Annotated in this window: 35 protein-coding genes, 1 tRNA gene and 2 rRNA genes (1 of these 38 running past the window's edge); 18 read left to right on the top strand and 20 right to left on the bottom strand. The window is 64.0% G+C overall.

Annotated elements, in window-relative coordinates; all coding sequences use genetic code 11:
• From QZZ02_RS13820 to QZZ02_RS13805, 4 genes are all read left to right on the top strand, one after another.
• A 23S ribosomal RNA gene (locus QZZ02_RS13820) occupies positions 1 to 950 on the top strand (it extends 1843 nt beyond the left edge of the window).
• A gap of 97 nt (positions 951 to 1047) precedes the next feature.
• Positions 1048 to 1162, top strand: a 5S ribosomal RNA gene (gene rrf, locus QZZ02_RS13815).
• Between the two features lie 452 nt (positions 1163 to 1614).
• Positions 1615 to 1929 (top strand): hypothetical protein, encoded by a 315-nt coding sequence (locus QZZ02_RS13810; RefSeq protein WP_291845257.1) that lies wholly within the window; start codon positions 1615 to 1617, stop codon positions 1927 to 1929.
• Positions 1930 to 2555: 626 nt separating this feature from the next.
• A tRNA-Met gene (locus tag QZZ02_RS13805) sits at positions 2556 to 2632 on the top strand.
• A gap of 61 nt (positions 2633 to 2693) precedes the next feature.
• Here QZZ02_RS13805 and QZZ02_RS13800 read toward each other — a convergent pair.
• The 5 genes from QZZ02_RS13800 to QZZ02_RS13780 all read right to left on the bottom strand — a co-directional run bounded on the left by QZZ02_RS13800 (position 2694) and on the right by QZZ02_RS13780 (position 7903).
• Positions 2694 to 3110 (bottom strand): hypothetical protein, encoded by a 417-nt coding sequence (locus QZZ02_RS13800; RefSeq protein WP_291845255.1) that lies wholly within the window; start codon positions 3108 to 3110, stop codon positions 2694 to 2696.
• A gap of 91 nt (positions 3111 to 3201) precedes the next feature.
• Entirely contained in the window at positions 3202 to 4056 is an 855-nt protein-coding gene (locus tag QZZ02_RS13795; RefSeq protein ID WP_291845253.1) for a hypothetical protein, read from the bottom strand.
• Positions 4046 to 6499 carry a fimbria/pilus outer membrane usher protein gene (locus QZZ02_RS13790; protein ID WP_291845251.1) on the bottom strand — a complete coding sequence of 818 codons (2454 nt, stop codon included), beginning with the start codon at positions 6497 to 6499 and terminating at the stop codon, positions 4046 to 4048. The genes QZZ02_RS13795 and QZZ02_RS13790 overlap by 11 nt, the downstream gene beginning before the upstream one ends.
• Before the next feature lie 37 nt (positions 6500 to 6536).
• Complete coding sequence (locus QZZ02_RS13785) at positions 6537 to 7247, bottom strand: fimbria/pilus periplasmic chaperone (RefSeq protein ID WP_291845249.1); 711 nt, start codon at positions 7245 to 7247, stop codon at positions 6537 to 6539.
• Positions 7248 to 7336: 89 nt separating this feature from the next.
• Entirely contained in the window at positions 7337 to 7903 is a 567-nt protein-coding gene (locus tag QZZ02_RS13780) for a hypothetical protein (protein WP_291845247.1), read from the bottom strand.
• Between the two features lie 616 nt (positions 7904 to 8519).
• Here QZZ02_RS13780 and QZZ02_RS13775 point away from each other — a divergent pair.
• Entirely contained in the window at positions 8520 to 9134 is a 615-nt protein-coding gene (locus QZZ02_RS13775; RefSeq protein ID WP_291845245.1) for a DUF6445 family protein, read from the top strand.
• On the opposite strand, the gene thrC is transcribed toward QZZ02_RS13775, so the two are convergent.
• From thrC to QZZ02_RS13755, 4 genes are all read right to left on the bottom strand, one after another.
• Positions 9131 to 10423: a threonine synthase gene (thrC, locus tag QZZ02_RS13770; RefSeq protein ID WP_291845243.1), complete on the bottom strand. Its 1293-nt coding sequence runs from the start codon at positions 10421 to 10423 to the stop codon at positions 9131 to 9133. The genes QZZ02_RS13775 and thrC overlap by 4 nt on opposite strands.
• On the bottom strand, positions 10420 to 11364 hold the full coding sequence (locus QZZ02_RS13765) for a homoserine kinase (RefSeq protein WP_291845241.1): 945 nt from the start codon (positions 11362 to 11364) through the stop codon (positions 10420 to 10422). Before QZZ02_RS13765 ends, thrC begins: the two co-directional genes overlap by 4 nt.
• On the bottom strand, positions 11361 to 13178 hold the full coding sequence (locus tag QZZ02_RS13760) for a homoserine dehydrogenase (RefSeq protein ID WP_291845239.1): 1818 nt from the start codon (positions 13176 to 13178) through the stop codon (positions 11361 to 11363). The genes QZZ02_RS13765 and QZZ02_RS13760 overlap by 4 nt, the downstream gene beginning before the upstream one ends.
• Before the next feature lie 135 nt (positions 13179 to 13313).
• Complete coding sequence (locus QZZ02_RS13755; RefSeq protein ID WP_291845236.1) at positions 13314 to 13463, bottom strand: hypothetical protein; 150 nt, start codon at positions 13461 to 13463, stop codon at positions 13314 to 13316.
• Positions 13464 to 13740: 277 nt separating this feature from the next.
• Here QZZ02_RS13755 and QZZ02_RS13750 point away from each other — a divergent pair, with 277 nt between their 5' ends.
• Together QZZ02_RS13750 and QZZ02_RS13745 are read left to right on the top strand one after the other, a co-directional pair.
• Positions 13741 to 14151, top strand: coding sequence for a hypothetical protein (locus tag QZZ02_RS13750; protein ID WP_291845234.1), 411 nt, complete (start codon positions 13741 to 13743; stop codon positions 14149 to 14151).
• A 404-nt stretch (positions 14152 to 14555) separates the two neighbouring features.
• Entirely contained in the window at positions 14556 to 14750 is a 195-nt protein-coding gene (locus QZZ02_RS13745; RefSeq protein WP_291845233.1) for a hypothetical protein, read from the top strand.
• Between the two features lie 99 nt (positions 14751 to 14849).
• Here QZZ02_RS13745 and QZZ02_RS13740 read toward each other — a convergent pair whose 3' ends face one another.
• Complete coding sequence (locus QZZ02_RS13740; protein WP_291845232.1) at positions 14850 to 16463, bottom strand: phosphoenolpyruvate carboxykinase; 1614 nt, start codon at positions 16461 to 16463, stop codon at positions 14850 to 14852.
• Between the two features lie 234 nt (positions 16464 to 16697).
• On the opposite strand from QZZ02_RS13740, the gene QZZ02_RS13735 reads away from it, so the two are divergent.
• Complete coding sequence (locus QZZ02_RS13735) at positions 16698 to 17804, top strand: DUF2891 domain-containing protein (protein WP_291845231.1); 1107 nt, start codon at positions 16698 to 16700, stop codon at positions 17802 to 17804.
• 74 nt (positions 17805 to 17878) lie between these two features.
• On the top strand, positions 17879 to 18769 hold the full coding sequence (locus QZZ02_RS13730; RefSeq protein WP_291845230.1) for a hypothetical protein: 891 nt from the start codon (positions 17879 to 17881) through the stop codon (positions 18767 to 18769).
• 14 nt (positions 18770 to 18783) lie between these two features.
• On the opposite strand, the gene QZZ02_RS13725 is transcribed toward QZZ02_RS13730, so the two are convergent.
• Entirely contained in the window at positions 18784 to 19677 is an 894-nt protein-coding gene (locus QZZ02_RS13725) for a pirin family protein (RefSeq protein WP_291845229.1), read from the bottom strand.
• A 102-nt stretch (positions 19678 to 19779) separates the two neighbouring features.
• Between QZZ02_RS13725 and QZZ02_RS13720 the strand changes: the two genes are divergently transcribed.
• Both QZZ02_RS13720 and QZZ02_RS13715 read left to right on the top strand, forming a co-directional pair.
• Positions 19780 to 21192: a M20/M25/M40 family metallo-hydrolase gene (locus QZZ02_RS13720; protein WP_291845228.1), complete on the top strand. Its 1413-nt coding sequence runs from the start codon at positions 19780 to 19782 to the stop codon at positions 21190 to 21192.
• A 235-nt stretch (positions 21193 to 21427) separates the two neighbouring features.
• A complete protein-coding gene (locus QZZ02_RS13715) occupies positions 21428 to 23350 on the top strand; it encodes a hypothetical protein (RefSeq protein ID WP_291845227.1) in 1923 nt (640 codons plus the stop codon).
• A gap of 30 nt (positions 23351 to 23380) precedes the next feature.
• Here the strand turns inward: QZZ02_RS13715 and QZZ02_RS13710 are convergent, their stop codons facing one another.
• On the bottom strand, positions 23381 to 25279 hold the full coding sequence (locus QZZ02_RS13710; RefSeq protein ID WP_291845225.1) for a glycosyltransferase family 2 protein: 1899 nt from the start codon (positions 25277 to 25279) through the stop codon (positions 23381 to 23383).
• A gap of 181 nt (positions 25280 to 25460) precedes the next feature.
• On the opposite strand from QZZ02_RS13710, the gene QZZ02_RS13705 reads away from it, so the two are divergent.
• Positions 25461 to 26384, top strand: a complete 924-nt coding sequence (locus tag QZZ02_RS13705) for a hypothetical protein (protein ID WP_291845223.1) — start codon at positions 25461 to 25463, stop codon at positions 26382 to 26384.
• Between the two features lie 12 nt (positions 26385 to 26396).
• On the opposite strand, the gene QZZ02_RS13700 is transcribed toward QZZ02_RS13705, so the two are convergent.
• The 4 genes from QZZ02_RS13700 to QZZ02_RS13685 form a co-directional block, all read right to left on the bottom strand.
• Positions 26397 to 27068, bottom strand: a complete 672-nt coding sequence (locus tag QZZ02_RS13700; protein ID WP_291845221.1) for a glutathione S-transferase — start codon at positions 27066 to 27068, stop codon at positions 26397 to 26399.
• A 77-nt stretch (positions 27069 to 27145) separates the two neighbouring features.
• Entirely contained in the window at positions 27146 to 27490 is a 345-nt protein-coding gene (locus QZZ02_RS13695; protein ID WP_291845219.1) for a hypothetical protein, read from the bottom strand.
• 138 nt (positions 27491 to 27628) lie between these two features.
• Positions 27629 to 28417 carry a hypothetical protein gene (locus QZZ02_RS13690; protein ID WP_291845217.1) on the bottom strand — a complete coding sequence of 263 codons (789 nt, stop codon included), beginning with the start codon at positions 28415 to 28417 and terminating at the stop codon, positions 27629 to 27631.
• Positions 28418 to 28477: 60 nt separating this feature from the next.
• Positions 28478 to 29383 (bottom strand): hypothetical protein, encoded by a 906-nt coding sequence (locus tag QZZ02_RS13685; protein WP_291845215.1) that lies wholly within the window; start codon positions 29381 to 29383, stop codon positions 28478 to 28480.
• Between the two features lie 181 nt (positions 29384 to 29564).
• Here QZZ02_RS13685 and QZZ02_RS13680 point away from each other — a divergent pair, with 181 nt between their 5' ends.
• Together QZZ02_RS13680 and QZZ02_RS13675 are read left to right on the top strand one after the other, a co-directional pair.
• Complete coding sequence (locus tag QZZ02_RS13680; RefSeq protein WP_291845214.1) at positions 29565 to 31319, top strand: amidase; 1755 nt, start codon at positions 29565 to 29567, stop codon at positions 31317 to 31319.
• A 9-nt stretch (positions 31320 to 31328) separates the two neighbouring features.
• Positions 31329 to 31958 carry a glutathione S-transferase family protein gene (locus QZZ02_RS13675; RefSeq protein ID WP_291845213.1) on the top strand — a complete coding sequence of 210 codons (630 nt, stop codon included), beginning with the start codon at positions 31329 to 31331 and terminating at the stop codon, positions 31956 to 31958.
• Between the two features lie 15 nt (positions 31959 to 31973).
• Here QZZ02_RS13675 and QZZ02_RS13670 read toward each other — a convergent pair whose 3' ends face one another.
• Positions 31974 to 32906 carry a carbon-nitrogen hydrolase family protein gene (locus tag QZZ02_RS13670; RefSeq protein WP_291845212.1) on the bottom strand — a complete coding sequence of 311 codons (933 nt, stop codon included), beginning with the start codon at positions 32904 to 32906 and terminating at the stop codon, positions 31974 to 31976.
• Positions 32903 to 34693: a S9 family peptidase gene (locus QZZ02_RS13665; protein ID WP_291845210.1), complete on the bottom strand. Its 1791-nt coding sequence runs from the start codon at positions 34691 to 34693 to the stop codon at positions 32903 to 32905. Before QZZ02_RS13665 ends, QZZ02_RS13670 begins: the two co-directional genes overlap by 4 nt.
• A gap of 541 nt (positions 34694 to 35234) precedes the next feature.
• On the opposite strand from QZZ02_RS13665, the gene QZZ02_RS13660 reads away from it, so the two are divergent.
• The 4 genes from QZZ02_RS13660 (at position 35235) to QZZ02_RS13645 (ending at position 40083) form a co-directional block, all read left to right on the top strand.
• Positions 35235 to 37781: a TonB-dependent receptor gene (locus QZZ02_RS13660; protein ID WP_291845208.1), complete on the top strand. Its 2547-nt coding sequence runs from the start codon at positions 35235 to 35237 to the stop codon at positions 37779 to 37781.
• 173 nt (positions 37782 to 37954) lie between these two features.
• On the top strand, positions 37955 to 39004 hold the full coding sequence (locus tag QZZ02_RS13655) for a hypothetical protein (RefSeq protein WP_291845207.1): 1050 nt from the start codon (positions 37955 to 37957) through the stop codon (positions 39002 to 39004).
• A 3-nt stretch (positions 39005 to 39007) separates the two neighbouring features.
• Positions 39008 to 39718: a hypothetical protein gene (locus tag QZZ02_RS13650; RefSeq protein WP_291845205.1), complete on the top strand. Its 711-nt coding sequence runs from the start codon at positions 39008 to 39010 to the stop codon at positions 39716 to 39718.
• Complete coding sequence (locus tag QZZ02_RS13645; RefSeq protein WP_291845204.1) at positions 39718 to 40083, top strand: MmcQ/YjbR family DNA-binding protein; 366 nt, start codon at positions 39718 to 39720, stop codon at positions 40081 to 40083. Before QZZ02_RS13650 ends, QZZ02_RS13645 begins: the two co-directional genes overlap by 1 nt.
• Before the next feature lie 13 nt (positions 40084 to 40096).
• Here QZZ02_RS13645 and QZZ02_RS13640 read toward each other — a convergent pair whose 3' ends face one another.
• The gene (locus tag QZZ02_RS13640) at positions 40097 to 40576 is read right to left on the bottom strand and encodes a hypothetical protein (RefSeq protein ID WP_291845203.1); all 480 of its coding nucleotides are present in this window, start codon (positions 40574 to 40576) and stop codon (positions 40097 to 40099) included.
• Between the two features lie 63 nt (positions 40577 to 40639).
• Positions 40640 to 42500, bottom strand: a 1861-nt coding sequence (scpA, locus tag QZZ02_RS13635; RefSeq protein WP_291845202.1) for a methylmalonyl-CoA mutase, incomplete at its 5' end; no start/stop codon positions are given.

Genomic DNA, 42500 nt, shown 5'->3' with positions numbered 1-42500 from the left:
TTCCTTGTCGGGTAAGTTCCGACCTGCACGAATGGCGTAACGACTTCCCCGCTGTCTCCAGCATAGACTCAGCGAAATTGAATTCTCCGTGAAGATGCGGAGTTCCCGCGGTCAGACGGAAAGACCCCGTGCACCTTTACTACAGCTTGACAGTGGTATTAGCGATTATTTGTGTAGGATAGGCGGGAGTCTATGAAGCCAGGGCGCCAGCTCTGGTGGAGACATCCTTGAAATACCGCCCTGATGATTGTTGATATCTAACCGCGGCCCATGAACCTGGGTCCGGGACCCTGTCTGGTGGGTAGTTTGACTGGGGCGGTCGCCTCCCAAAGAGTAACGGAGGCGCGCGATGGTGGGCTCAGAGCGGTCGGAAATCGCTCGTTGAGTGCAATGGCATAAGCCCGCCTGACTGTGAGACTGACAGGTCGAGCAGAGTCGAAAGACGGCCATAGTGATCCGGTGGTCCCGCATGGAAGGGCCATCGCTCAACGGATAAAAGGTACGCCGGGGATAACAGGCTGATGATGCCCAAGAGTCCATATCGACGGCATTGTTTGGCACCTCGATGTCGGCTCATCGCATCCTGGGGCTGGAGCAGGTCCCAAGGGTTTGGCTGTTCGCCAATTAAAGCGGTACGTGAGCTGGGTTTAGAACGTCGTGAGACAGTTCGGTCCCTATCTGCCGTGGGTGTCGGAAAATTGAGAGGAGCTGCCCCTAGTACGAGAGGACCGGGGTGGACGTATCTCTGGTGGACCTGTTGTTGCGCCAGCAGCATAGCAGGGTAGCTATATACGGAAGGGATAACCGCTGAATGCATCTAAGCGGGAAGCCCCCCTCAAAACCAGTTTTCCCTTGAGAGTCGTGGAAGACCACCACGTTGATAGGCCAGATGTGGAAGCGTGGCGACACGTGAAGCTGACTGGTACTAATTACTCGATTGTCTTGATCTTGAAGATGCTCATGTCCGGCGAACGCTTCGTCGAACAAGACCAAGAACCTCACATAAAGATCAGAATGTCTCTTCAATCCTTGGATCTATCGCGCTGACCGGGTGGTTATTGCAGGGGGACCACACCCGTTCCCATCCCGAACACGGCCGTTAAGACCCCTAGCGCCGATGGTACTGCGTCTTAAGGCGTGGGAGAGTAGGTCGCTGCCCGGTCTGCACGATAGATCCAATACCTCCACACATATCAAACACCAAACGCCCCCGTGCCCAAAAGCCGGGGGCGTTTCTGCGTCCAGCCCCACACCACCTCAAAACCCCGATCAATGATGAACTTCGCCGTGTTGGCGACCAAGGCCACATGCCCATGGAGTCTGCCCTCGAAATTGAATGTGTCTGACCCGGTTTTCAGATAAGGATCATGGCCGTGACCGGCCCAGCGCTGGTCGCGACGGCGGCGCCTGTCAGGGATGGCGCCTGTCAGGGAGAAGTGGTTCGTGCGCGACTTATTGTTGACTGTTTTACTGGCATGGTGCGTGGCGTCGTGCTCGACACCCTCGTCTCATGCATCTGAAGACCCGGGCATGTCCTCGGCTCGATTGTACGGCCAAGCCGTTGATGATCTGATTGCGGCCACTCGAACTCGGGACGCTTTTCTAAGCACTTCCATGGCCGAGCTTGAGCCTTGCAAATTTGCCTATGAGATCATTCCTGGACGCCAATCGCGCCTTCAATACGCCTTTGATGTGCGTCATCTGGATCTGGACGCAACCTCACAGGCGGAAGGCCAGGCCGGAGAAACTGAGTATTCTGCGCGGCGTATAGCGTGCGGTGAGGCGCATGGTTTTTGCGTGTCTTATGTCGGCATGTCGATACATCATGTCGAGATTGTCTCGCCGACGCCGGAAGACCTGGACCGCGCCCTCGTCGCGTTGCGTCAGGCACAAGCCGCTTGCCTGGATACGCCCGGCCTGTCGGACTGATTGAAGCACCGGGGCAGGCAAGTTTCCCGCCACAATTGGCGCCGGTACGCGATATCAACAAAGCCTGTGCTGTTTTTCGGGGCTGCAATGTCGTCCGCGGCGTCGCTGCCGCGACCGGAAATGAGATCGATACAGGCGCGGTATTCCTCGTCCGGCGAGCCACGGTTTCGACCGCCAGGACAACCAACACAAGCAAGGGGCCGCGCTCGGCCAGAGCCACCCTGTCAGGCTTACGCCGTGCCGGACCCGGCGGCACCAGACAAGGCCGCCGCTAAACAGGGCGGGAGCTGGTTGCTCAGCAGGCAGTGCGAGCGTCGGCGGGCTGCCGCGGGCCCGTATTGCCGGACCGGCCGGCGCATGGGGTATGGCCGCTGGATCGAACGAGCAGCGCCTCACAGTTCTCTCGTGTGACGCTCCTGGTGGTGTAAATGGCCGTATCGTGACGATCGGCGTGCCCGTGCTGCAGGGCGGCCGGGGCGAGTTTCCGGGTGCCGCCGCGCTGCAGGTGGGGGCCAGAACGCCAAGCCTGCTTTTGACAGCTGGCCGAGCGCAGCTATGCTGTTGACGCTACACGCTTGTCAGCTTACACACGCGCTCCCGATACGGAATGTGTCGGAACATCCTGATGCGGGGTGGAGCAGTCCGGTAGCTCGTCAGGCTCATAACCTGAAGGTCGTAGGTTCAAATCCTACCCCCGCACCCAAAGAAAACCCCGTGCCCTGAGGCGCGGGGTTTTTTGTTTTCGGGCGGTCAGGCTGCAACGGCTAGAGTGTGTCGAGGCGAATCGAGACGGGGCCGGTCAGGGCAAGGGGGGCGTCGATGCGGATTTCGATCCGGCGCGATCCGGGCCGGTCCTGATTGATCCAGGCATCTCCGGAGCGCAGGCGGATATCGGCGCCGGGGGCCGTGAGGCTTGCCGCGGAGAGACCGATTGCGGTCTCACCGCTCATCAGCCGGACCCGATAGGACTGGGCGTTGCAATGGGCGCTGAGTCGAAGGATGCCATCGTTCCAGGACTCGCTGTCAATATCGGCGATCGCGCACTGGGTCGACACGTTGGCATTCAGGGCGAGACGCATCTCGGCACCGGTCTGCGGGGTTGCCAACAGGGACGCCGACAGGGCCGCCGACAGGGCGGCCAGCCCGGTCCATCTCGCCACCTGTCTCCGTGCCTGAAGCATGTCCTGCCTGCATTCATACCATCAAGGGGCACTTGCTAGCAGGTTTTGCGCGGGCGCGCGCGTGAAACCGCGCACCATGCTTAACGCACGCTCAATACGGGATGAAGCTCATGGTGATGACATCCCGATAGAGGCCGGCGTAGTGGTGGATTGCCGGCGGCACATCGATTTCGAGCGAGCCCGACTGAACAGCGCTGGATCGATAGGGAAAATCAACGGTGTCGCCGGCTGCCAGCGTGAGGTCGACGACCTGTCCCGAGACCGATGCGGTGTAGCTGACGGCTCCGAATTCGGCGCCGCGCTCATGCACGAGTGCGCCAAGATTATCGGAATGAACCATCACCGAGACCGCGGTATTGGTGCGGAAGAAGAAGTCCGAGCGACCCTGGGCGCCGGTATCGATATCACCCAGGTTGATCACGTGCGTCCCGGCGCTGGTGCTGCCCTCGAAGCGCAGGGCGGGCAGGACCTGGCTGCCGACCGGTATTGTCGCGAGACGGTCACCACTGGTGACTTCAAGGCGATGCTCATACAGTCCCGGTGGAACGAATTGTCCGGCCGCGAGGCGGTAGAAGGGCAGGGTCAGCGTTTCACCGCTCACCAGGCGGCGCACGGCATCGCGCTGCAGCCGCCAGGTCGATCCGGTCCGCCGGATCTCGTCGGCGCGTTCCCAATCGGCCTCCAGTTGAGCGGACGGGCCCGCCAGGACCGGCTCGGCAGCGGTGCCGTCAGGAATGGCGAGCCTGACCGCGAGACGCTCGCAGCCTGTCGGCAACTCGGCATCGCTTGCGCGCAGGCGCAGGTGAATGATGGTGTCGGAGATGTCGGCCGCGTCATAGACAAGCCCGTCCGTCTGCGTGATCTCGATATCGAAGCCGTCGCAAGGCGGAGCAGGCTGCAGGCTGACCAGGCTGAGGCTGGCCGCCATCATGGCACTAATCATCACTGGTTTCCCCTTCCAGTCTCCCGAGATCGACATAGGCGCTGGCACCGGTCCCGATGGTGAACCGGTAGACCGTTCGTGGTTGCGACTGCAGGTGTGCGGCGTAACGCCCCGGCAGCAGCGCATTGAATGCGGCCCGGCCGGTCCGGTTGGTGAAGAAGGCCTGGCTGGTGCCGCTGTCGAGATGGGTCAGCAGGCCGTATTGCAGGGCCGGTGGTTCGCCATCGCGCGTCAGCGTTGCGATCGCTGTGCGGAATGCCGGGGTGCCGACCGTGATCCGGGTGCCTGTCGAGCTGCCTGAAATCAGGCTGTACTGGCCCGGGCCTATGTCATAGCCCGGCTCGAGACCGCTCGCGTCGACCCGCAAGCGGACCGGGCGGTAGGGGGCATCGACAGAAATGATGGCCGGTCCGAACCGGTCGGCGCGACCGACAGGGGCGGGGCTGGCCTGCATGGCGATGGCCAGTTCCGCGTTTTCCAGCGAGGGGTGTCGATCGACCATGATGAAGCCGCGACCCGGATCCCGGCCAATCCCAAGCTGGCCGTCACTCCAGGCAAGGCCGGATTGCAGGCGAAGCGTATAGGCGGACCGGTCGGCAGCGCCGGTACGGCTGGCCTGGTGATCGGCGCTCAGTTGCAGGCCGGCACGGGCGCCAACCAGATCGACAGCGCCGCGAATGTCCACGCTATCCGGTCGGCGGATTGCTGCGGCGCGTGCCTGCACAAAGGGCAGCGTCTCACCGCGTCCGCGTCGCCAGTCGACCCGGCTGCTGCGCCCCAGACTGTCATGACTGGCGCTGGCGAACTGGCGGTCGGAAAAGCGTCGGCTGACGGTCAGGAAGAGCCCGGATTCGTTGTCGCGCGAGCTGAATTGGCTATGCCGCGCCGAGGCGGAAACGAGGATTTCTCCGAAGCGCCGGTTGACACTGGCCGAAAGCGTGCGGCTGCGATCGGGGCCAATATGGCTGTCGCGATATTGTGCGCCCAGGCTCATCGAGACCGTGTCGGTCAGGCTCAGGCGCATGTCGCCGCCCAGCGACCAGCGCGTGCTGGCGGGCCCGACGCGTGTATTGAGCGTCACGAAGCCTGCGCTGTAATGATCGAGGCGCAGATTCAGTGTGGCCCGGCGTGTCTCGGCCCAGTAGGGGCCACCGGTGAAGGCGAAGCCGATGGCCGAGCCCGCACGCCGTCCGTCGGAGTCACTCCATGTCAGCTCGGTCTGGGCAACGCCGCCGGCAAACGGAAAGGCCAGGGTACCGCTGGTACCGCGATAGTCGGCGTCGAGCGCGACGGACGCGGATGCGGTCAGGCTGTCGCTGAGGCCCCGGCGCCAGGATCCGCCGAAAACCGGGCGTTCGTTGTCATAGGCAAAGTCCGGTTTCGATTCATCGCGCGCAAACCCGACCGCCCAGACGCTTTCCGTCAGGCCGGACGCCAGCAGGTCGATATTGGCGGACAGGCTGAAGCGGTCGGCCTCGCGCCGGCCAAGGTCATCCTCGACGATGATGACGATATCGTTGGAGGTATTGGCGAGGGGAATATCGCGCAAATCGACGGGGCCGGGGCCGGCGGCAAAACGGTCGATCAGCGCGCCATTGACATAGACCTCAACGGTCGACGGCCGGTCCAGCACCAAGGACCGGTCTCCGGTGGGCCGGATATTCCTTGTCGGCTGGAGGTCGCGATAATTGGTTTCAACCGCCACACCGGCGAGATTGAGCAGGCCGATACTGCGTCCGAGCTGGGGCGCCAGGTCGCCGGCGGAGAAGCGCCGGGCCTGTGCCGAATTTTCGGTGAAGGCGATGATCCGGTCGCGGGTGAAACGGACATCGCCTGTCGCCCGAAGCGAGGAGCGTCCGCCCCAGTCGACACTCACGCCCTCCAGGCCGCCAAAATTGATGAAGCCGTCCAGCCTCAGATCGGCCGAACTGGCAGTGGAGTCGGACAGGGTGTCCGCGAGGGTCAGGGCACCGGTTACACCGAAGGCAAGGGGCGCCGGGCGGATGGCCGTCTCGTCCCAGTTGACCCAGTCCCGGGCCAGCGATGCCGCTGTCGCGGCCCGGTTTTCCAGGGCGATTTCCACCCGTGCGGTGAGGGTTCGTGGCTCGAGCGAGATGGTCAGGCCCAGGACAGCCAGATCGGCGACGGGAACCAGTCCGACGCCCTTGGCCTCCAGCGCCGCCCGGCTCCGGTCGTTGAGCGCCGGGCCGATGGCGCGCAGCAGGGCATCAGGGTCGATGCGGCTGACCGTCGTGACGGAGGTCTCGACGGTAATGGCCGGATAGCGTCGCCCGTCCATGATCAGGGGAAGGTCGACGAGGAAGAGTTGTTCATTGGCCTGCAGTCGCGCCGCCTCGCCGGGGCCGGTCGCGACCAGGCAGGACAGGGCGCAGGCCAGCAGTCCAATGACGAAGCGCCCGGGCGCGTGGCGCCCGGGGCGATGCAATCCGGTCTGTTTGCCCCCCGACATCGCGCGCGACCGGTCAGTCGATCGCAATGGTCAGCGGACCGTCCGGCAAGCCGGTTATGGGGAGGCGGAACTCACGGCTGCCATGGGGCGGGATGATGGGGTTTTCGACCAGCTCCGCGAGCTGGGCCGGCGTCAGGCGGACCGTTTCGCTTCCCACTGCCAGGCGCAAGGCCATGTCGCTGAGCATCGCAAAATCGGTGCCGCTATTGCTGGCTGTGAATACCAGGCCATCAGCCTCCCGCGAAATACCGGACAGGGCGATCTCGGCGCGAGCCTCGTCGGCACGGACATAGATCGCCACCCCGAAATTATAGGCGAAGACGACGCCGGTGAAGCCGGGTTCGGAGACCGGGACTTCCTGCACTTCGGCGATGTAGGCCTCGCTGTCTTCCAGGTCCGGGTCGCCGATATAGGAGATGCGCACGGCCTGGCTCTGGCCCGCCGGCACAAGCGCCTGCGGCGGAAAGACGGAGAAGACGTCTTCCGCCGGCAGGAATTCCTGGGTTCCGTCGGGATGGACGATCCGGCGTTTCATCACGATCTCGACCGGCAAATCCCGGTCGCGGGTATTGTTCACGGTGATGACGGTCGAGGTGCGCCCGGCCCCGAGGTCCAGGATGATCCGCATCGGCTCGACCTCATAGGCGATTGCCAGGCCGGCTGTGGCGATCAGTGCCAGCATGGCGAGAATGGCGCTCTTGGCATGGGAGATCAGGCGGGTCATGGGCGGGCCTCTCGGGTCGGAATCGCGGGCTGGGCCCGGTCAGGCAAAGCCCGCGGGGCTCGCCTGTCCGGACACTAGCATGACAATATCTACTTCGCAGTCACCGTGACGGTGACGACGTCGGAATAATCACCGGCGAAGACCGTCGTATAGCTGGCCCCGTCGGCGCCGGCATTGGTCGAGCGCACGCCATAGACACGGAAGTCGACATCACCGGTCTGACCGGTCAGGAAACTCGGACCATTGAGGTCAGCGGTCGCGGCGGAGGTCAGCTGGGTCCAGTTCATGGTCAGGCCATTGCTTCCGGTATGACGCATTTCATAGGCGATCTGGTTTTGCGCGCCGCCGGACGTGCCCGACCGGACGAGATAACCGCCATTGGTGGACGTGATGGTGCGGGTGAAACCATTCGGCGAATTACAGGCGTAGGACGCTGAACCCGCTGCCTGCTCCACCGTGCCGGTGGTTTCGGTATTCGCCAGGTCGCCAAAATCGATATCGATTTCGGCTCCGCCGGCATTGTAGATGCCGCAGACCGAGCTGACCTGGGCCGAGAGATCGTAGGAGAGTTGGTTCGAGCCGCCCTGTTGGGCATAACCGGCACCGGTGGCCAGAACAGCAGCGATTGCGCTGGTGGTGAGGATCTTTTTGAACATGTGCAGCCCCCAAGGCTTTGAATTTATCCAATCCGAAAGGGGGTGGCATTTGCGATCACCAACCTTCGATTGGGCCAAGTTAGAGAGGGTTTGGGGCTGAACCGGGGGCGAATAAGGACCAAAGAGGGATTTGTTCGCCGGTTTCGTGCCTCATTCGGTCGCTTTTGTGGGCAAACCTGTTCATCCACCGTTCATGACGATAAAATCTTCCATGAAAGTGGATTTTGAGGGGATATTGTTTAAATACAAGCCGGTGCGCGATGGGCGCCCGTCTCACAACTGCCTGGCATCCGGCTTTCGCCGCCAGCGCGCAATACTTCGGAGAACATGTGAAAGCGGGCTGCCATGATGTCGGGATAGGTTTTGCGGCTGAGCAGGAGCCCGGCTGCGGCCTGATTGTGAGGCCGGCAGGCCGCGCCCATTGCCGCTGATCACCAGTGCGGCGAATGCGCTGATGGCCTGATCCGTCGATCCCGGCCTATCGCGACCTGCTCCCCCGGACGGGGGAAGGATGAGGGTTTTGCAGCCCGTATCGTCATGAAATCTAGCAGGGATGGTGGACCGGACGCACTGGATTTGGCATTACGGGCGTGAATTCGGACGGGGCTCGCCGCGCATGCATATGACGCACATCATCATTGACGATTTTCTGCCCGAGCCGGAGCGAATTCGGCAAGCTGCGCTGTCGCTCAGATACCCGCCGCGCCCGGAGCGCGCGTCCTATCCGGGACGCAATGCGGCGACCGCGCTCAATCTCAGCGGTATCGAGCAATTGATCGAGCAGATTGTGCATGAGCCGGTCGCGCCGGCGCCGCAATCATCGCACGCCGTGCCCCGCCTGGCGCTCGACGGTGATACCAGCCGGGCCAGTGTGCATATCGACTTCAATCACTGGTCCGGCATGATCTATCTGACGCGGCCGGAACATTGTGTCGGCGGGACACATTTCTTCCGCCATCGCGCGACCGGATGGGATCGGGCGCCGGTCTTTCCGGGCGAGGCAGAAGCCAAGGGGTTCGCAAACGCCGATGCCGCCCTGAAGACCATCCTCGACAATGACCAGAACGATCCGTCGAAATGGGAAGAAACCATGACGATTCCGATGCGTTACAACCGGATCGTCCTGTTTCGTGGCTATATGTGGCACGATGCCGGCGTCTCGTTCGGGACCACGCCTGAAAACGGCCGCCTCATCCTGCCGCTCTTTTTCGAGAACACGGCCGCGCGCTAGGCGGCGCCTTCCAGGAGTCGAGCGAGGTCGGCGAGCTCGTTGCGGAGGTTCTGACACCGGACCGGTCGATCCAGAACGGCTTTCAGGGCTGGCGGCAGCGCGACGGGCTGGCCGATGACCGGTTCCACGGTTTCCGCAAACTTGGCCGGATGAGCCGTTGCTCCGACAATCCAGCGCCGGGCCTGTTGCTCCGGGCCGGGCAGGCGGTGCCAGGCTTCCAGTGCGGTGGCGGTGTGCGGGCAGGCGATATAGCCGGTCTCATGAAAACAGGTCTCTATCCGGTCCCGAATGGCCGTGTCGTCGACCAGGCACACTCCCGCAATCTGATCGCCGGACAGATTGGCCAGCCGCTCGAAATTGCTTGGCGCACCGACATCCATCGCATTCGCGTGCGTGGCGATGGAAGGCCGGGACTGGTAGCGCCCGGTGCTGAACCAGTCCGACAAGGTGGCATTGGCATTGGTGGCGAGCACGATCGGCCCGATCGGCAGGCCGCAGGCGCGCGCGAGAACGGCGGCGAAGGCATTGCCGAGATTGCCGGTTGGTATCACCAGGCCGGGCGCGATGCCGGTCTCGGCAAACACGTCCAGGGCCGCGCGGGCCCAGTAGGTCATTTGCGGCAGGAAGCGGCCGATGCTGATCGAATTGGCCGAGGTCAGATTATGGGCCTGGCGCAGCCCCGGATCTGCGAAAGCCGATTTCACCAGGGCCTGGCAGGCGTCGAAATCGCCGTCGATGCGGGCGGCCTGGACAGGCGAGGTCCAGCAACACAATTGGTGTTCCTGGAAGGCGGATATCCGGCCCGCGGGAAACAGGATGACGGCGCGTGTACCGGTGACGCCCTCTGCGGCGCAGCCGACGGCCCCGCCCGTATCGCCCGAGGTGGCGACAAGAACGGTTGATGTGGACCCGGCAGACTGGCCGATCGCCCCGAAGGCGCGAAACAGGAAGCGCGCGCCGAAATCCTTGAATGCGCCGGTCGGGCCGTGAAACAGTTCCAGCACGATCGGGTCAGCGCCCGGCTCGCCGGCACTGACGCGCGGACAGGGAAAATCAAAGGCGTCCCGGCAGATCGTCGGCAGGGCCGACTCGACCGGACTGTCCGCGAAGAAGGGGGCGAGCAAGCGGGCTGCGAGGTCGCCCAAGCCTGGTGTATCGCTGAAATCGCCCGGACTGAACGCCGGCAGCGCGCTGGGCATGTAAAGCCCGCCATCCGGCGCGACACCGGCGCGCAGCGCGTCAGCGGCGTCGACCGCGGGTGCCTCGCCGCGGGTCGAGACATATCTCATTCCACCGACTCCACGCGGAGCCCGGCCGAGTCGATAGGGGCGTCATAGGCATTGGCGGCGCAGTTCGCCGCCCGGAAGGCGGAAGCCATCGCAGTCTCGACGGCGGGCAGATCGGTCTCCAGGGCCCAGGCGAAGACCGACGGGCCGGAACCGGAGAAGGAGCAGCCCAGCGCCCCGGCTTCGATTGCGGCGGCCTGGACGGCGGCCAGTTCGGGAAGGAGGGGCAGGCGCTGCGGCTCGATGAAAATGTCGGTCAGGCCGGCGCGGACCAGTTCCAGATCATTGATCGCACAGCCGGCGACGAAGCTGGCCATGTTGCGGGCATGTTCGACGGCGATGTCCTTGGCGATCTGCGGGGCGAGGAGTTCGCGTGCGCGTTGCGTTTCCACCTTGCGATCGGGATGAAAGAGGATGCAGGCGACACCGGCGGGCAAGGGCAGGCGGCGGATGAGTGGTGGATCAAGGCGCCCGGCGACAACCAGCCCGCCCATCAGTGCAGCCATGACATTGTCCCAGGGTGGCGGGTCGGCGGAGACCTTCTCGCCCTCCATCGCCAGCGGCAGGAGTTCGGACAGGCTGAAGGGCGAGCCCAGAAGTGCATTCACCGCGCCGGCGGCGGCGACAGCCGAGGCGGCCGATCCGCCCATGCCGGCGCTCAGCGGCACACCCTTGTGGATATCAACGGTGATCCCGAATGGTGCACCGGCTTTTCGCAGAACGGCATCCGCAGCAGCGAGGGCGCAATTATCGGCGACCGCTTCCGGCAAATGTTCAACCAGGCCGGAGACATGACCGAGGCGGACACCCGCTTCCTCGTCGCGCCGGACGGTGACGGTATCGCGGACGGCATCGAAGGCGAGGCCAAGCACATCAAAGCCGACCCCGACATTGCCGATACTGGCTGGCGCGCTCGCGCGTGCCAGCGAAGGTTTTTGGCTCATGCCACCGTCCTCGTGGACATTCGTCGGATATGGCTAAGCGGATTCTCCGGGATGCGCGATGCGGTTTCCGACGGCAGGACGGTCTCGCGCTGGATATCCATGATGTCGGCAAAGACGGATTCGGCGGTCGGCCAGCGACCGGCGCCCTTGCCGAACACGCCGACCTGGCCACCGGGCAGGTTGAGCAGGGCACCATTGCCTTCATTGACCAGGCCGGCGAGCGGGTGATCCGGGGCGAGGGCGCGGATCTCGACCCGCGCCTCGACGCTGCCATCGTGTGTGGTGACGCAGCGGGCGACCTGTTTGAAGATGAGCCCTTGCTCATTGACGGCGGCGATACGCTCGGCCGAAAGGTCATTCAGGCTTTCGCGGCTGATCTGGTCGGGATGAAGGGCGACGCCGAAGGCATGGCGGACCAGGATGGCCAGCTTGTCGGCCGCGTCATATCCGTCGATATCGGCGCTCGGGTCGGCCTCGGCAAAACCAAGCCGCTGGGCTTCGGCGACCGCCTCGGCAAGCGGTACGCCCTCTCCGAGCTTGCCGAGCACGAAATTGCAGGTGCCGTTAAGCACGCCCTCGACGGAAAGGAGCGTGTCCTCGGCCGCAAGCAGGTCGACAATTTCAAGGATCGGCACGCCGCCGCCAATCGTCGCGGAATAGCGCAGCGATCGTCCGTTTTCCTGGGCCAGCTCGTGCAGGCGGTCGAAGTCGAGGGCGACGACGGCCTTGTTGGCGGTCACCAGATGTGAGCCGTCGCGCAGCACGCTCTGTGAGAGCGAGCGTGCGAGGCCGGTGCCGCCCATCGTCTCGACCACGATATCGGGTTCACCGGCCAGCGCCTCGGCGGGGTCTGATGTGAATTGCAGGGCGACGGGCGCGCCGGCGCGATGCTGGTCCGGGTTTCGGACCAGGACCGGGTTGAGGGTGAAACGGCCCGGATGGGCAAGCAGGTGGGCGCAGACACCGGCGCCGACAGCGCCGTGTCCGAGCACGGCGACCTTCAGCGACCTGGCCTCCAGCCCGTCGCCGGCGCGTTTCTCCACCGCTGCAATGCGCGTGGCATAGGGGCGTCCCAGCGCCGCGACCTCGATCACCACATCCTGTTCCTTGGCACGGCTGATCGCCTTGTCCTGCACCAGACCCCGGCTGACCTTGGCCGCCTCGTCATAATCGAGCTGGTCGAGGCGCTTGGCATTGGCGACCTTGGCCGGATCATCGGTATAGACCCCGTCGACATCCTTGATCAGGCGCACCCGGTCGGCGCCCAGCCAGTGGGCGAACTCGACCGCGGTCAGATCTGTGCCACCCCGACCCAGGGTCACCGGACCATCCACGCCATCACCGAAGAAACCCGGTGCCACCACCACATCGACCGAGACGAAGCGTGCGAGGACCCGCGCGGCATCCAGTCCGGTCAGATTGGCGTCAAGCGCTTCGCCTTCGGCCCGCAAGCCCATTTCGTGCGGGTCAAGCACCGCCGAGGGGATGCCGGACCGTTCCAGCGCCAGACCCATGAGGGCCGCCGACTTCAGCTCGCCGCAACGGACCAGCCGGGCCAGAAGGGCGTCGGAACAGCCCTGGCCGACATCATTGCCGACCCCGAACAGGGCGTCGGTCTCGCCATCCAGCGCGGACACGACCGCCACGACTTTCTCGCCGGCGCGGACATGGCGATAGATCTCGTGGGCGGCGCGAGCATAGTCGTCCGGCGTGAACAGGACAGAGCTACCGAATTTCAGCACGCAAAGCTTGAGCGGGCGTTCGGGTTGGTCGGGCTGGGGTTCGTCTGGCTTGGGTTGGTCTGGCAAGGCCATGGGTCGGGTCCTTCGGGTCGGGTCGGTTGGATGTCGGTGTGTGGTCGGGTTTGGGTTCGGGCTGGATTTTGAACATGAAAAAACCCGCGTCCGGTGAGGGAGCGGGTTCGGTGTGTTGCGGTTTGTCTGGTTCCGCTACGCCACGCCGGCCGCCCCCCTGGTCCAGGAGGTGGTCGTGATAATCATGGTGGTGGTACCGAGGCCGCCGAGGATGCCGCAGCCGGTCACGGCCGAACCCGAAAGGGTCGGCTGGAGGCGGCTGATCATGTCCATGGCATGCGCCATATCGACAAGTCCTTCGAAAAGCGTTCAGCCGAAAAGCGTTCGGTGACGCGCCGTGGCAGCGCAATTGCTGCACCTGCAAAACTCGTTGCCCAGAAGTGCGCAAAAATTTCGCGCCGTCAAACCCTTTTTGGCAGAAATTCTGTAACCGGGTGATAAAATTCACACCGGCGGGCATGAATCTGTCTGCAGCCGGGGCGCTGGCGCAAGGCCGACCCGTCAGGCAATCTGCCCGTGCCTGCATGCGATCCGCATCGGGAGCCGAACCGAAGGACTCGTCATGATCCGGATCATCCTCGCCGTACTGGCCGGCGTCATCGTCGGCGGGGTCGTGACCGGCCTGCTCGAGGTCCTGGGCCATCTTGCCCTGCCTTTGCCGGACGGTCTTCTGCCGGACGATCTGTCCGACCGGGAGGCCCTCAATGCGGCCCTCGCCGGGATCCCGGCGGCCAACCGGCTCGCCGTCATTGCCGCCTGGGGCGGGGGTGCCCTGATGGCCGGATGGGTGACGACATTCCTCGCCCGCTCGCATCATCTGGCGCTGGCGATGCTGGCGGGCGGTGGCCTTCTGTTCGCCGGACTGAGCAATCTCATCTTCATCCCCAGCCCGCTCTGGATGTGGGTGCTGGGCCTGGCGGTTTTCCTGCCCATGGTCTGGCTGGGGCATCGTCTGGCCCCGATCCGGGGCTAGGGGAAGATCAAGCAGAGCGGTCAAGCTTCTCGGTGTTTCGCGTCGAGGAGCCGGGTGAAGGAGGGGCGAAAGACGTGCGGTCCTTTGGCCACCCGAACTCCGGACTTGCTGTGTCGGACTTGCGGCTTAGATTTCGTTCGAAACAGTCCTGAGGTCAGCTCCTTATGCCGCAACCGCTCCGCGCTCCATCAGTCTACCCGGCGCTGTTCAGGGCTGGTCTCCTCATTTTTTGCGCCTATGCGGCCTGGATTACGTTCTGGAACATCGCGTTAATACTGACGGCGCTTTACTTGGTGGACGGTCAGGTCGGCTCCTGGAACCTTCGGCCCTATGTCGAGCAAACCTCCTGGGTTTGGCGATCCGCCCACATCGTATTGAACCTTGTTGTAGTATCGGGCGCGTGGATGGCCATCCGAAGATACCGGCACGCCCTGTATTGGACCGGGCTCTCCCTGTTGCTGGACGCCCTGAGCTGGGTTGGATTTGCTCTTCTGGACACGCATACCAACAACCAGGAACTACTCCCCCTTATCATCGCCCTGTTCGGTGTGATCCTGATGCACAATTCGCGTGTGTTGCACCGCGACTCCAAGGTCTAGCGGGGCGCTCGGGATACCGCATTTGTTGAAGCGGCCAGACGAGAAAAAAGCCCCGACCAACCGGCCGGGGCTTTGTCATTTCCGCGTGTGACGCCGGCCTTACTCGGCCGCTGTCAGCTCGCGCACCTTCGGTGCCGCCGCACGCACATAGGGGGCGACATGGGCTTCGAAGGTCTTGAAGTTCTCGTTGAACATGGTGACCAGCGAGGCAGCGCGGGCGTCATAGGCGGCCTTGTCCGACCAGGTCGAACGCGGGTCGAGAATGCCGGACACCACACCCTCCACGGCGATCGGTACCATGAAACCGAAATTCGGATCCTCGCGGAAGGCTGCGCCGTTAAGCGAGCCATCCAGAGCCGCGTTGAGCAGGGCGCGGGTGGCCTTGATCGGCATGCGCGTGCCGGTGCCATAGGCGCCGCCGGTCCAGCCGGTATTGACCAGCCAGCAATCGACATCATGTTCGGCGATCAGCTCGCGCAGCAGGGCGCCATATTCGGACGGGTGACGCGGCATGAAGGGCGCACCGAAACAGGTCGAGAAGGTGGCGGACGGCTCGGTCACGCCCTTTTCCGTACCGGCGACCTTGGCGGTATAGCCGGACAGGAAGTGATACATGGCCTGGGCCGGGCTCAGCTTGGCGATCGGCGGCATGATGCCGAAGGCGTCACAGGTGAGCATGACGACATTCCTGGGGTGTCCGCAGCGACCGGTTTCCGAGGCGTTCGGGATGGCGGAGAGCGGATAGGCGCCGCGGCTGTTTTCCGCGAGGCTGTCATCATCGAGGTCGAGGACGCGGGTCTCCGGGTCCATGACGACGTTTTCCAGCACCGTCCCCCACATCTTCGTGGTGGCGTGGATTTCCGGTTCGGCCTCGGCCGACAGGCGGATCATCTTGGCGTAGCAACCGCCCTCGAAATTGAACAGGCCATTTTCAGACCAGCCATGCTCGTCATCGCCGACCAGCGTGCGGCTGGCATCAGCGGACAGCGTCGTCTTGCCGGTGCCGGACAGGCCGAAGAAGATCGCGGCATCGCTGCCGTCTTCACGGGCGTTGACCGAGCAATGCATCGGCATGATGCCCTTGGCCGGCAGCAAGTAGTTGAGAATGGTGAAGACCGACTTCTTGGTCTCGCCGGCATAGGAGGTGCCGCCGATCAGCACCATGCGGCGCTCGAAATCGACCCCGATCACGGTCTCGGAACGGCAGCCATGGCGCGACGGATCGGCCTTGAAGCTGGGCAGGTTGATGATGGTGAACTCGGCTGCGAAGCCGGCATACTCGTCTGCCGCCGGGACGCGCAGGAGATGGCGGATGAAGAGGGAGTGCCAGGCGAGCTCGTTGACCACGCGAACCGGCAGGCGGTGATCCAGATCGGCACCGCCGAAGAGCTGCTGGACGAAGAGTTCCTTGCCGGCCATGTGCGCCTGGAAGTCTTCCCACAGGGCGTCGAAATGTCCCGGCGAGATGGCGGCGTTATTGTCCCACCAGACCTGGTTCTCGGTGGCGTCGTCGCGGACGGTGAACTTGTCCTTGGCGGAGCGGCCGGTATGGGCGCCGGTCTTGACCACGAGGGCGCCGCCTTCGGCGACTTCGGCTTCGCCGCGCTGGACCGCTTCCTGGTAGAGGCGGGCCTCATTCCAGTTGAGATTGATCGTGCCGGCCTGGACTCCCAGTACGGCGAGACCGCCATCAAGACGTTCGGACTTGGACATGCTTTCCTAACCCCCAGTGCGCCAGCGACGTCGTTTGGTGCGTCGTCGGGCGGGTCACCCGTTATCCCTGATGCCGCGTCGAAACGGTGCAGGGCCGGGCCTTGTTTCTTGGCGGACGCAAGTCGCTTGCCAGTCCCGCCAAATACTCATGGTATGGGGCCGGTAGCAGATCGACAATGTCCAGAAAAGCCAAAAAGGCACGGTCGAAAATCGCAAAAGAGGTGAGGGAAGTCCATGTTATCGCGAACATTTTTTGTGGCTATCGCAAATTTTGCGTTTCTTTGCAGCAACATCGCCGAGGCCCAGCCCATGCCGGTCATGCAAGAACAGAAATCGCATTTTCTTCAACTCGCTCTCGACTGCGTAGACCGCGAATACCCGAACAAGATTTCGCACGTGCTGCAATCCGACTCAGACGCCCGCACGCCGCGCGACATGCACCCTGCCTTTTACGGGTGTTATGACTGGCATTCGGCCGTGCATGGGCACTGGCTGATCGTCCGTCTCCTGCGCGGCGGCGTTGATGCCGATGCTGCGGCGCTCGCGACCGCCGCGCTGGACGCCCATCTCAATGCCGAAACCATTGCCGGCGAAATCGCCTATTTCGAAGGTGAGGGCACAGCCTCGTTCGAGCGCCCCTATGGTCTCGCCTGGCTGTTGCAACTCGGTCTGGAGCTGCGCGAATGGGATGATCCGCGGGCCGCGCGCTGGTCGGCAGCGCTGGCGCCACTCGAGACCGCTGTGGCGGACCGCTATCGCAGCTGGCTGCCCAATCTCGCCTATCCGATCCGCATCGGCACGCACAACCAGTCGGCTTTCGGCTTTGCCCTGGCACTGGACTGGGCCCGTCACGTGGGTGATGAAGAGCTGGAGACCCTGCTGGTCGAAACCAGTCTGCGCTTTCACCGCAATGACCGGGCCTGCCCGATCAGCTACGAGCCTTCGGGCGAGGATTTCCTCTCGCCCTGTCTGATGGAAGCCGATCTGATGCGGCGCATCCTCGACGGGGACGCATTCGCCGACTGGCTGACCGCCTTCCTGCCGGACATTCCGGTCGACGGGTCGGGCGACTGGCTGGAGCCGGGCATTGTGCTGGATCCGAGTGACGGAAAGCTGGTCCATCTCGACGGGGTCAACCTGTCGCGGGCCTGGAATCTTGAGGCCATCGCCTTCGCACTCCCGTCGGACGACCCGCGCCGCGAGACCCTGCTTGCCACCTCGGCGCGTCATGCCGAAACCGGTCTTGCAGCTGTCACGGGCGACGACTATGCCGGCGGTCACTGGCTGGCGAGTTTCGCGACCTATCTTGTGACCGGTCGTGCGCTCGAGGCGCCGCGGTGACAGGAAATTCAGACGCCATTCGCGTCGCACTGATGTAGACAGGTCTCGCTCGGGCTTTGAAGGAGGTTACTTCGTTGAAGCACAAACTATTCAAATCGATTGCCGCGTGGATCGCCGGCCTTGTCGCGATGATGGCTCTACAGGCTCCGGCGGAAGGACAGTCCCATCCTCGGCTTTCGCCGGACGGTACCCGGATCGCCCATTTCCGCTTCGATCTCGACGCGGGGACGGCTGACATCCTGCTCACTGACCGGGTGTCGGGCGAGACGACACCGCTGGTCACGGGCCATGCCTGGTCGGTCAATCCAGGCTGGGCCCCGGATGGGCAATCGCTTGTCTTCATTGGTGCAGAGGCAGGGGTGGCCGACACCTGGGACGTGTACGAACTCGATCTGACCGATATGGCCGTCACCGCGCTAACTCAGACAGGTGCGCGCGAAATGCACAGCCAGATGGCGCCTGATGGGCCATGGCTTTCCTTTGTCCGCATGACGGACGGTCCGGATGTCTGGGTCCTGAATCGCCAGACCGGCGAGGCGCGTCGCCTCGCGGCAACTTCCGATCGCGATTTCCACCCGAAATGGTCGCCGGACGGTCAGCGGCTCGTTTTCGACCGCACGACAGGGGCTGGAGAGACCCTCATCATGGACGTGACCATCGATGGCGACCGGCAGGCTGTCGTGGCGCGGGCCTCGGGCGAGACGCGACTGCGCCTGCCGGACATCGCGGACAATGGTGACATATTTGCCGTGGCATCCACAGGCGAGGACTACAGCCTGGTCCGGTTTTCGACCGGTCAGCCTGCCGAGCCGATCCTCCGGGCCCTCGCTGGGGAACAGTTTGGTGCCTTTGACCTGGCAGGCGATGGCGACAGCGTGGCGCTATCGATCACCGGAGCGGACGGGCGGATTCGCCTTTATCTGGTCGATATGGCGTCAGGCAGCCGAGACCTGGTCTATGAGTGAGGCCGGGCATCGATCTAGTCCGGTAGCGGAATGTGCTCCTGCTCACCCGGCGGCAGGGTGAAGCGCCCGCCCTCCGGGAAGCCGGCCTCGGCCGCGCTCGCCCAGTCCTGCCGGGCCTGATCAATCCCCTGCCGGGTCGCGGCGACGAAATTCCAGTTGATGTGGCGCGGCCCCGGGGACTGGCCGCCGCACAGCATGACACGGCTGTCGGCCCTGGCTTCGAGACGGCCGGCCGCGCCGTCTGCCAGCACAGCCATTTCGCCGGGCGCGATGGCCTCGCCATTGAGTGTGGCATCGCCCTCCACGAGATAGACCGCGCGCTCATCGTGCTCGATATCCAGCTCGACAGCGCTGCCGGCCGGCATTTCCCCGTGCAGGTAGAAGATCGGCGAGAAGACCTCGACCGGTGCTTCAATCCCCCAGGCCTTGCCCAGGATGAGACGGAAACGGGCGCCGCCGCGTTCGAACTCCGGCAGCGACGCACCGGTGTGGTGGAAGAAGGCGGGCGCCATGTCCTGCTTGTCCTCAGGCAGGGCGACCCAGGTCTGGATGCCGTACAGGCGGTGCCCGGCGGCTCGCTCGGGGTCGGGCGTGCGTTCTGAATGGACGACCCCGTGTCCGGCCGTCATCCAGTTCACATCGCCGGGGCGAATGACGAGGTCCTCGCCAAGGCTGTCGCGATGTTCCATGGCGCCGTCGAACAGATAGGTCACCGTGGCGAGGCCGATATGCGGATGCGGGCGCACATCGATTCCGGTGCCCGGGGCAAATTCGGCCGGTCCCATCTGGTCGAAAAAGATGAAGGGGCCGACCATGCGCCGTTTGGCAAAGGGCAGGACCCGCCGTACCTCGAAACCACCCAGATCGCGGGCCTTGCCAGCGAATTTGTGTTCGATACCTGCTTCCATGTCCCACCCTCCGACTGAAATTGAATTGCCGGCTCACATTGGCGTGGCTTGCGCCCTCCGCTGCGGCCTCCATAGTGTCTTCGAATGTGTCGGGAGGTGTTCATGAAATCAATTATCGCGCTTGGAATGACAGTGTTTCTGTCTGTGGAAACACTGGCCCAGGACGGGTTCGAGCTGCCGGACGACGCGGCTGCCACCGCGCAGGCCCTGGTCGAAACGGCGCTCGAGAGTGATCTGGCCTTTCGTATCGTTGAGTCGTTGACGACCCAGGTCGGGCCGCGTCTGGCCGGTTCGGAAGCCGAGGCCCGCGGCCGGGCCTGGGGCGAAGCCCTGGGTCAGGAACTCGGATTTGACCGCGTCAGCATCGAAGAATTCACCATGCCCTATTGGGAACGCGGCGAGATGGAAATCGTCATGACCGCGCCCTATGAGCAGGCGCTCTACGGCTCTGCCCTTGGCGGGTCCGGACGCTCGCCGCGGCTCGGCGCCGTCAATGCCGAGATCGTCTATTTCCGCAATATTGACGCCCTGACCGTCATCGAGGACGGATCGCTGGACGGCAAGATCGCCTTTGTTGATGGCGACGCCATGGTGCCGAGCCAGACCGGTGCGGGCTATGGCCCTGCCAACCAGCGCCGGCGGATCGGCTGGCAGCATGCCGAGCGGGGCGGGGCAGACGCCCTGGTTGTGCGCTCGGTCGGCTCTGACAGTCACCGCAACCCCCATACGGGCATGATGAGCTCGATGGATGGCGACTGGGCCGACATCCCGGTCATCGCCATTTCCAATCCCGATGCAGACCATCTGCGCCGCCTGCACAATTCCGGTCAGTCGATCGAGATGCGGATCCGGTCCACCGCCGGCTGGCGCGGTGAAGTGACCAGCGGCAATGTCGTGCTCGACCTGGTCGGCCGCGAGCTTCCGGACGAGATCGTCCTGATCGGCGGTCACCTGGACAGTTGGGACCAGGGCACCGGGGCCATTGATGATGGCGCTGGTGTCGCGATCACAACCGCCGCTGCGGCGCTGATCGCGCAACTGCCCGAGCGGCCGCGCCGGACCATCCGTGTGGTCATGTGGGGCGCCGAGGAGGTCGGTCTGCTGGGGGCACGCGCCTATGCCGAGCAACATGCCGACGAGATCGCCAATCATGTGCTGGCGACCGAGTCCGATTTCGGAGCCCGGTCGATCTGGCAGCTGGTCTCGAACGTGTCGGAAGCGGGTACACCGGCAATCGATGCTGTCGGCGATATTATCGGGCCGCTGGGCATCATCCGGGGTGGATCGAACGTCCCCGGTGGCGGCCCGGACGTTATTCCGCTGGCCATGCAGGGCGTTCCCACCGTTCGCCTCAACCAGGACGGGACGGATTATTTCGACCTCCACCACACGCCGGACGACACGCTCGACAAGATCGATCCCGACGAATTGGCGCAGAATGTCGCCGCCTATGTCGCGCTGGCTTATCTGGCCGCCGAGCTGGATGTTGATTTCCGCGAGGCTGCCGACGAATAGCAAGGCCTCACAATCGGAAACTTCCGGAATTTGCGAGCGGGCTGCCCTGGGTGGCCCGCTCGTTTCGTTTGCCCTGATCTTGCCCTTATTAATCCAGATTTCAGCGTATTCGGTCCCGGTTTTGTCGCATTGGAGAATTACGCCTTAACCATTCCAGCGCTGGGGGGCGTCGGATTCGAGGGACAGACACCAACCCGGCCGGGTTCCAGCGAGGGATCGGTCGACGGGGGATCCGATGAGCACGACAAGCGGCAAAGCCAAACGCAAACCCTGGTTTTCCTACATCCTGATCGTCATCGCGCTTGGCTGCGTGATCACGCTCTTCAATTCTGGCGCGCTGAATGCAGGTCGCGGCAGTTTCGGACTGTTTGTCACCGGCGTCTTCGACACCGTAATCACGGGTCGGGCCGACGCCGAGCCGCAGCAGCCCGCCGCCGTCACGCTTGGGGATATCGGCCAGAGCGATGGCCTGTTCATTGCCGGCTATCCCTCCTACGCCAATGTTTCGCTGCCGGTGGTTCGTGATACGCCGCTCAGCCAGGTCCGGCTGGTGCTCCAGGGCACGCAGGACCTGTCAGAGTCTGCGATTGCGGCGATGCGCGTTGTGGTCAATGGCGAGCGTGTTCTTGAACGCGTCCTGGTTCCCGGCACGCGCGAGTTTCGCTGGGTGATCGCCCTGCCGGAAAGCGCGCTTCACGGTCAGGAACTCAATGTGGGCATCCAGCTGCATGGCGATCTGCCGGACGCGCTGTGCCACAATGACCGCTCCATCGGCGCGGTTGTCACGCTCGACGCCCGGTCCGGTATCGAGATGGATCTCGACAGGGCGGTGTCGTCCCTGCGCGATGTGGTCAACCTGTTGCCGGCCGAAGTGACCATTGCTGTTCCTGCCGCGGGCGCCACCGATTTCGTGCCGTTGGCCCTGCGTCTGGGCGCGCGCATGACCCAGCGCGGTTACGCGGTGAAATTCATCGACCTGGAAGCACTGGATCGCTATCGCCTGGCGACGCGTGGACTGATCCTGCTGGGCACGAGTGACCAGCTGGCGGCGAGCGGGTTCGAGCGCTTTGTCAGCGATGCCGGTCATGACGGAGCAGCGACCTTGTGGCGCCAGGGCGATTTCGTGCATCTCGGCCTGACCGATGCCGGCCGCATGGATGTCGCCGATTTCATTACGTCCGACATGCTGCCCATTGCCCGAACGGCCTTTGTCTCACCCTCCCAGTTCGTTGAATCGCAGGGTGACGAGCTGATGACGCGCTTCGGTGATATCGGCGTCGATACCTCGGTCCAGCGGATCGCGGAATCGCGGAGCTGGGACATCGGTTACGGGCTCGCCAGCCTGCCGGACGGCCGCGTGCCGGATCGGCTGCGCCTGGCTATCCGTCTGCCGGAGGGCCCCGGTGATTTCACCAATCTGGTCCATACCGAGCTTAATGGCGTGCTGATCGATAGCCGCCATATGGAAACGGGCCGCCTCAACACCTTCACGCTGACCCTGCCGCATGAGGTGCAGAACCTGCGCAATGACCTGCGGGTTTCTGTCCAGCGCCATCGCGAGGCTGGCGGCTGCACCATCGCCGAACGCCGCTATCCGGTCCAGTTGCTGCCTGAGTCGGGCTTCCTCTATGATGCGGACACGCCGCCGCTGGCCGGCCTGGCGGGTCTGCCAAGCCTGTTCCGCGACCGGGTCGCCTTGCGCTTCCCGTCGGGCCTGTCCGGTTCGGAACGCCTCGCAGCCATGGAGCTGGGCGCCGAAGTCGTCGCCAGCTTCGTCCCGCTGACGGCTCACATCGATTTCGATTATGTCGATGCGGCGAACGGGATGACGAATGCGGCCATGGAGCCTTTCATCTCGATCAATCAAGCGCCGTCCAATGTCGAGCTGCCCATTCTTGTGGATGGGGATCGCATTTCCATGAGTGGCAGGCGTCGTGTCAATCGGGCCGATATTCGATCGGTCTCGAATGTAGCGATCCTGCAGGCGGTGACGGCGACGCTTCCTCGCCCGGGTCCGCAGCAGCCGAACCGGGTAATTTCGGTGCCGGGCCTGGTCGCGCATGCGCTGGACACGCCGCCCTCGCTGATGACCTCACCGATCGGGCAGGAGCGCGTCGCCGTGGTGCATGATGAGGGCGCCGTTCTGACCCTCGACTAGCGGACGATCCCGCAAGTCCGCCAGTGTCCGCTATTGCGCGATGATCGGTGGTTTCTCCACGGTCTCGACCCGCTCGCCGGTCGGCACGGCCAAAGGCTTGGGCGTATCGAAACGCCGCTCCCTGGCGGATCCCGGATAGACCAGCGTCAGGGTGGCGCCGAGCGTGTAGTAGGATCGCAGCAGGCGGAAAGCCATGTAGGCGGGCATGTAGAGGATCAGGTCGGGCCGGCGCCAGAAGGCAACCACGGCACAGGCCATGATGAAGGGCATGCCGAACATCACCGCCAACACGGTGGTCAGGTGCGGGTGATCGTAAATCCCGCCGAACATGAAGAACAGCACCACGCCGTAGATCGCAAGCGGCGCCATCATCGCCCGGCGCGCACCATTCATCAGCGTGAAAGGCAGTACCACGGCACCGGTGATCAGATTGCCCTGGAAGAGCATTTCGCGATTGTGGGCGGTGACATGATAGAGGCTGCGGAACCAGCGGGTGCGCTGCTCGCGCAGAAACGCCATGCTGTCGGGTACTTCGGTGCGGAACTGGACGCGCGGGTCGGAGACGGCGCGGTATCCCAGATTGGTCATCCGCAGGACGATGTCGGTGTCTTCCCCGTTCATCTCCTCGACAATGCCGCCCGCCTCCATCAGCACGTCGCGGCGATAGATGCAGAACATGCCGGGAATACCCAGAATCCCGTTGAAGGCGCCCAGCGCGACCTGGAAGAAGCCGTGCCGGTTGAGCACTTCGATGGTGCGAAACTTGTCGAGCAGGCCCGTCTTTTTCAGCGGCAATGGCAGGCCGCCCACCGTGCCGACCGTTTCGCTGGCGAAATGGCGCATGGCGATGCGCAGCGATTTCGGGTCGATCTGGGTGTCGGCATCGATGCGGACCACGAAGTCCTCGCTGATCAGCTCCAGCCCGTGATTGAGCGCCTTGGCCTTGCCCGGGATAATGCTCTCGATCACCTCGCCGCGCGCGCAGCGGCATGCGGCAATGGCGGCGCGGGCGATGTCCGCCGTGTTATCGCTCGAGCAGTTTTCCATCAACAGGATCCGCACCGGCCCGTCATAATGGGCGGCGGCCTCGTCGATCGCGTCGATGGTCTGGGCAATCAGGTGCGACTCATTGTGGGCGGGAATCAGCACAGCCACGGGTGGCGAGAAGGCGCGCCGTCGCGACAGGGCGTTGCGCAACGTGCCGAGGGTGGCGAGCTGGACGGTGAAGAATTGCTGCGCCAGGAAGACGCCCGGCCCCATGCCGCCGAGAAGGGCGAGATTGCGCAATTGCTCGACTTGCCCGCCATAAAGGGTGATCGCAATGACGGCGCCGATCGCCGAGACAAGGGCGGCCAGCGAGACCAGCCAGTATTCGTAATAGCGACCGCGTCGGCGTACCGGCGATCCGCACGGGCCCGGCAAGCGGGCCTGGTTGAGGATGGTGTGCGGGAAGATGGCGAGCCCGGCGAGGCCGACCAGGATTTGCTGAACGTGGACCGGCCAGACTGCGTCGGCCTGATGCCAGGACAGCAGGGCGGCTCCGTCAACGATGGCGGCGATCACGGCCAGTTTGAACAGGAAGCTGAAGCCCAGCTTCAAACGCGCCAGCAGTGACCCATGCGCATAGGCGGCATAGACCACGAAGAAGATCACCAGGAAGATGCGGATCGGCAGCACCGCGTTGAAGCGGTCGGCGGTGAAGAAGATGAGGTCGGTCGGCACGCTGCCGGGCCATTGCGCATTGGCCCAGGCCGCAGCCGAGAGGGCCAGGACGGTGAGCGCCAGAAAACTGATCAGGAAACCATCCGTGACCGAGCGGTCTCGCTTGACGCTGATCCCTTTCGGAGCGCTGTCGACCGAACGGAAAAAGTCAGCAGGCCGGGGGGACTTGCCCGGTCCGGACCGGTTTTGACGATCCTTGCCTGCCATCTACTCTCCGTCCACGCTTTTGCCCCGGACCTGAGCCGGAGCTGAACCCGGGCGCCCAATTTCGGCCCGCATGCCAGGCTAAATCTCGAAAATATCGAGATTAAGGCGCCGGGGCGATGGCGAAATCCAAGTCCCGGCGATAAGCTTCACGCAACAATACGGACATTCGGGGGGTTCCGCCATGTCATTCCGCTTCAAGACCTTGCTGGGCAGCGCGCTCGGCCTCGCTCTCCTGCCGGCCTTGGCCCAGGCCCAGGACGCGCGCTTCGAATTTCGCTCTGACAATTCGCTCGAACGCTCGGACCCGTTCATCGACCAGGATGTCCTGGAACCCCAGGGCGCGTTTGACCTGGAAACCGGCTTTGACAGCAATAACTGGCTGCGCATCATCAAGCCGGTCGGTGCCGGTCGCGTCTGGCGCTTCGAGCAGCAGGCCCGTCTGCGCCGCTATGACGAGCGCGATGATCTCAATGCCTTCCTGCTGACGCCGCGCATCCAGTACTGGGCGCCATTTGGCGAGCACTGGCAGGGCCGGGTCAGCGCCGAGGTCTCGGTGCTCAATCGCGAAGGCGACCGGCACTACACCCGCCTTCAGGGCGAGGGTCAGCTGCGTTATCGTCCGTCCGGCGACCGGGAAACAGTCTTCCGCGTCCGGGCCAACCAGTATGATTTCGGCGACCAGGTCGTTGCTGGCCTCGACCAGAATCAGCTCCGGCTCGGCGTCGAACAATATGGCTATGGCGAGGGGCGGGCGACAGGCTGGTATGTCGCCGGTTTCCTGACCACGTCGGATGCCGACGCCGACCGGTTCAGCTTCGACGAGATCCAGGCCCGGGCCCGCGCCTGGTGGCCGCTGGCCGACACCACGCGTGGGGAATTGCGGTTCGAGGCCGGTCGCCGCGAGTATGACGGCGACTTTTCAACCGCCCAGGCCTTTGCCCGCGAAGACTCCCGTTGGAAAGCCACCGGCCGGGTCGAACACCGCCTCGGCGAGCGGGTGACCCTGTTCGGCGAAGCCGGCTATGTTGATAATGAGTCCAACATTGACCTGCGCAGCTATTCCGGCGCGGTTTTCCAGATCGGGTTCCGCATCGAGAACGGCTAGGCCTCGGCGGCGCTAGCTGCCGACAATGCCATAAGCACCGCCACGCTCGATCGCCGCCTTGTAGGCCGGTCGGGCGTGCATGCGGGCGACGTAGGCCTGCAGGTTGGGATAGCGGGAATCCAGACCGCCGCGGGCGGCGGCGGCTTCCAGCGGGAAGGTGAGCTGCACATCGGCGCCTGAGAAGGCGTCGCCGGCAATCCACTCGCGGCCTCCCAGGCTCGATTCGATGAAGCCGAACAGCGAGTCGAGTTCCGGCGTGACGAAACTGTCGCGCATGCGCCGGGCGACCTGGCGGATGACCGGCTTGAAGAAGAACGGCGCCTTGGCCTTGCCGATCTGGTCGCTCAGCAGCTTGACAAGCAGCGGGGTCATCAGCGAGCCCTCCGCGAAATGCATCCAGTAGACATATTCCCGGTGCGCTGCGCTGCCGGCTTCCGGCTTGAGTGCGGGAGCGTAGGTGTCAACGAGGTATTCAATGATGGCACCGGATTCGGCGACCACGATCTCCCCGTCCGAGATCACGGGCGATTTGCCCAGCGGATGGACGTCACGCAGCGCCTTGGGCGCGCGCATGGTCGTGGGATCGCGCTCGTATTTCTTGATCTCGTAATCAAGCCCGATTTCCTCCAGCAACCAGAGAACGCGCTGTGAGCGGGAGTTGTTGAGGTGATGGACTGTGATCATGGTGCGCTACCTGGCTGACTGGACTTGGTCAGGAGATAGGTGTCGCGCCGCAAAAGGCAAAGCGTTTGCGCCGGATATCAGTCCAGCTGTGCATCAATCAGGTCCGGCACGGGCGGCAGCCAGCCGGGAACCGGACTGCCGATGGCAAGGCCGAGGTGGCTGAGAACATGTTCAACACCTTCCACCAGATCATCCTGGCCATCGGCCAGGTCGAGCAGGGTATACCGGGACAAGGCAAGCAGATCGCCGACATGGCTGTGTCCGTTGTCAGCGAGGCGGAAGGCAAATTCCAGTAATTGGCGCTGGCGCGCGCACAGCGAGACGACGTCGCGATCGAGCACGGATTCTCGCCGGGGCGGTGCCAGCGAGCGCGGGGCTGCCGGTGCGAAGCCGTCATATTTGTCATTGGCCAGGATTGCCATCTGAACCCCATCAATTGCGTGCCCGTCGTATTCAGGCACTACATATTGTGGGATGAGCCGTCGGGCTCATGAATTCATATTCTATGCGTCAGACGGTATTGCTTGTGGATAACCGGACGGTATTGCGTCTTGAGGGGGTCAGATGTCGGCCCAGTCGACCGAGACGCCAAGCCGGTTGAAGACGTCGTCCCAGTAAGCCATCAGCGCGCCGTGCTGCTCGGCTTCCCAGCTTTCTCGCGGGATGAGGCGAATCTCCAGCGCCACCCCGCGCAATGTGTCGCCATAGGTGTCGCGGATGGCGGCCGCCACCGTGTTGGCGGGGGGTATGCGGGCATCGAGTGTCCCGCGACGGCGGCCATAGACCGAGAAGATCTCGGAGTTCTGCAACATGTCGGAGACCAGCACGATGCGGCGTCCGGGTACCATATTGTCGAAATTCGGGTCCTGGGCCAGTCGGGCCAGCGCTTCGATAATCGGGCTGGAAGGGGCGTCCTTGGGCAGCACAAGGTCGGCGAGGGCGCGATCAAGCGGATCGGCGAACAGGGCTTCATAGCGCGCCTGGATGCGCTCGGGATTGCGGTAGAGTGGATTGACCTGCTCACCCGCCCCCGGATTGCACAGCGAGAAGCTGTTGGTATTGAGCAGCTGGCCGCTCTCATTGAGTTCGTAAAGCGAGAAACGTTCGCCAACAGCGAGGGCGTCGCGTTCAGCCAGGATGGTTTGTTCAATCCCCTCGGCCTGTTCGGGCGAATAAAGATCGGTCTTGTCGATCACCACGACCCGGTGTGGCGGGAGCGCGCCAGCCAGGCACAGGGTCTGGCTGTCATACTCCTCGGGCGTGAGGGTCAGGTAGAGGTAGGTAATGCCGCCGAGTACCGCAGCAATGATGGCCAGATTGAACAGGCCTATGGCGTCGCGTCCGGACATATTCCCCCCCCCCGTCGCTATCCCCGAACGTGTAAGCCGCTCGGTTCCGCAAATCGCAGCTTAGCTGCGCTCGCGGGGACCGGCCAAGTCCTGACAGATCTCATCGAGCAGGTTTTTCGCATCGACAAGCTCCTCAAGCTCTGGCTGGGAGAGTTTGCGGGCATCCTTCCAGCCGGTTTCAAGCGCTTTTTCAAGATCGCGCGCGGCAGTTTCCAGACGGCGTGTCACGCCGCCATAGCCGGGGATGGCATCGTCGAAAGTGCGGCCCTTGAAAGCGGCAATCGCGGCGAATGTCGTACCGAGCACGAACAGGAGCAGGGCTTCCAGCGTCTGCAGGCCGAACGGGTTGGTGCGGGCCTCGACGACCGGAGTCAGCACGGTTCCCGTGGCTTCGGCTCCACCGAGCGCCAGCGTGGCCGCATTCAGCTCGAGCAGGTCGCGGAAGTGGGCCGCGGTCAGGTTCAGCATCACCAGCACGGCAATTCCGACAATCACGCCAAGCCCTGCCAGCCCGGCAAGGACCGGCCGATTGCGGTTCGACATGTGGCGCAGGCCGAGAAAGCCGACCAGGAAAAAGGCCGCGATGACATTGGTGAAGGAGACCGTGATCGCCTGCAGCCAGCCGCCCAGCAGGCCGAGGTCGGACCCCTTGGAGAAGAAATAGGCGTTCGCCAGGCCTTCAAACAGGATCAGCGTTGCCAGGATCGAGAAATGAAGGATGTGCGAGTCGGGATAGATTGCGGCGCGGTCGATCGGCTTGATGGCCGACTTGTCCGCGTCCTGTTGGTCATCCACGGCGCCGCCCCAGGTGCGGCGGAACTTCAGCAGGTCATCGCGGCGCGCGCGTGCAATGGCGCGGGCGCGTCCGAGTTGGATCAGCGCGCCGGGTGCGCGGGTTTCACGGAATTCGGCGAGATCCGGACGCAATTCCAGATCGGGCTCGATGATATTTTGATCTAAGGGCATGGCCTCCCCCTATTTCGACCAAGCCGGATTGGCTCTGACACCATGGTTAATTTGCAATTGTGAAGCGAAATGGCTCGGATTGCGGCAATTTTGAGGGGAAGTGCGCCCCATTTGCCGGTCAAGCTATTGAAGTCTGGTCGAACGAGCTGCACTTTCAGGGCACAAGGGGAGAGGGACCATCATGACTGACCGAACAACTTCGCGGCGTGACCTGCTCAAGGGCGGCGCGCTCGCCGCCGTCTCGGCCGGCGTGGCCGGCCCGGCACTGGCCGGACAGGAGACGACCGCCATGGGCGCGAACGAGGCCGCGAGAAGCCCTGTTACACAGCAGACCCTGCAGTGTGCGGAATCGCTCTTCGATGTCCGCTACACTGATGCCGAGCGCGAACAGGTCGTTCAGGAAATCGATGGCTGGATCGACCGGATGACCCGCCAGCGCACCCATGAAAAGCCGAACACATTGTCGCCGGCGACCGTGTTTGACCCGCGCCTGCGCTCCCGCACCTATCGCGACCAGCCTGACCGGGTCGCGCCGTCGGGTGTCGATGCGGGGGCTTTGCCGGGCGATGAGACGGCGATCGCTTTCGCACCAGTCTGGAAACAGGGCAGCTGGATGCGTCGCGGCCTGCTCACTTCGCGGCGTCTGACGGATATCTATCTGGGCCGGATCGAACGCCATGGCGCCGCGCTTGAATGCTTCGTCACCGTCACGCCCGATATTGCCCGCGCCCAGGCCGACCAGGCTGACCGTGAGCTGGCGGCTGGCAATGATCGCGGGCCCCTGCATGGCATTCCCTATGGCCTGAAGGACATTATCGACGTGGCCGGTGTCCGCGCCACCTGGGGAGCAACGCCCTACCAGGACCGCGTTGCCGAGATCGATGCCACCGTGACCGTCAAGTTGCGCGAGGCCGGGGCCGTGCTGCTCGGCAAGACGACCAATGGCGCGCTGGCCTATGGCGACCGCTGGTTTGGCGGCATCACCCGCAATCCCTGGAATACGGAAGAAGGATCGTCCGGCTCGAGCGCCGGATCGGCGTCTGCCACGTCAGCCGGCCTGGTCGCGTTTGGTATCGGGACCGAAACGCTCGGCTCCATCGTTTCGCCGTCAAATCGTTGCGGGACAACCGGTCTCCGCCCGACCTTCGGGCGGGTCTCCCGGCACGGTGCGATGGCGTTGTGCTGGTCGCTCGACAAGATCGGCGCGATCTGTCGCTCGGTCGAGGATACCGGGCTGGTGCTGGCCGCCATGAATGGCTTTGACCCGGCCGATCCGGGCTCGCTGGAGGCGGGGCTCGAGATCGACGCGGCGCGCCCGGTGGCCGGCATGCGGGTTGGCTACAGCCCGGCCTGGTTCGACGCGGGCAGTGATGCTGATCGGGCGACCTTGCAGGCTGCCCGCGACGCCGGTGTCGAGCTGGTCGAGATCGCACTGCCCGACCTGCCCTATGACGGCCTGCTGGCGGTTGTCGAGGCCGAGTCGGCCGCGGCTTTCGAGCACCTCACCCTGTCCGGCGAAGATGACAGCCTGGTCTGGCAGGACCCGGCTGCGTGGCCGAATACCTGGCGACGGGCCCGCTTCATTTCGGCTGTGGACCTGATCAATGTCGATCGCTTCCGGCGCGAGGTGATGGAGGTCATGGACGGTGTGATGGATGGGCTGGATGCGATGATCGGGCCCAATTTCGCCGGCGCCATGCTGCTGATCACCAACTATACCGGTCACCCGCAACTGGCGATCAAGTCCGGCTACAATGATCTGACCACACGCACGATTTTCGGCGGCCCGGCCGGCGAGGGGGCGATAACCCACCGTGTGCCGCAGACGACCAGCCTGTGGGCGCCGCTGTTTGAGGAAGGCAATCTCATCGCGCTGGGGCGCGAGATCGAGCGCCGTCTCGGCGTCGCCGATGATCACCCGCCGGCCTTTCTCTAGGAGAGCGTGATGAAATTCTACGATTACAAGGCCGCGCCCAGTCCGCGCCGGGCCCGCATCCTGATGGCGGAGAAGGGCATTGATGTCGAGATCGTGCCGGTTGATCTCGGCACCAGAGCCCAGTTCGAAGAACCGTTTCGTTCAATCAATCCGCGTTGCACCGTGCCGGCCCTGCAGCTCGATGACGGAACCGTGCTGTGCGACAACGCATCGATTGCCCGCTATTTCGAGGAAATCCACCCCGACCCGCCCCTGCTCGGCCGGACTCCGGTCGAGAAGGCGCTTGTTGCTGAATGGCTGGCCCGGGTCGAAGGCGAGGGGCTGACAGGCGTGGCGGAAGCGCTGCGCAATCGGTCTGAATTCTTCAAGGATTCCTCGGTCACCGGTCCCAACCGCTATGCCCAGATCCCCGAGCTCGTCGAGCGGGGCCGGGCGCGTGCGACGGCCTGCCTGCATGATCTCGATGTCCGGCTTGGCGAAGCCGCCTATCTCGCCGGCGAGGTGTTCAGCGCGGCCGATATCGCGGCCTATGTCTTTGTCGACTTTACCGGCTGGATCAAACTGCCCGTGCCCGAAGGGCTCGACAATCTAGCGCGGTGGCGCGAGGCGGTAGGTGCGCGTCCCAGCATCCAGGCCTGAGCCGACGCCGCGCGCTCAGCTCTGCCGGGTCGGATAGACGGTCTGGCCCTTCAGGCGGAGCTCGAACAGGTCCGGTCGGGAATAATGGCCGGCCGGATCACACGCGGACTTGGCTTTGCGGACTTCGGCGAGATCCGCCGTTGCGTAGAGAATGGTCTCGCCCTCGGCGGGACCGGCGATGATCTCGCCCCGCGGGTCGATGATCACGCTCTGCCCGGTGTGCTCGAAAGTGCTGAGCGGCTTGAAGCGGTCGGGCACATGGGCGTTCAGGCGCAGGCCGGCCGGGGCGATCACGTAGGCGCCGGCCTGGCTGGCGAAGGCTCGCGACAGCAGGACCTGGCGTGACCATACCGGGTCCGTCGGTGCGGTTTCCGGTTCGCGCCCCGGCCAGGCTGCGACATGGAATTGCGTGCCCTGGGCGATCAGGGTGAAGCCGGGCAGGACAATATTGTGTTCCCAGCAATTGAGCCCCGACAGGCGCCCATAGGGTCGGGCATGGACCGTCAGCCCGTCGGCATCCCCGTCGGCCCATACCGAGCGCTCATGATGAGTCGGTTTGAGTTTCCGGTGCCGCCCGAGCAACTCGCCCTCGCGCGAAATGAAGACGAGGCTGGCATAGACCGAGCTTTCGGTTGCCGGGTCCAGCTCGGCGATCCCGATCACCACATCAGTGCCGGCCTGGCGCGCGGCGCGGCACAGATCGGCGACCTCCGGGCCATCCAGCCGTACGGCCTGTTCGACATAGAGTGCCGCGGCCTCCCACCATAGGTCGCTCAGCGGTGCCTCGATGAAGAAGGGATAGCCGGGCAGCCAGGTCTCGCCGAAGGCAGCCAGCTCTGCACCGCCCCGGCCAGCTTCGGCGATCAACGCACAGGCCTTGTCGGTCGAGGCCTTGCGATCGAAGAAGACAGGCGCGGCCTGGATGGCGGCCAGCCTGGCCGGCTTCACTCGACAGCTCCGCTTTCCGTCGGGCCGGGATCATATTCATCAAACCAGCGCAGGATCTCCGCCACCTTCGTCAAAAGGCGACTCGGGCGCGAGTTGGAGATGCCGTGAAAGCTCTCCGGAATGATGACCAGGCGGGTTGGCACTGCGTTGAGGTGGAGCGCGGAGTAATATTGTTCGGTCTCGGCGCGGGGCGTCCGGACATCGGCTCCGCCCACCATCATCAGGGTTGGCGTTGTCACATTGCCGACCAGCGAAAGCGGTGAGCGGCGCCAGTACTCGTCCGGGTCTTCCCAGGGCGCACTGGCAAACCAATAGCGGTAGAAGAATTGCGGCAGGTCAGAATAAAGCACGAAACTTGACCAGTTGATCACCGGCTTCACGGCGGCGGCGGCGGCGAAACGGTCGGTATTGCCGACAATCCAGGCGGTCAGCAGGCCGCCGCCCGACCCGCCGGTCACGAAGAGGCGACTTTCGTCGATGAAGCCACGCGCGAGCATGTGATCCACCGCCCCCATCAGATCATCATAGTCCTCGCCCGGATAGGCGTGATGGATCAGGTTGGCGAACTCGTAGCCATAACTCGTTGAGCCGCGCGGGTTGGTGTAGAGCACGACATAGCCGGCCGCGGCCATCAGCTGGAGTTCAGCCGAGAAGGTCGGGCCGTAGGCGGTGAACGGGCCACCGTGAATCTCGAGAATCATCGGCCAGCTTTGCGCCGGGTCGAACCCGGGCGGGTAGAGCACCCAGCCATGAACCTCGCGGCCGTCAGCCGGTGAGGACCAGCTGATGGCTTCTGCTGCCGAAAGCTCGGTATTTGCCAGCACATCGCTGTTGAGATCGGTCAGCCGGCGGCGTTCGCCATCCGCGGCGACCAGTTCAATCTCGGCCGGTTGCCGGGGTGATCCGGAGGTTATGGCGATATCCCCGGCTGCAGAGACTGAATAGTCGCCGCCCGTGTAGGGGCGGCCGAATGTTGCGCCGATCAGGCCGTCGGCAACGACCCGCAGATTGCCGGCGAGATCGACGAAGGCGACGCGGGTGGTGCCGCGATCATCAAACTGGACATACAGTCCATTGCTGTCGCCGGCCCATTGCGGATTGCCGACGGAACGGTCGAGCGATGCGGTCAGGGAGCGGGCCTCACCGCCGTCAGCCGGCATGATGTAGAGCTCGGAATTGTGGTAGCCCATCCGGTGATCGTCAAAGCCGACATAGGCGATCCATTGCCCGTCCGGCGACGGCCGCGGCGCGGCATCCGGGCCGACCCGATCGGTCAGCTGGGTGACGGCCCCCGTCGTGATGTCAAGCCGGTGCAGTTCGCTGTCCGGCGCCAATTGGCCCAGCTGGGGGCGGCGATCGGCTGAGAAGATGAGTGCATCGCCATTCTGGGCCCAGGCGAAGTCGCCGGAACCGCCCAGTGAGTCTTCACTCAGCGAGGTGGTTGCGCCGCTGTCGACATCGATCATGTAAAAAAGTTGCGCCCCGGGCGGGATGGCACCTGCGCCATCGAGGCGGAAGACGAGCCTGTCTTCCACTTCCGCTGGCGGTGCTCGCTCGGTACCGGGATCCGCAGCAGGCAGGGCGGCCGCAACCGGTCCCGGCGCGGGTCGAAAGACCGACCAGGCGAGGTGCTGGCCATCTGCCGACCAGGCGAGGCCGCTGGGGGTGCCCGGCAGTTGGGTGAGAAGATGGTCCTTGTCCGCCCGGTCCCGCATGTGAAGGCTCACGCCGTCGTCGGTCAGGCGAACATAGGCGAGGCGGCTGCTATCGGGAGACCAGCGCGGCATGCCGGTGACCGCCCCGTCCTCGACAAGCGCTTGGTGCCGGCTTCCGTCCGGCTGGATGAGCCAAATCGAAGAACGGGTTTGGTCGGTTGTTGCGTCGTTTGTGCGCCGCACATAAGCCAGCGCAGAACCATCCGGAGCGAAATGCGGATCAGACGCGGCCTCCAGCTGAAAGACTTGTTCGGGCCGAAGGGGTGTTGCGGTTTGTCCCCATGCTGCACCTGCGAAGGCGAATGCGGCAAGTAATCCAGCTACCAGTTTGATCACAAACACTCTCCGTGTGCTTCCCGACAGGTCATTTCGACCCTGATCCAAAATCTGTCACATCGCATTGCCGTGAGTGTGCTCTGACTGCAACAGTGCCGCAAAAAGCACCCGAATTCGAGCATGCGGTGCGGAAAACCATGTGGGCAATGCAGCAAATGTGCTTCACGCCGTGAGGCAATTCGATCAGGTTGTATCGGCATGATGGGGCAAGACCCGATCAGCCGCATCAAAAAAGAACGACGGCATGACCGTCGTCCCAACGGGAGGAAGTTAGAGAATGTCAGTCACCAAACGCACAATTCTGTTCGCCGCGACCTCGGCGATCGCACTCTCCGGCGCAGCCGCGCTTGCCCAGGAAGCCCGCACGGTGGACGTGATCACCGTGACGGCCCAGAAACGCGAAGAAGGCATCCAGGATGTTCCGGTCGCCGTGACGGTCTATGGCGAGGAACTCCTCTCCAATGCCGGCGTCAGCGATATCAAGGACCTGGCAGTCATCGCACCGGGCCTCAACGTCACCTCGACGTCCAACGAGTTTTCGACCACTGCCCGCATCCGCGGCATCGGCACGGTCGGTGACAATCCGGGGCTTGAATCCTCGGTCGGCATCGTGATCAACGGCGTGCCGCGCTCGCGCAACGGCATCGGCTTCGGCGATCTCGGTGAACTGCAGGCGATTGAAGTCCTGCGGGGCCCGCAGGGTACGCTGTTCGGCGCCAATACCTCGGCCGGCATCATCAATATCCGCACGAAGGGGCCGGAATACGAGTTCGGTTACCACGGGGAGGCCACGGTCTCCGGCGGTGGCGCGGATGGCTGGGGCCTGTCCGGTGGCATGACCGGCGGTCTTTCTGACAGCGTCGCGGGCCGCATCTATGTGGCCCAGCGTCAGCGCGATGGCTTCCAGTCCGTCGATACGCACGGCGGACCGCGTACGGAAACCGAAGACGCCAACCAGGATTTCTACACGATCAACGGCCAGCTCCTGTTCGACATCAGCGACAATGTCAGCCTCCTCTTGGGCGCGGACTACACCAGCCGTGACGAAGACTGCTGCGGCGCTCCGAGCATCGTGTCCGGTGCGACAGCCGGGATCATCAACGCCCTCGTGCCGGGCGCTCGCCCGCTGCCTGGCGCCGAGGATCCGTTCAGCCGTCAGATCGACTCCAACCGCGACACCACCCAGGAAATCCAGGATTCCGGCTTCCAGGGCGAACTCAACTGGGCGTTCGACAATTTTGACCTGACGGTCATTGCGTCGGATCGCAATTTCGAACTGGCTTCCGGCCAGGACACGGACTTCACCGGTGCCGACATCGTCTACCGTCTTGCCGACGAAAACACGGTCGACTTCGACACCACCACGTTTGAGGCCCGCATTTCAGGTTCGACTGACAGCCTTGACTGGATGGTCGGTGCCTATTTCTCCGACGAGACCCTGGTGCGTCGTGACGCCATTCGCACGGGCGTTCACTTCGAGCCCTTCCTGTCGCTGCTGGCCTCTGGCGGCGCATCTGCGACGACCGTGACCGATCTGGCGAATGGCCTGGCAGGCGTCTCCGCCTTCCTCGGCAATCCGGTCCCCGGATTTGTCGGCCTGGCTCCCGGTCAGGGCATTCCGGCCGGTGCCTGGAACGTCAATGGCGACCAGTACAATCAGGGTTCGGAAAGCCTGTCCTTCTTCACCCACAATACGTGGCGCATGACGGACAATACCGACCTGACCTTCGGTCTGCGTCACACCAGCACCGAAAAGTCGGCAACCTTCGACTTCGGCGACAGCTTCAGCCCGGCCTGTGCGGTCTGGGAGCATGCCTTCGGACCGGCGCTCGACTTCACCACCCCGGGTGCCCAGCAGGTTCTTACCGTGCTCTCCGGTGCAACCGGCCTCCCGGCCGCTTCGCTGGCGCAGCTCGGGACTTTCAGCTGTCTGCCGCAGAGCCGTGATGTCTATTCGATGATCGACCACAGTCAGGCGATCGAAGAGAACGAGATGTCGGGCCTGCTTTCGCTGTCGCATCGTTTCAATGACGACCTGCTCGTCTACGGGACCTATTCGCGTGGCTACAAGGCGGGCGGTTTCAACCTCGACCGCTTCACGCAGGCCGGTACGTCGGCGGTCAACTTCACTGACGTGCTGAACAATCCGGAGTCCTATCCGGCGTCTTTCGATCCGGAAACGGTCGACAGTTTCGAGCTGGGCATCAAGACGGAGTGGGCGAATGACACGGTTCTCGCCAACTTCTACCTGTTCCAGTCCGATTTCGGCACCTATCAGCTGAATACGTTCAACGGCATCTCCTTCTTCGTGACGTCCATCGACGGTGCGCAGACGCGGGGTGCGGAGGCCGAAATCCTGTGGCTTCCGAACAGCATGCCGGGCCTGACGGTGCAGGGTGGCGTGACCTATGCGGACGCGACCTATGACAGCTTCGCGCCGACCGGTACGCCGGACGTTGACCGTCTGTCGGGTCAGAACTTCTCGCTGGCCCCGGAATGGTATGCCTCGGGTGCCATCACCTATGAAGGCCAGTTCGAGAACGGCATGACGTGGCTGGCACACTTTGATGGTCGCTGGTTGTCCGAGCAGAACACCGGTTCGGATCTTGATCCCGAGAAAGTCCAGGACGCTTACGCCCTGTTCAATGGTCGTCTCGGCCTTGGCAACCAGGATGAAACCTGGTCGCTGGAACTCTGGGGTCGCAACCTGCTGGACGAGGAATACATCCAGGTCGGTTTCGACGGTCCGTTCCAGTCCGGCTCGTTCAACGGCTTCCTTGGACAGCCGCGGACCTATGGTCTGACCCTGCGCGTCCGCAACTAGACGCCGACACGCTGAACGCAGGAGGGCCGGGGCACATGCTCCGGCCCTTTTGCATTGCAAGGCATCCCTTGCCCTATCGAGGTGCCTGACCTTAAATGGCGTTTCCGCTATGGACGCTGGCCTTCAAACCGCCTTTTTCGGGTGATTTCTGGCCGCATTCTTTGGATGTTCTCATGCTCGACCTCGCCATGACGCCTCGCAATCGCAAGACCTTGCTCATGGCTGCCGGGATTATCGTCCTGGCGGCGATTGTCCTGTTCTCTTTCGGCCCGTTTTCGATCGGTGCCATAGAGTCCCGCCTCTCTGCCGGCGCCCGCGAGGCGCTGGATGCCCGCGGGCATGACTGGGCCAGTGTTCGCATGGACGGTCAGCGCGCCATCGTGACCGGCGCCGCGCCGGACGATGAGGCGCGCGAGGATGCGCTGGCGACCGTTCTGACTTCGACCTGGAGTGGCGGCCTGGTGGCTGGCGGAATCACGCAGGTCACCGACGAGACCATCGAGGCGCGGCTGCAATCGGGATTCGTTTTCCGGGCTGACGTTGCCATCAACGGGCGCGTCCTGATCCGCGGCGATGCGACCGATGCCGGGGCTCGTGATTCGATTGCCGCCTATGCCGACGCCAATTTTCCCGGTGGCGCCGACACCGACCTGACCCTGGTGCCTGGCGGGTCGTCCTCGCCGGACTGGGAGGAGGCTGCCAAGCGCCTGCTCGGCCAGTTGGCGCGTCTTGATCGCGGTGCCGTTGTCCTGCGCGGGGAGCAGGGAGCCCTTGTCGGAGAGGCGCCCAATCCACAAATTGCCCAATCGGTCAGCCAGGCGCTCGGCACCATGCCGGCGCCTTTCCGCGCGGCGAGCGTCATCACCCCGTCCGGCGCCCCGGCCGAAGTCCGTGTCGCCGATGTCGAGGCCTGTTCCGCAGTCATCCTGGCGGCCCAGGGCACGGAAACACTGCGCTTTGAACGGGCCGGCGCCACGCCCAGCCCGTTTACATCGGTCGCCCTGCGGCGTGTTGGCCGCATGTTCGCGACCTGTCCGGCGAGCGCCGGCCTCACCGTATCGATCCGCAGCCATGGCGGTGATGCGGAACTCGATGAGGCCCGTATCGCGGCTGTCACCGGCCTGGTGACGAGTATCAGCGCGGCAGATCCGCGCATCGCCGTCATTCTGGCCGAACGCCAGGACGACGCCATATCATTCGCAATCGCGACGGTTGAGGGCTGAGGCATGTTTTACCTGATCTGGGAAATGGGTATTTTGCTGCTGTTGGCAGTCGGGTTCGGCGTCTTCGTCGGCTACCAGCTCTGGTCCGGCGATGCCCGCAGCGCCGAGGCGGATGCGGCCATTGCCGAGACTGCCCGCCTGCGCCAGGAAAACGAGAATCTCGCCCGTCGCCTTGGCGAGGCCGAGTCCCAGTCGCGCGCAGCCATTGCCGCGGATACGACCCCGGCGCGTGACGTCGCGCCGGAAATCGTGGTGTCCGCACCAACAATGGCCGAGCCAATGAAGGCCGAGCCAACAAAGGCCGAGCCAACAAGGGCCGAGCCAACAATAGCCGAGCCGGTGAAAACCGGGGCCCTGGCAAAGGAAACGGCCGTCGGCGCCAAGCCGGCGCCCAAGACCAAGCCGACCGCGAAACCGGCCGCTGCCAAGACCGCCGCGCCAAAGCCGGCCGGGACAGCCAAAGCTGCAGCCAAGGCGAAAGCTCCGGCCGCGGCCGAGCCGGTCGCAGCGGGCCATGCTGATCTTGGTGTCATCAAGGGGCTGGGTCCGAAGGCTGCTGCGGCGCTCAAGGCGGGTGGCGTAACCTCGTTGGCGCAGATCGCGGGCTGGACGGATGCCGATATCGAACGTTGGGACCAGGCGATCAATGGCCGTGGGCGGATTGTTCGGGATGATTGGGTTGGCCAGGCCAGGAAGCTGGCCGGCAAGGGCTAGTGGACCGCGATCAATTCAACCGCTTCTGTGCCTCTCTGACCGCGACAACGCATGTGGTGCAATGGGGCGGCGCCGACGTCTGGAAGGTCGCCGGCAAGGTGTTTGCCGTGGCTGGCTGGTCCGATCGTGTCCATGCCGGAATATCCTTCAAGGTGACGCAGCTTTCTTTTGAAATCCTGCGGGAACAGGCCGGGCTTCGTCCGGCCCCCTATCTGGCAGCGCGTGGCATGACCTGGATCCAGCAATACGAGAAGCCCGGCCTGTCCGATGCGGATCTTGAGGCCTATCTGACGCGCTCGCATGCACTGGTCGCTGCGGGTCTGTCAAAGAAGAAACAGCGCGAATTCGGCCTGCCCGTCGAATGAGCCTGGAATGTCCCTATCGGGTTGCGTTGTTGGCGAGGATCTCGCGGGCATCATAGATCCGGACATCCTGCGGCCTTGGCCCGGACCGGACGAGGATTTCCAGCGAAACCGACTTGTCGCCGGCGGAGGCGTCGAAATTCAGACCCACACCGACCCCGCGCGAGGACCATCCCCGCGATCCGGACGAAACCCTGACGCCGGTCGAGACGCCGACCGGATTGCGGTCATTGCCGTCGCGCTGGCGGCTGGTCACGAGGAACCATTCGCCACCATTTCCAAGCGTGACCTCGGCGGCGCGGCGCAAGGCCATCAGCTCAACCTCATCAAAGTCCATGTCCGATCCGGCCGCAAAGCGGATACGAAACCGGTCCTGTTCGATCTGCGTTTGGGACCAGCCGCGATCACCGCCATTGGCAGGCGCATAAGCCGTCGGTCCGGAAGTGCAGGCTGCCAGGCTGGCAGCAAGGGCGAGGGGCAGGACAAGTGCGCGCATCAGGGCCTCCGTGGCAGGATAGGGACAAAGCCTGCCACAGGACGCCTGACGCGTCGATGAATGTCATGTCGCCTCGGCCGACTCCATCCCCATGCGTTTCAGCAGCACCAGCGCGCTTTCGGCGATCACGGTGCCCGGCGGGAAAACCGCTGCGGCGCCCATCTGGCGCAGGACGGGCTCGTCATCGGGCGGGATGACGCCGCCGACGATGACCAGAATGTCCTCGCGGCCCCGTTCCGACAGGGCATTGCGCAGTTCCGGAACGAGCGTGAGATGGCCGGCGGCGAGCGATGAGGCGGCCGCCGCGTGGACTTTCTCGGCTACAGCGAGCGCAGCGGCTTCCTCCGGCGTCTGGAAGAGCGGGCCGACGACAACCTCCCAGCCGAGATCGGTATAAGCGGAGGCGACGACTTTCTGGCCGCGGTCATGACCGTCCTGTCCGAGTTTGGCGATCAGGATTTTCGGCTTTTCGCCGAACCGCTTTTTGAAGGCCTCGGCCAACGAACGCGCCGTTTCAACCCGTTCATCATCGCCGGCCGTTGCGCCATAGACGCCCTTGACGGTCTGGATCTTGGCGACATGACGTTTGAAGGCGGTTTCCATGGCGTCGGATATCTCGCCGACCGTGGCCTTGGCACGCGCGGCCTTGACCGACAGGTCCAGGAGATTGCCTTCGCCGGTCCGGGCGGCCTCGGCGAGCGCGTCGAGGGCGAGTTTCAGGGCCTTCGGGTCGCGTTCCGCGCGCAGGCGTTGGAGCTTTTCGATCTGCTGCTTGCGGACGAGATAATTGTCGACCTTGAGGACGGGTACGTCCTCTTCCTCGTCGAGGCGGAACTTGTTGACGCCGGTAATGGTCTGCCGACCGCTGTCGATCAGGGCCTGGGTGCGGGCGGCGGCTTCCTCGATCCGCAGCTTGGGAATGCCGGCCTCGATCGCCTTGGCCATGCCGCCCAGCCCGTCAACCTCCGCGATATGGTCGAGCGCCCGCGCGGCGAGGTCATGGGTCAGGCGCTCGATATAATGTGAGCCGCCCCAGGGATCGATCGCGTCACAAAGATGCGCTTCACCAGCCAGCAGGAGCTGGGTGTTGCGGGCGATCCGGGCCGAGAAATCGGTCGGCAGGGCGAGCGCCTCGTCGAGCGAGTTTGTGTGCAGGGACTGGGTATGTCCGTCCACCGCAGCGATGGCCTCCAGCGCCGTCCGGCCGACATTGTTGAACACGTCCTGCGCCGCCAGTGACCAGCCGGAGGTCTGGCAGTGGGTGCGCAGGCAGATCGACTTGTCTGATTTCGGATTGAAGCGCTCGGTGACCAGCTTGGCCCAGAGCAGGCGCGCGGCGCGCAGCTTGGCGATCTCCATGAAGACATTCATGCCGATGCCGAAGAAGAAGGAGAGACGCGGCGCGAACGTGTCGACGTCGAGGCCGGCATCAATCCCGGTCTGGATGTATTCCAGCCCGTCGGCGATCGTGTAGGCCAGCTCCAGATCCGCCGGGGCGCCGGCCTCCTGCATGTGATAGCCGGAGATCGAGATCGAGTTGAAGCGCGGCATGTGTTCGGTGGTGTAGGCGAAAATGTCCGAGATGATCCGCATCGAAGGCGCCGGCGGATAGATATAGGTGTTGCGGACCATGAACTCCTTGAGGATGTCGTTCTGGATCGTCCCCTGGAGCTTGTCCGGCGTGACGCCCTGTTCCTCGGCGGCCACGATATAGAGCGCCATGATCGGCAGGACGGCGCCATTCATCGTCATCGAGACCGACATTTCATCGAGCGGAATGCCGTCAAACAGGGTGCGCGTGTCGTAGATCGAGTCGATCGCCACGCCGGCCATGCCGACATCGCCAGCAACGCGCGGATGGTCACTGTCATAGCCGCGGTGGGTGGCCAGGTCGAAGGCGACCGAGAGGCCTTTCTGACCGGCT

The organism is Maricaulis sp., from assembly GCF_015665295.1.
Classification (GTDB): domain Bacteria; phylum Pseudomonadota; class Alphaproteobacteria; order Caulobacterales; family Maricaulaceae; genus Maricaulis.
Note: the sequence above shows the minus strand (reverse complement) of the source record. Positions and strands in the feature narration are given on the sequence as shown.

Coding starts and splice junctions, on each gene's coding strand:
- QZZ02_RS13685 (WP_291845215.1), bottom strand. CDS start 29,383: ATGCCCTTAGATCAAAATATCATCGAGCCCGATCTGGAATTGCGTCCG.
- QZZ02_RS13740 (WP_291845232.1), bottom strand. CDS start 16,463: ATGTCCAAGTCCGAACGTCTTGATGGCGGTCTCGCCGTACTGGGAGTC.
- QZZ02_RS13780 (WP_291845247.1), bottom strand. CDS start 7,903: ATGTTCAAAAAGATCCTCACCACCAGCGCAATCGCTGCTGTTCTGGCC.
- QZZ02_RS13680 (WP_291845214.1), top strand. CDS start 29,565: ATGACTGACCGAACAACTTCGCGGCGTGACCTGCTCAAGGGCGGCGCG.
- QZZ02_RS13810 (WP_291845257.1), top strand. CDS start 1,615: ATGGCCGAGCTTGAGCCTTGCAAATTTGCCTATGAGATCATTCCTGGA.
- QZZ02_RS13750 (WP_291845234.1), top strand. CDS start 13,741: ATGATCCGGATCATCCTCGCCGTACTGGCCGGCGTCATCGTCGGCGGG.
- QZZ02_RS13705 (WP_291845223.1), top strand. CDS start 25,461: ATGTCATTCCGCTTCAAGACCTTGCTGGGCAGCGCGCTCGGCCTCGCT.
- QZZ02_RS13675 (WP_291845213.1), top strand. CDS start 31,329: ATGAAATTCTACGATTACAAGGCCGCGCCCAGTCCGCGCCGGGCCCGC.
- QZZ02_RS13650 (WP_291845205.1), top strand. CDS start 39,008: ATGTTTTACCTGATCTGGGAAATGGGTATTTTGCTGCTGTTGGCAGTC.
- QZZ02_RS13765 (WP_291845241.1), bottom strand. CDS start 11,364: ATGAGCCAAAAACCTTCGCTGGCACGCGCGAGCGCGCCAGCCAGTATC.
- QZZ02_RS13640 (WP_291845203.1), bottom strand. CDS start 40,576: ATGCGCGCACTTGTCCTGCCCCTCGCCCTTGCTGCCAGCCTGGCAGCC.
- QZZ02_RS13710 (WP_291845225.1), bottom strand. CDS start 25,279: ATGGCAGGCAAGGATCGTCAAAACCGGTCCGGACCGGGCAAGTCCCCC.
- QZZ02_RS13665 (WP_291845210.1), bottom strand. CDS start 34,693: ATGCCGCGCTGGTCTCCCGATAGCAGCCGCCTCGCCTATGTTCGCCTG.
- QZZ02_RS13760 (WP_291845239.1), bottom strand. CDS start 13,178: ATGGCCTTGCCAGACCAACCCAAGCCAGACGAACCCCAGCCCGACCAA.
- QZZ02_RS13745 (WP_291845233.1), top strand. CDS start 14,556: ATGGCCATCCGAAGATACCGGCACGCCCTGTATTGGACCGGGCTCTCC.
- QZZ02_RS13725 (WP_291845229.1), bottom strand. CDS start 19,677: ATGGAAGCAGGTATCGAACACAAATTCGCTGGCAAGGCCCGCGATCTG.
- QZZ02_RS13690 (WP_291845217.1), bottom strand. CDS start 28,417: ATGTCCGGACGCGACGCCATAGGCCTGTTCAATCTGGCCATCATTGCT.
- QZZ02_RS13715 (WP_291845227.1), top strand. CDS start 21,428: ATGAGCACGACAAGCGGCAAAGCCAAACGCAAACCCTGGTTTTCCTAC.
- QZZ02_RS13655 (WP_291845207.1), top strand. CDS start 37,955: ATGCTCGACCTCGCCATGACGCCTCGCAATCGCAAGACCTTGCTCATG.
- QZZ02_RS13695 (WP_291845219.1), bottom strand. CDS start 27,490: ATGGCAATCCTGGCCAATGACAAATATGACGGCTTCGCACCGGCAGCC.
- QZZ02_RS13755 (WP_291845236.1), bottom strand. CDS start 13,463: ATGGCGCATGCCATGGACATGATCAGCCGCCTCCAGCCGACCCTTTCG.
- QZZ02_RS13735 (WP_291845231.1), top strand. CDS start 16,698: ATGTTATCGCGAACATTTTTTGTGGCTATCGCAAATTTTGCGTTTCTT.
- QZZ02_RS13720 (WP_291845228.1), top strand. CDS start 19,780: ATGAAATCAATTATCGCGCTTGGAATGACAGTGTTTCTGTCTGTGGAA.
- thrC (WP_291845243.1), bottom strand. CDS start 10,423: ATGAGATATGTCTCGACCCGCGGCGAGGCACCCGCGGTCGACGCCGCT.
- QZZ02_RS13700 (WP_291845221.1), bottom strand. CDS start 27,068: ATGATCACAGTCCATCACCTCAACAACTCCCGCTCACAGCGCGTTCTC.
- QZZ02_RS13785 (WP_291845249.1), bottom strand. CDS start 7,247: ATGACCCGCCTGATCTCCCATGCCAAGAGCGCCATTCTCGCCATGCTG.
- QZZ02_RS13800 (WP_291845255.1), bottom strand. CDS start 3,110: ATGCTTCAGGCACGGAGACAGGTGGCGAGATGGACCGGGCTGGCCGCC.
- QZZ02_RS13660 (WP_291845208.1), top strand. CDS start 35,235: ATGTCAGTCACCAAACGCACAATTCTGTTCGCCGCGACCTCGGCGATC.
- QZZ02_RS13775 (WP_291845245.1), top strand. CDS start 8,520: ATGCATATGACGCACATCATCATTGACGATTTTCTGCCCGAGCCGGAG.